Annotated in this window: 48 protein-coding genes and 1 pseudogene (2 of these 49 running past the window's edge); 33 read left to right on the top strand and 16 right to left on the bottom strand. The window is 72.9% G+C overall.

Features of this window, described 5'->3' with window-relative positions; all coding sequences use genetic code 11:
• Together AC067U_RS03425 and AC067U_RS03430 are read left to right on the top strand one after the other, a co-directional pair.
• Positions 1-561 carry the final stretch of a PucR family transcriptional regulator gene (locus tag AC067U_RS03425; RefSeq protein ID WP_478827899.1) on the top strand. It extends 1,125 nt beyond the left edge of the window, so only the last 561 of its 1,686 coding nucleotides appear in the window; the start codon falls outside the window, past its left edge; its stop codon occupies positions 559-561.
• 194 nt (positions 562-755) lie between these two features.
• On the top strand, positions 756-1,520 hold the full coding sequence (locus AC067U_RS03430) for a hypothetical protein (protein ID WP_478827900.1): 765 nt from the start codon (positions 756-758) through the stop codon (positions 1,518-1,520).
• A 235-nt stretch (positions 1,521-1,755) separates the two neighbouring features.
• Here the strand turns inward: AC067U_RS03430 and AC067U_RS03435 are convergent, their stop codons facing one another.
• On the bottom strand, positions 1,756-2,424 hold the full coding sequence (locus AC067U_RS03435) for a GntR family transcriptional regulator (RefSeq protein ID WP_478827901.1): 669 nt from the start codon (positions 2,422-2,424) through the stop codon (positions 1,756-1,758).
• 445 nt (positions 2,425-2,869) lie between these two features.
• Between AC067U_RS03435 and AC067U_RS03440 the strand changes: the two genes are divergently transcribed.
• Positions 2,870-3,922 (top strand): DUF2637 domain-containing protein, encoded by a 1,053-nt coding sequence (locus AC067U_RS03440; protein WP_478827902.1) that lies wholly within the window; start codon positions 2,870-2,872, stop codon positions 3,920-3,922.
• A 9-nt stretch (positions 3,923-3,931) separates the two neighbouring features.
• Here the strand turns inward: AC067U_RS03440 and AC067U_RS03445 are convergent, their stop codons facing one another.
• Both AC067U_RS03445 and AC067U_RS03450 read right to left on the bottom strand, forming a co-directional pair.
• Positions 3,932-4,369 (bottom strand): ATP-binding protein, encoded by a 438-nt coding sequence (locus AC067U_RS03445; RefSeq protein ID WP_478827903.1) that lies wholly within the window; start codon positions 4,367-4,369, stop codon positions 3,932-3,934.
• A 683-nt stretch (positions 4,370-5,052) separates the two neighbouring features.
• Positions 5,053-6,717: a protein phosphatase 2C domain-containing protein gene (locus AC067U_RS03450; RefSeq protein WP_478827904.1), complete on the bottom strand. Its 1,665-nt coding sequence runs from the start codon at positions 6,715-6,717 to the stop codon at positions 5,053-5,055.
• Between the two features lie 452 nt (positions 6,718-7,169).
• Between AC067U_RS03450 and AC067U_RS03455 the strand changes: the two genes are divergently transcribed.
• The 3 genes from AC067U_RS03455 to AC067U_RS03465 all read left to right on the top strand — a co-directional run bounded on the left by AC067U_RS03455 (position 7,170) and on the right by AC067U_RS03465 (position 10,261).
• Positions 7,170-8,159, top strand: a complete 990-nt coding sequence (locus AC067U_RS03455; protein ID WP_478827905.1) for a helix-turn-helix domain-containing protein — start codon at positions 7,170-7,172, stop codon at positions 8,157-8,159.
• A gap of 141 nt (positions 8,160-8,300) precedes the next feature.
• On the top strand, positions 8,301-8,693 hold the full coding sequence (locus AC067U_RS03460; RefSeq protein WP_478827906.1) for a PPOX class F420-dependent oxidoreductase: 393 nt from the start codon (positions 8,301-8,303) through the stop codon (positions 8,691-8,693).
• A gap of 161 nt (positions 8,694-8,854) precedes the next feature.
• A complete protein-coding gene (locus tag AC067U_RS03465; RefSeq protein WP_478828277.1) occupies positions 8,855-10,261 on the top strand; it encodes a DUF2252 domain-containing protein in 1,407 nt (468 codons plus the stop codon).
• 46 nt (positions 10,262-10,307) lie between these two features.
• On the opposite strand, the gene rsgA is transcribed toward AC067U_RS03465, so the two are convergent.
• Positions 10,308-11,459 carry a ribosome small subunit-dependent GTPase A gene (gene rsgA / locus AC067U_RS03470; protein WP_478827907.1) on the bottom strand — a complete coding sequence of 384 codons (1,152 nt, stop codon included), beginning with the start codon at positions 11,457-11,459 and terminating at the stop codon, positions 10,308-10,310.
• 344 nt (positions 11,460-11,803) lie between these two features.
• Between rsgA and AC067U_RS03475 the strand changes: the two genes are divergently transcribed.
• Positions 11,804-12,241 (top strand): VOC family protein, encoded by a 438-nt coding sequence (locus AC067U_RS03475; protein WP_478827908.1) that lies wholly within the window; start codon positions 11,804-11,806, stop codon positions 12,239-12,241.
• Here AC067U_RS03475 and AC067U_RS03480 read toward each other — a convergent pair.
• Entirely contained in the window at positions 12,136-12,900 is a 765-nt protein-coding gene (locus AC067U_RS03480) for a helix-turn-helix transcriptional regulator (protein ID WP_478827909.1), read from the bottom strand. The two genes, AC067U_RS03475 and AC067U_RS03480, sit on opposite strands and share 106 nt — an antisense overlap.
• A gap of 87 nt (positions 12,901-12,987) precedes the next feature.
• Positions 12,988-14,163: a YihY/virulence factor BrkB family protein gene (locus AC067U_RS03485; RefSeq protein WP_478827910.1), complete on the bottom strand. Its 1,176-nt coding sequence runs from the start codon at positions 14,161-14,163 to the stop codon at positions 12,988-12,990.
• A gap of 17 nt (positions 14,164-14,180) precedes the next feature.
• Between AC067U_RS03485 and AC067U_RS03490 the strand changes: the two genes are divergently transcribed.
• The 14 genes from AC067U_RS03490 (at position 14,181) to AC067U_RS03555 (ending at position 28,097) form a co-directional block, all read left to right on the top strand.
• Positions 14,181-15,827 (top strand): acyl-CoA dehydrogenase family protein, encoded by a 1,647-nt coding sequence (locus tag AC067U_RS03490; protein ID WP_478827911.1) that lies wholly within the window; start codon positions 14,181-14,183, stop codon positions 15,825-15,827.
• A 396-nt stretch (positions 15,828-16,223) separates the two neighbouring features.
• Positions 16,224-17,492 carry a helix-turn-helix domain-containing protein gene (locus AC067U_RS03495; RefSeq protein ID WP_478827912.1) on the top strand — a complete coding sequence of 423 codons (1,269 nt, stop codon included), beginning with the start codon at positions 16,224-16,226 and terminating at the stop codon, positions 17,490-17,492.
• Positions 17,493-17,496: 4 nt separating this feature from the next.
• Positions 17,497-18,084: a GNAT family N-acetyltransferase gene (locus AC067U_RS03500; RefSeq protein WP_478827913.1), complete on the top strand. Its 588-nt coding sequence runs from the start codon at positions 17,497-17,499 to the stop codon at positions 18,082-18,084.
• Between the two features lie 392 nt (positions 18,085-18,476).
• Positions 18,477-18,560 (top strand): putative leader peptide, encoded by an 84-nt coding sequence (locus AC067U_RS03505; protein ID WP_312847410.1) that lies wholly within the window; start codon positions 18,477-18,479, stop codon positions 18,558-18,560.
• A gap of 182 nt (positions 18,561-18,742) precedes the next feature.
• Positions 18,743-20,446 carry a nitrite/sulfite reductase gene (locus AC067U_RS03510; protein WP_478827914.1) on the top strand — a complete coding sequence of 568 codons (1,704 nt, stop codon included), beginning with the start codon at positions 18,743-18,745 and terminating at the stop codon, positions 20,444-20,446.
• Positions 20,443-20,622, top strand: a complete 180-nt coding sequence (locus AC067U_RS03515) for a hypothetical protein (RefSeq protein ID WP_478827915.1) — start codon at positions 20,443-20,445, stop codon at positions 20,620-20,622. The genes AC067U_RS03510 and AC067U_RS03515 overlap by 4 nt, the downstream gene beginning before the upstream one ends.
• A complete protein-coding gene (locus AC067U_RS03520; RefSeq protein ID WP_478827916.1) occupies positions 20,619-21,332 on the top strand; it encodes a phosphoadenylyl-sulfate reductase in 714 nt (237 codons plus the stop codon). Before AC067U_RS03515 ends, AC067U_RS03520 begins: the two co-directional genes overlap by 4 nt.
• Before the next feature lie 47 nt (positions 21,333-21,379).
• A complete protein-coding gene (gene cysC, locus AC067U_RS03525; protein WP_478828278.1) occupies positions 21,380-21,925 on the top strand; it encodes an adenylyl-sulfate kinase in 546 nt (181 codons plus the stop codon).
• The gene (cysD, locus tag AC067U_RS03530; RefSeq protein ID WP_478827917.1) at positions 21,922-22,875 is read left to right on the top strand and encodes a sulfate adenylyltransferase subunit CysD; all 954 of its coding nucleotides are present in this window, start codon (positions 21,922-21,924) and stop codon (positions 22,873-22,875) included. Before cysC ends, cysD begins: the two co-directional genes overlap by 4 nt.
• Before the next feature lie 2 nt (positions 22,876-22,877).
• Complete coding sequence (locus AC067U_RS03535) at positions 22,878-24,209, top strand: sulfate adenylyltransferase subunit 1 (protein WP_478827918.1); 1,332 nt, start codon at positions 22,878-22,880, stop codon at positions 24,207-24,209.
• A 216-nt stretch (positions 24,210-24,425) separates the two neighbouring features.
• Positions 24,426-25,556, top strand: a complete 1,131-nt coding sequence (locus AC067U_RS03540; protein WP_478827919.1) for an aliphatic sulfonate ABC transporter substrate-binding protein — start codon at positions 24,426-24,428, stop codon at positions 25,554-25,556.
• Between the two features lie 33 nt (positions 25,557-25,589).
• Positions 25,590-26,381, top strand: a complete 792-nt coding sequence (locus AC067U_RS03545; RefSeq protein ID WP_478827920.1) for an ABC transporter ATP-binding protein — start codon at positions 25,590-25,592, stop codon at positions 26,379-26,381.
• Positions 26,368-27,252, top strand: coding sequence for an ABC transporter permease (locus AC067U_RS03550; protein ID WP_478827921.1), 885 nt, complete (start codon positions 26,368-26,370; stop codon positions 27,250-27,252). The genes AC067U_RS03545 and AC067U_RS03550 overlap by 14 nt, the downstream gene beginning before the upstream one ends.
• A 2-nt stretch (positions 27,253-27,254) precedes the next feature.
• Positions 27,255-28,097, top strand: a complete 843-nt coding sequence (locus AC067U_RS03555; RefSeq protein ID WP_478827922.1) for a sirohydrochlorin chelatase — start codon at positions 27,255-27,257, stop codon at positions 28,095-28,097.
• 583 nt (positions 28,098-28,680) lie between these two features.
• Here AC067U_RS03555 and AC067U_RS03560 read toward each other — a convergent pair.
• The gene (locus tag AC067U_RS03560) at positions 28,681-29,682 is read right to left on the bottom strand and encodes a ketopantoate reductase family protein (RefSeq protein WP_478827923.1); all 1,002 of its coding nucleotides are present in this window, start codon (positions 29,680-29,682) and stop codon (positions 28,681-28,683) included.
• A gap of 44 nt (positions 29,683-29,726) precedes the next feature.
• Here AC067U_RS03560 and AC067U_RS03565 point away from each other — a divergent pair, with 44 nt between their 5' ends.
• Positions 29,727-30,572 (top strand): aldo/keto reductase, encoded by an 846-nt coding sequence (locus AC067U_RS03565; RefSeq protein WP_478827924.1) that lies wholly within the window; start codon positions 29,727-29,729, stop codon positions 30,570-30,572.
• Between the two features lie 460 nt (positions 30,573-31,032).
• Here AC067U_RS03565 and AC067U_RS03570 read toward each other — a convergent pair whose 3' ends face one another.
• From AC067U_RS03570 to mgt, 3 genes are read right to left on the bottom strand one after another with little or no spacing between them, the layout of a single operon-like run.
• Entirely contained in the window at positions 31,033-31,767 is a 735-nt protein-coding gene (locus AC067U_RS03570; protein WP_478827925.1) for a DUF7873 family protein, read from the bottom strand.
• 41 nt (positions 31,768-31,808) lie between these two features.
• Positions 31,809-32,366 (bottom strand): DUF1697 domain-containing protein, encoded by a 558-nt coding sequence (locus AC067U_RS03575; RefSeq protein WP_478827926.1) that lies wholly within the window; start codon positions 32,364-32,366, stop codon positions 31,809-31,811.
• A complete protein-coding gene (mgt, locus tag AC067U_RS03580) occupies positions 32,363-33,586 on the bottom strand; it encodes a macrolide-inactivating glycosyltransferase (RefSeq protein ID WP_478827927.1) in 1,224 nt (407 codons plus the stop codon). The genes AC067U_RS03575 and mgt overlap by 4 nt, the downstream gene beginning before the upstream one ends.
• 120 nt (positions 33,587-33,706) lie before the next feature.
• Between mgt and AC067U_RS03585 the strand changes: the two genes are divergently transcribed.
• The gene (locus tag AC067U_RS03585; protein WP_478827928.1) at positions 33,707-34,732 is read left to right on the top strand and encodes a hypothetical protein; all 1,026 of its coding nucleotides are present in this window, start codon (positions 33,707-33,709) and stop codon (positions 34,730-34,732) included.
• A gap of 30 nt (positions 34,733-34,762) precedes the next feature.
• On the opposite strand, the gene AC067U_RS03590 is transcribed toward AC067U_RS03585, so the two are convergent.
• Positions 34,763-35,452 (bottom strand): MBL fold metallo-hydrolase, encoded by a 690-nt coding sequence (locus AC067U_RS03590; protein WP_478827929.1) that lies wholly within the window; start codon positions 35,450-35,452, stop codon positions 34,763-34,765.
• A 66-nt stretch (positions 35,453-35,518) separates the two neighbouring features.
• On the opposite strand from AC067U_RS03590, the pseudogene AC067U_RS03595 reads away from it, so the two are divergent.
• The 4 genes and pseudogenes from AC067U_RS03595 to AC067U_RS03610 form a co-directional block, all read left to right on the top strand.
• A pseudogene (locus tag AC067U_RS03595) lies at positions 35,519-35,785 on the top strand (MarR family winged helix-turn-helix transcriptional regulator); the annotation flags it as partial.
• Positions 35,786-35,897: 112 nt separating this feature from the next.
• Positions 35,898-36,428, top strand: a complete 531-nt coding sequence (locus tag AC067U_RS03600; RefSeq protein WP_478827930.1) for a pyridoxamine 5'-phosphate oxidase family protein — start codon at positions 35,898-35,900, stop codon at positions 36,426-36,428.
• 78 nt (positions 36,429-36,506) lie between these two features.
• Positions 36,507-37,388 (top strand): phosphotransferase enzyme family protein, encoded by an 882-nt coding sequence (locus AC067U_RS03605; RefSeq protein WP_478827931.1) that lies wholly within the window; start codon positions 36,507-36,509, stop codon positions 37,386-37,388.
• Positions 37,389-37,715: 327 nt separating this feature from the next.
• Positions 37,716-37,952: a hypothetical protein gene (locus tag AC067U_RS03610; protein ID WP_478827932.1), complete on the top strand. Its 237-nt coding sequence runs from the start codon at positions 37,716-37,718 to the stop codon at positions 37,950-37,952.
• A gap of 139 nt (positions 37,953-38,091) precedes the next feature.
• On the opposite strand, the gene AC067U_RS03615 is transcribed toward AC067U_RS03610, so the two are convergent.
• Positions 38,092-38,646 carry an RICIN domain-containing protein gene (locus AC067U_RS03615; RefSeq protein WP_478827933.1) on the bottom strand — a complete coding sequence of 185 codons (555 nt, stop codon included), beginning with the start codon at positions 38,644-38,646 and terminating at the stop codon, positions 38,092-38,094.
• Positions 38,647-38,899: 253 nt separating this feature from the next.
• Between AC067U_RS03615 and AC067U_RS03620 the strand changes: the two genes are divergently transcribed.
• A complete protein-coding gene (locus AC067U_RS03620) occupies positions 38,900-39,298 on the top strand; it encodes an effector-associated constant component EACC1 (RefSeq protein WP_478827934.1) in 399 nt (132 codons plus the stop codon).
• Position 39,299: 1 nt separating this feature from the next.
• Positions 39,300-43,691, top strand: coding sequence for a caspase, EACC1-associated type (locus tag AC067U_RS03625; protein ID WP_478827935.1), 4,392 nt, complete (start codon positions 39,300-39,302; stop codon positions 43,689-43,691).
• Positions 43,692-43,700: 9 nt separating this feature from the next.
• Here the strand turns inward: AC067U_RS03625 and AC067U_RS03630 are convergent, their stop codons facing one another.
• A complete protein-coding gene (locus AC067U_RS03630) occupies positions 43,701-44,438 on the bottom strand; it encodes an exonuclease domain-containing protein (RefSeq protein ID WP_478827936.1) in 738 nt (245 codons plus the stop codon).
• Positions 44,439-44,582: 144 nt separating this feature from the next.
• Positions 44,583-45,824: an SAV2148 family HEPN domain-containing protein gene (locus AC067U_RS03635; RefSeq protein WP_478827937.1), complete on the bottom strand. Its 1,242-nt coding sequence runs from the start codon at positions 45,822-45,824 to the stop codon at positions 44,583-44,585.
• Positions 45,825-46,084: 260 nt separating this feature from the next.
• Between AC067U_RS03635 and glgX the strand changes: the two genes are divergently transcribed.
• Positions 46,085-48,199, top strand: a complete 2,115-nt coding sequence (gene glgX / locus AC067U_RS03640) for a glycogen debranching protein GlgX (protein ID WP_478827938.1) — start codon at positions 46,085-46,087, stop codon at positions 48,197-48,199.
• Here glgX and AC067U_RS03645 read toward each other — a convergent pair.
• The gene (locus tag AC067U_RS03645) at positions 48,184-49,524 is read right to left on the bottom strand and encodes an MFS transporter (RefSeq protein ID WP_478827939.1); all 1,341 of its coding nucleotides are present in this window, start codon (positions 49,522-49,524) and stop codon (positions 48,184-48,186) included. The genes glgX and AC067U_RS03645 overlap by 16 nt on opposite strands.
• A gap of 82 nt (positions 49,525-49,606) precedes the next feature.
• Between AC067U_RS03645 and AC067U_RS03650 the strand changes: the two genes are divergently transcribed.
• Positions 49,607-52,102, top strand: a complete 2,496-nt coding sequence (locus tag AC067U_RS03650) for an alpha-amylase family glycosyl hydrolase (RefSeq protein WP_478827940.1) — start codon at positions 49,607-49,609, stop codon at positions 52,100-52,102.
• Between the two features lie 1,719 nt (positions 52,103-53,821).
• On the top strand, positions 53,822-55,105 hold the full coding sequence (locus AC067U_RS03655) for a M14 family zinc carboxypeptidase (protein ID WP_478828279.1): 1,284 nt from the start codon (positions 53,822-53,824) through the stop codon (positions 55,103-55,105).
• Between the two features lie 230 nt (positions 55,106-55,335).
• On the opposite strand, the gene AC067U_RS03660 is transcribed toward AC067U_RS03655, so the two are convergent.
• Complete coding sequence (locus AC067U_RS03660; protein ID WP_478827941.1) at positions 55,336-55,812, bottom strand: N-acetyltransferase family protein; 477 nt, start codon at positions 55,810-55,812, stop codon at positions 55,336-55,338.
• A gap of 183 nt (positions 55,813-55,995) precedes the next feature.
• On the opposite strand from AC067U_RS03660, the gene AC067U_RS03665 reads away from it, so the two are divergent.
• On the top strand, positions 55,996-57,099 hold the 5' portion of the coding sequence (locus AC067U_RS03665) for a M48 family metallopeptidase (protein ID WP_478827942.1). 72 nt of this gene lie beyond the right edge of the window; 1,104 of the gene's 1,176 nt are visible here — the first part of the coding sequence; the start codon lies at positions 55,996-55,998; its stop codon lies off the right edge, out of view.

Raw genomic sequence — 57,099 nt, forward strand, 5'->3', positions numbered from 1 at the left:
CTGGTCCCGCTGCCCGCCCCGCCCGCCGACGCCGCCGCCGCCGGAGAGGAGCGCGGCCCGGACACCGCCCTGCACGCCGACGCGCTGCTGGCGGCCGTACGGGAGCCCCTCGCCGCCGGCCTGGCCGACGACGGGCGGCTCACGGTCGGCGTCAGCGCCGCCGTGCACTCCGCCGAAGGCCTGCGCGGAGCTCTGGAGGAGGCCCGGCACGCCCGCCGGGTCGCCGCGGCCCGCCCCGGGCGGGTCTGCGCCGCCGGGCACCACGAGCTCGCCTCGCACGTCCTGCTGCTCCCGTTCGTGCCGGACGACGTACGGCGCGCCTTCACGGCCCGGCTGCTGGACCCGCTGCGCGACTACGACCGGCGCCACCGGGCGGAGCTCATCCCGACGCTGGAGGCGTTCCTGGACTGCGACGGGTCCTGGACCCGCTGCGCGACCCGGCTCCACCTGCACGTCAACACGCTGCGTTACCGGGTCGGACGAATCGAGCAGTTGACGGCCCGCGATCTTTCCCGGCTGGAGGACAAGCTGGACTTCTTCCTGGCACTGCGGATGAGCTGAGGCGATGCCTCCGGGCCCCGCCCGCCGCCCGCGGGGCCCCGCCTGATGAGGTGTCCGAACTTTGTGAAAGAGTTCACCCGACCCCTTGGCCGATCACGCAGATTCGTGCTGTCATTTCGCCCCAGGGCTCAATGACGACGTGATGACGACATGCTGCTCGGTTGCTTGGGGAGGGCAATGTGGCGGATACCGCCATGTCGGGTGCAGGGTCCACCGGGGGCGACGACCCCCTCCAGCGGGCGATATGGCGGTTGCGGTCGCGCGGCTGCTGGACCGACGCGGCGGCTCTGCTGACCGCACGCACGGACGATGCCGGGGCCGCGGTGCAGCGCACCGCGCTGCTGGTGGAACGCTGTCTGTTCACCGGTGTGGGCTGGGCCGAAGCGGAAGACGCACTGCGGACGGCGGAGGCCGTGGCCGCGGACGACGACCAGCGCGGCGCCGCCGCCTGCGAACGCGGGCACCTGGCGTACGCGGCGACGGTGCTGGGGGTCCGGGACCGGTCGGACGAGGCCCGCTCAGCGCTGGGCAGGGCGGCGGCGCTGTTGTCCCCCTCGTCCCGCACCCGGCCGCTGCTGGACTTCCGCCGCGGCCTGGTGGCGGAGCACCTGGCGGACTCGCCGCAGGCTGCCCGGCCGGCGTACCGGAGGGCACACGCGGCCGCCGCGGCGGGCGGCGACACGCTGCTGCTGTCGTTCACCTGGCGGCAGCTGGCGGGGCTGGCACTGCGCGACGGGGAGCTGGCCGAGGCCAGGCACGGGTTCGCCGAGTCGCTCCGCATCCGGGAGGAACTGGGCTTCCTGGTGGGCACGGCCCCGGCCCTGGCGGCCCTGGCCGAAGCGGAACCGGAACCGGAGGCGACCCGCCTCCGCGCCGAGGCCCGCCGCCTGTTCCACCTCCTGGGCGGCATCCCCACCTGGCTGGCCGACCACCTCCACCCGACCCCGGCCGCGAACTGAACCACCCCCGGCACGGGCGGGCGTCCCACGCCGGTGTGGGCACGCGTCCGCGCCGCTGTGGGCAGGCGTTCCGCAGGCCGTGCCCTCCCGCACCTCCACCGAAGGTGTGGGCAGACGTTGCGCAGGGGGGACCCCCATCGCCCTGCGGCACGCCCGCCCACACGGCCGGGCGGGCGCCGACCGCGGAGCACTCCGCGGCAGGTACGGCTCCGGAGGGCCGGGGGCGCAGCCCCGCTCAGGCCCGCGCGAAGTGTTCGCGGACCAACGCTTCGACCGTGGCGACCTCACCCGCCACGAGCGCCTCCAGCAACGCCGAATGCTCAGCCGCGTCCGCCACGAGATCCGCCCGCCGCAGCCTCGGCACCCCCGCCGCCGGCCACTGCGCCCGCCGGTGCAGATCGTCGGCGACCTCGACCAGCTGCCCGTTGCCCGACAGCGACAGCACCGCCCGGTGGAACGCCCGGTCCGCCTCCGCGTATCCCGCGATGTCTCCGGAGGCCGCCGCCTCCCCCGTCGCGGCCGCGGCCGGCCGCAGCGCCTCCCACGCCTCCGGCGGCACCGTACGGGCCAGCCGGAGCATGACCGGAACCTCCAGCAGGGCCCGTACCTCGGCCATCTCCGCCAGCTCCCGCAGGGTCCGTACGACCACCCGGAAGCCACGGTTCGGCAGGCACTCCACCGCCCCCTCCAGCGCCAGCTGCTGCATCGCCTCGCGGACCGGCGTCGCCGAGACGCCGAACCGCTCCCCCAGCGCCGGCCCGGAGTAGATCTCCCCCGGCACCAGCTCGCCCTCCAGCAGTGCGGCGCGCAGCGCTTCGAGGACCTGTTCCCGGACGAACTGGCGCGCCACCTTGCGGCCGGGCTGCCGGGGCCGGGGCAGCCGCGCCTGAGCCGCGTCGTGCATCCGGTCCTCCTGGCTGGTCTGGGGTCCGTCAGAGGATAGGCGGCGGAGACATGACGGAAAAGGGCAGGCCAGAGGGTACGCGGCCGCCAGGGCAGGTAAGGCGAGGCTTACTTCTTCGCGGTGATCGAGTCCGGATCGGACCGAACCGGCCCCTCGCGGTGTGGGGCGGATCGGCGCACGGGTGCTCGCGGTGCGCGCTCTCTCCCCCCGGCCACGGGTCGTGCCGGTCGGGGCGGCTCATCCAGCCAATCCGCCCGTTCGAGTGCCTTCGATTCGAACTCCTTTTCCGGTCTCCGGATATGAGTTCGACTCACAACACCCTATCCGGAGGGCGCCAGGCCTCATCAGTGTCCTCTTGCCCCGAAACCCGCGTGCGCCCCGTCCCGCTTCCGCCACTATGACGCGCGGAAAGCCGATGGGCGCGACGCGACTGTAGGGACACCGGATGAGACTGACCGACATATCGCTGGACTGGCTGCTGCCCGGCAGCCTGCTGATCCTGGGCGTGCTTGCGGCAGTGGCGGTGGTGGCCCGGGGCAAGCGCGAGGGCGACAAGGCGGCGGACGACAGCTGGGAGCGGAGCGAGGAGCGCAGGCGCCGCAAGGAGGCCATCTACGGCACCGCCTCGTACGTTCTGCTGTTCTGCTGTGCGGCCGTGGCCGCCGCGCTCTCCTTCCACGGACTGGTCGGCTTCGGCCGGCAGAACCTGAACCTGTCCGGGGGCTGGGAGTACCTGGTGCCCTTCGGGCTCGACGGTGCCGCCATGTTCTGCTCGGTGCTCGCCGTCCGGGAGGCCAGCCACGGCGACGCCGCCCTCGGCTCCCGGCTGCTGGTCTGGATGTTCGCGAGCGCGGCGGCCTGGTTCAACTGGGTGCACGCACCGCGCGGCCTCGGCCACGACGGAGCACCGCAGTTCTTCGCGGGCATGTCGCTCTCGGCGGCCGTCCTGTTCGACCGCGCGCTCAAGCAGACCCGCCGGGCCGCCCTCCGCGAGCAGGGCCTGGTGCCCCGCCCGCTGCCGCAGATCCGGATCGTCCGCTGGCTGCGTGCTCCCCGGGAGACCTTCGGCGCCTGGTCGCTGATGCTCCTGGAGGGCGTGCGCACGTTGGACGAGGCGGTGGACGAGGTACGCGAGGACAAGCGGGAGAAGGAGCAGGAGCGGCTGCGCAGGCGCGAGCAACAGCGCCGCGAGCGCGCCCACATAAGGGCGCTGGGCCGTCAGAACCGGGCCTTCGGCCTGCCGCGGGCACGCGGCAGGCAGGTGGAGGTACCGGGTCTCACCTCGGGGTCTGGCTCCGCGCCGGTCGGCGCGGAGCCCGCCATAGCGGAAGCGGAGCAGCTGCCCGTTCTCCGCAGGCCCTCCCTGCAGGCCGTGCACGGCCCCGAGGCGGGTGAGGCCCGGACCGTGGACCTCACCGCCGAGGACGACACCCAGACGATCCCCCGGCTCGACTCCCTGGAGCGGAAACTGAAGGACCTGGAGCAGCAGTTCGGCTGAGGCCCGGGGTCAGTCGGGCACCTGCCCGGAGTCGCCCGGGTCCAGTTCGAACCAGACCACCTTGCCGCCGTGCACCGGGTCGACGCCCCACGCGTCGGCCAGTGCCTGCACCAGCATCAGCCCCCGGCCGTGCGTACCGTCGTCGGCGATCGGTACGTACGGCCGGGGTTTGCGTGCGGTACCGTCCCGCACCTCCACCCGTAACCGGCTGCCGGCGAACCGGACGCTGACCTCTGCCCCGTGATCCGTGTGGACCAGCGCATTGGTCACCAACTCCGTCGCCAACAGCTCCGCCACGTCCGCGGTGTCCGCCCGGCAGCGGTACCGCAGCACCTCCCGAAGGTCCCTGCGGACCTCACCCACCGCCCTCAGATCCGCCCGGCGCACCGTCCGAGTGATCTCGGTCCTCGCCCCCGCCCGCACGGCGATGTACCTCCCGTGTCGCATCGCACCCGTATCGCTTCGAACTGGTCTACGGGATGCATGCCCGCCGGGCGAAAACGGCACTCCTCCGGGCCTGTAACAGAGTTACGGAAGCGGGATCCCGTGCCGGTCGGATCGAGCCAAGGGGACCCTCCGGTCCGCCCTCCCGGGGACACGGTCTCGCCGGCGCAATGCGCGGAACCGGCCACCCTTCCGCCCCCGTTCTTCAGTGGAACGAACAGTGGACCGGGGCCGGCGGCCACCTCCGCCCGGCCTGCCGGGGCTGCCGCCACACACCCTCACGACCCCTCTGAACTGCTCGGGCTCGGCCGACCGAACCCCGAAGTCGTCGCCCGCGGGACCGGTCCCGGCGAATTCCGGTCGGCGATTTGTGGTTCCGCACAAAGGGGGGCCGGAAACCGGCATTCCCAACTCCGGGAAATTCGGCGGAGAGTTGATGAAGAGCACCGATTGGACGGGCCTGCCGTACTGCACCAGGGTGAGGAAATCTCCCACCGGCACCACGGAATTGCCGTCACCGGCCACCAACACCCTTGACGACGGCGTGCCGCACGGTCGTCGGGCATGTCCCTGCGCGGAAGCGGAAGCGGACACCACCACCGGATGCCGTGGTCCGTGGTGCCGGTGCCGTGGTCCGTGGTCCGTGGTGCCCGCCTCCCTGCGCGCATGGTCTGCCGGCGTGGGGACTACGCCTCCCAGAGCGCGGCGGCCGTCCGGTCGTCGGCGTAGCCCTTGAGCCGGAGCTGGGTGTCGGCGAGGAACTCGGCCAGGCCGGGGGGCTCGGTGCCGGTCCAGCGGACGGCGAGCTCGGCGGGGAGCAGCGGTTCCTCGCGCATCGGCGCGGCCAGGCCGCCCGAGCAGAGCAGGAGGGCGTCGCCCGGCCGGGCCACACTCGCCCGGAACCGGAACCCGCCTTCCGCGGGCACCCCGGCCGGCTCCAGGTCCTCCCACTCCCCCGCCCGGAGCCGGAACAGCCCGCCCGGACCGTTGCCGAAGCTGATCCTGGTGCGGCACTCGGGGTCGATCGGCAGCAGCAGACAGCGCAGCCCGGACGTGTACGCGGCCTCGTCGAGCCCGAGCTCGGCGGCGCGGGCGCGCAGCCGGCCGTAGCCGCGGTCGGTGAGCCGCTGGAGACCGGACCGCAGGGCGTCACGGCGGCCGGAACGGATGTCCTCGCCGAGCCGGCCCTGACTGCGGCCGATGGCGCCGGCGACCCACCGGCACAGTTCGGCGGCGGCCTCCCGGGCTCCCTCGGCGGCCCGGTCGCCACCCGCGAGGGCCACCAGCACCAGGGAGTCGTCACCGGTCCCGAAGCGCGCGGTGAGCAGGGAGTCCCGACGCGCCTCGCCCCGGTATCGGGCTGAGTCACCGCGCACCGAACCGGCCCGCAGGGTACTCCCGCCGTACCGCGCTCCCTCCAGCACGGTGTCCGGCACCAAGGCGTCCAGCGCGGCGGGGTCGGCGACGGGCAGGGGCCCCGGCTCGGCGGCGTAGGTGGGCGCCCGGTCCCCGAGGTGCCGCACCGCCGGCCGAACGGTCCCGGCGGCCCCGAACGAGTCCTGAACGGGCGGTACGGTCAGCGCCCCGAGCACGAACCCGGTGGCCCCGGGCTCACCCAGGGGAACGGCCCCGCCCCTCCGCCCGCTCGTCGTCCCCCCGTTGTCGGCTTCCGCAGCCACCGACCGGGGGTCGGCAGGACGGGTCCCCGGCTCGGGCACGACCGCCTCCCTCCGGGGCGCGGGAGCGGTCTCGGGCGCGGGTGCGGGGGCTTCGGGCGCGGGCGTAGGCGCGGGCGCACGCGCAGGGGCGTATCCCGACCCGGCCGTTTCGGCCCCGGCAACGGCCGGGCCCGGCTCGGAGCGGTCCGGGCCGGCGGCCGGTGGGGCTGCCCCCGGGGCCGGGGCGGCAGGCGGGGGCTCCGGCGCCTCGGCACCGTAGAGCATCGTCCAGGCCGAGCCGAAGCGGGTCTCCAGGGTGTCCGCCGGATCGTCATCGGCGGCGGGCCTGGGGCTCGGGAGCAGGGGGGAGCCCGGTGGGGCCGCCCATCCCGGTGCCGCGCGCGGGTCAGCCGGGCCCGGCACGCCGGGCCCCGACGGCGGGTCCTCGCCCGGCCCTTGCCACCGGCCCGCACCGAGGCCTTCCCGCCCACCCGCGCCGGGGCCTTCCGGCCCGCCCGGACCGAGCCCTTCGGGCCCGCCCGCGCCAAGCCCCTCCGGCCCGCCCGCGCCCTGGCCCTCCCGCCCGCCCGCGGCAGGGCCGCTCTCCGGCCGGTCCGGGCCGGGGTCCTCCGGCGGGTTCTCGTAGAGCTTGTGCCACCAGTCCTGCGGGTCCGCGTCCCCCTGCTGACTCATGTCCCTCAGTTTCGGCCGTACGGGGCGTCCGGCACACCGGAACGGCGGAAAGGAGTCCCGATGGGCGAACGTCCGTCGGGACTCCTCCCCTCCTCCCACCGAACGGATCAGCGGACTTCGTATGTCCATACGCCCGGCCGCGTCACGGACCCCCGCCGACGGCGGTCGGTTCCGGGATCTGCGCCGCGTGGGCGTCGTCGCGGCCCTGCCACACCGGCGCCGTGACACCGAACGGTTCAGAACCGGACGCATCGTCCTCTCCGGATCGAATCCGGCCAACTGCTGCATTGAATGCCAAAGTTGCCGTACGAACGACGTGCGGCCTGCGGATTGATGGTGCTGCGGTGGCGTGACCATGGCAGAGGGACGCGGCGTGCGGTGATGATGGCGGCGGCGGGTTTGCGCCGTGACCGCTTCCCGCCATCAGGCGGGCCGGACGTGGGGGGACGGGTTTGCTGGGTGCGATAGGTCTGGACGAGGGCCAGGAGTCGGCTTACCGGGCGCTGGTGGCGCTGGGCGCGGCGGAGGTGCCGGACCTGGCACACCGGCTGACGTTGCCGGTACCGCAGACCGAGGGGGTGTTGCGACACCTGGAGCGGCACGGACTGGCCGCGCGGTCCCCGGCCCGGCCCGGCCGATGGGTGGCGGCACCGCCGGAAGTGGCCCTGCGGGCGCTCCTCACCCGGCAGCGGCACGAGCTGGAACAGGCGGAGCTGGCGGCCGCGAGGCTGGCGGAGGACTACCGGGTGGAGGCGACGGAACCGGCCGTGCACGACCTGGTGGAGGTGGTGACGGGCGTGAGCGCGGTCGCCCACCGCTTCGGACAGCTCCGGCTGGGCGCGGAGAAGGAAGTGTGCGCACTGGTGACCGGCCGCCCTCAGCTGGTGTCCCGCCGGGACGACGGCGCGGAGGACCGGGCGGCGGGCCGCGGGATCGGCCACCGGGTGGTGATCGAACGGGACGTCCTGAGCGACCCGGACGGCCTGCTGGAGGTGCAGGCGGCACTGGCCCGCGGTGAACACCTCCGGGTGGTCCCGCAGGTCCCCACGAGACTGGTGATCGCCGACCGCGCACTGGCGATGGTGCCGTTGACCACCCGCACCGGCCACGACACCGAACCGGCGGCCCTGGTCGTCCACGCATCGGGCCTGCTGGAGTCCCTGCTCGGGTTGTTCGAGGCGGTGTGGCGCGACGCGCTGCCGCTCCGGCTGGGCGGGGACGGCACGGTGACGGAGGCCCCGTCCGGCCCCGACGGCACCGACCTGGAGATCCTCTCCCTCCTTCTGGCGGGCATGACCGACGCCAGCGTGGCCAAACACCTGGAACTCGGCCTGCGCACGGTGCAGCGCCGCGTGAAGGGGTTGATGGAACTGGCGGGCGTCACCACGCGACTCCAGCTGGGGTGGCACGCGTACGAGCGGGGCTGGGTCTGGCGGGATTGAGCGGGTGGCGTGGGGGTGAGGACCGGGGGCTGACCGTACGGGGAGGTCGGCCACCCGCCCGCCCCTCCGCCCTGCGGCGTAGGTCTCGTTCCCGCCCCCGGACCGATGTGCGGACGACGGCGGGACGGTCACGCTGTCCTCATGAGGGATTTCGACGGTTTCAGCACGGACGAGCTCGCCTACCTGCGGTCCCAGCACCTGGGGAGGCTGGCCACCGTGGACGCCTCGGGGCAGCCGCAGGTGAATCCGGTGGGCTTCTTTCCGCAGGAGGACGGCACGGTCCTGGTCGGCGGGATGGCGATGGGCTCGACCAAGAAGTGGCGCAACCTGCAGGGCAACCCACGGCTGGCGCTCGTCGTGGACGACCTGGTCAGCACCCGCCCGTGGCGGGTCCGGGGCATCGAGATCCGTGGCACGGCCACGCTGGAGACCGGCCCGCACGGCCTCGGTCCGCACTTCAGCCCCGAGGTGATCAGGATCCACCCGGACCGCGTCCACGCCTGGGGCCTGGAGGCCGGACAGCAGCAAGGGTGACCCATCGCCGGCACCACCTGGGCGGCCCGGCAGCCACCCCGGCAGCCACCCGGGCCGCCGCCGGCCTTCGCCGCGCCCTCGCCGCCCAGCGGCCGAGGTGCGCGGCGTCCGCCCTCCGCCCACGCTGGGAACAGGGCACGGCGGGAGGAGACGGTATGGCCATGGCCAGTCCGGACGAGCGGGCGCGGACGGGACGGGCGGCCCGCAAGCGGGTCAGCCGACGCGCGCACGCGGGATGGTCCGAGGCGGCGGACCGGCCCGATCCCATCGGCGTGCTGGTGCAGCAGGGCGCCGACCGGCTGCCGAACCTGCTGCCCATCCGGTACGGCCGGATGTCGGCCTCGCCGTTCGCCTTCCTGCGCGGTTCGGCCGCGGTGATGACCGCGGACCTGGCCGCCGACCCGCACACCGGACTGATCGTCCAGTTGTGCGGCGACGCCCACCTGCTGAACTTCGGCGTGTTCGCCTCACCCGAGCGGACCATGCTCTTCGACCTCAACGACTTCGACGAAACGCTGCCCGGGCCGTTCGAGTGGGACGTGAAGCGGCTCGCCGCCAGCGTCGCGGTGGCCGCCCGGGAGAACGGGCACGGCGACGGGGCCGCCCGGCTCGCCGCCCTCGAAGCCGCCCAGGCCTACCGCGTTTCCATGCGGCGACTCGCCGGCCAGGGCGAGCTCGCCGTCTGGTACGAGCGCATCAGCACGGACGAGGTGTTGGCACTGGCCGCGGGAGCCGTGCAGCGCGAGCGGGTCGCGGAGAACATCAGGCGCGCCCGGCGGCGCACCAACCTGCAGGCCTTCGCCAAGCTGACCGAGGTGCGGGGCGGCCGGCTCCGCATCATCGACGACCCGCCGCTGCTGCGACCGGTGACCGAGGCCGAGGAAAGTACCGTGGACACGACCTTCCGTGAGTACCGCGGCACTCTTCCCGAGGAGCGCCGGATGCTGCTGGACCGCTACCGCTACGTCGACGCGGCGCGGAAGGTCGTCGGGGTGGGGAGTGTCGGCACTCGCTGCTTCATCGTGCTGCTGACCGGCCGGGACGAAAGCGATCCGCTCTTCCTCCAGATCAAGGAGGCCGTCCCCTCGGTGCTGGAGGCGTACGTGCCCGCCGACGCCACGGAAGCCACGGAAGCCGCGGCAGCCGCGGAACCCACAGGTCGGGAGACCGTCGTCCACACCCGCCACGAGCACCACGGCCACCGGGTGGTGGCCGGGCAGCGTCTGATGCAGGCCGCGGGCGACATCTTCCTCGGCTGGATGACCGGGCCCGCGGGCAGGCACTTCTACACCCGGCAGTTGCGTGACATGAAGGGATCGGCCGTCGTGGAGGCCCTGGCCCCGACGGGGCTGCGCCGGTACGCGGCCCTGTGCGGTACGGCGCTGGCCCGGGCGCACGCCCGCTCCGGCGACCGGATCGCCATCGCGGGCTACCTCGGCGCCTCCGACCTCTTCGACCGTGCCATCGCCGACTTCGCCCTGGCGTACGCCGACCGGACACGGACGGACCACGCCCTGCTGACGAAGGCGATCGCCGAGGGCAGGGTCCCGGCCACCCCGGGCGTTTGACCGGGGTGGCCGGGAGGGCCGTCAGCCCCGCCCGCAGGCCCGGCCGTCAGCCCCGCCCGCCTCGCTTCGCGTCGTGGTTGGCGCGGCCCTCGGCGCCCTTGAGGCGCCACTCGCGGCGGATCTCCGCCCGCAGGCGCGCGTCCGTCTTCGCCACGATCCACTGGTTCTCGCGCTGCAACTTGCGGTAGCTGTCCAGGCGCCGCTGCGCCAGCTCGCCGCGGTCCACCGCGTCGCGCACCGCGCAGCCCGGCTCCGCCTCGTGGGCGCAGTCGTGGAAGCGGCACCGTGCGGCGTAGTCCTCGATCTCCGAGAACACCTGGCCGACACCGGTCTCGGCGTCGTACAGGCCGACGCCCCGCAGCCCGGGGGTGTCGATGAGCACGCCGCCTCCCGGCAGGAGCAGCAGGTTGCGCGTGGTCGTGGTGTGGCGGCCCTTGCCGTCCATGTCCCGCGTGGCCTGTACCTCCATGACGTCCTCGCCGAGCATGGCGTTCGCCAGCGTGGACTTGCCCGCGCCCGAGATGCCGAGCAGCACGCTGGTGCCGCCGGCCAGCACCGCGCCGAGCACGTCCATGCCCTCGCCCGTCATCGAGGACACCGTCAGCACCGGCACTCCGGGGGCCGTGGCCTCCACGTCCTGGACGAGGTGCGCCAGCGTGACCGGGTCCGGTACCAGGTCCGCCTTGGTGAGCACGACCAGCGGCTGCGCGCCCGATTCCCAGGCCAGCGCGAGGAAGCGCTCGATCCGGCCGAGGTCCAGTTCGACCGCGAGGGAGACCGCGACGAGCGCGTGGTCGACGTTGGCCGCGAGGATCTGCCCGTCGGACCGCTTCGACGAGGTCGAGCGGACGAACGAGGTCCGGCGCGGCAGGTAGGTGCGTACGTACCGGGGGTCGCCGGAACCGTCGGGGTCGACGGCGGCCCAGTCTCCGGTGCAGATGACCCGCAGCGGGTCGTGCGGGGTGACGAACGCCGTGTCGGCGCGGACGGTCCCGTCCGCCGTCATGACGTCGCACTGCCCGCGGTCGACCCGTACCACCCGGCCGGGCAGCAGGCCCTGCGCGGCGTACGGGGCGAACTCCTCGGCCCACGCGTCGTCCCAGCCGAGGGACAGCAGCGCGGAGGCGGAAGCCGATGCCGGAGCAGAAGCCTCTGCCGAAGCGGAGGAGGTGGAAGAAGAAGCAGAAGAGAGAGTCAAGGGGAGCCCTTCACAGGGTGGTCCCGGCGCTCGGAGGTGGGGCGTACGCACCTCATGCGTACGCGAGATGACGAGCAGTCAGCCGGTGACCACGGGGGTGATGTCGATGGTCTTCTGAATGCGGGCAGCGCCCAGCGCGACGGCAGTCATCGAGGCTCACCTCCGGGCTCGAAAGCGTGGGTCGGCCGTACGGGCACCCGTACGGCGTGGCGGTCGGCTTCACCGTAACCCGGGCCTCTCGGGGCGTGCCAACTCTTTTTCCGCCCACCCGTCATACCCCCGCGCCCCCTCCCGCGTCCGATTCCTTCAAGACCGGACCGGCCCGGCCGGCCCAGCATGCTGCCATGACTCCTCGACTCGACATGATCGGCCTGGTCACCGGTGACATGGCCGCCTCGCTCGCCTTCTACCGCCGTCTCGGCCTGGACGTCCCGGCCGGGTCGGAGGAACAGCCCCATGTGGAGGCCGCGCTTCCCGGCGGGCTGCGGATCGCCTGGGACACCGAGGAAGTGGTCCGCTCCCTCGATCCGGAGTGGACCCGCCCGGCCGGGGGCCAGCGCCGGGAACTGGCGTTCCTGTGCGACTCCCCCGCCGAGGTCGACGGCCTGTACGAAGAGCTCACCGCGGCCGGGAACACCGGGCACCTCAAGCCCTGGGACGCGTTCTGGGGTCAGCGTTACGCCGTCGTCCTCGACCCCGACGGCTGCGGGGTGTCGCTGTTCGCCCCGTCCGAAGCCGCCCCCTCCGGGCCGGGCGCCCGACCGATCGCCCCGGACGCGTAACCGGTCAGGGTGGTGCCCGCCAGGGCGCGGACCTCGCGGGCCAGGTGGGCCTGGTCGGCGTAGCCGGTGTCGTACGCCACCTCCGCGTACGGGACGCCCGCGCGGACCCGGGCGAGGGCGTGTTGCATGCGCAGCACCCGGCCCAGGGTCTTCGGCCCGTAGCCGAACGCGGCGAGCGAGCGGCGGTGCAGCTGCCGGGGGCCCAGGCCCAGCATGTCCGCGATGCGGGCGACCGTCTCACCGGCGCGCAGGCGGGCCACCACCTCGGCGATCAGCGGGTCGGGGGCCGCGGCCCGGCTCCGGGCCAGCGCGTCGAGGCCGGCGAGCGGGTCGGCGTGGGAGGCGACCTGGCCGGCCAGGTTGCGGACCTCGCGCGCGGGCCACAGCTCGGCCAGCTCGACGCGGCGGTCGCGCAGCTCGTGCGCCGGTACGCCGAGCAGCGTGGGCGCGGTCCCGGGCGCGAAGCGGATCCCGGCGAAGCCGGAACCGGGCACCTCCCGCGCCGGGTGCGCCCGGGTGTCGGGCCCGGCGACCAGCAGCCGCCCGTCCACCCACAGGAGATCCATGCACCCGTCGGGCAGCACCGGTCCGGCGGGCCCGTCGGCCTGCCACAGCACGGCGCCGGGGACGAGCCCGGAGGGCCGTTCGGTGTACGCCACCCTCCCAGCGTAGGCGGCTGCCGGGACGGGAACCGGGGCAGCCGCGAGGGAAGCCTCCCCGACGGCGGGCGCGCACGGGCCGGCCCGTCAGGGATGCGGGTGCCGCTCCCGGTGGAGCCGTGACCGGTAGTCGTCGGGCGGCAGGAAGTTGGACCAGCGCTCCGGGAACTCGGAGGGCATGCCGGAGTCCTCGTCGTCCTCCGACTCCCCTTCGGCCAGGGCCCGCCAGGCCGCCGCGCGGGCGATCAGCTGGGCGGCCTCGGCCTCCCGGGCCCGCTCGTTGGCCTCGCGGGCCGCGGCGGTGGCCACGGACGGCCAGACCCGGTCGATGGCCGCGTTCACGGCGGCTCCGACCAGCACGGCGAAGGCGGAGATGCCGATCCACAGCAGCACCGCGACGGGCGCGGCGAGGGAGCCGTAGATGGTGGGGCCCTCGACGGTGCTGGTGAGGTAGATGCGGAGCAGGAACGATCCGAGCACCCACATGGCGAGGGCGATCAGCGCGCCCGGCACGTCCTCGATCCACGGCGACCGCACCGGTACGGACACGTGGTAGAGGGTGGTCAGGAAGGCGATCGAGAGCAGGGTGACGGTGGGCCAGTAGAGCACCGCGATCACGCTGGTGCCCCAGGGCACCAGGCGGACCACGGCGTCGGGGCCGACCACCATCAGCGGCAGCACGATCGCGCCGATCAGCAGGGCGATCACGTACAGCAGGAAGGCGAGCAGCCGGGTCTTGACGATGCCGCGCCGCCCGTCGAGCCCGTACATCACCGTGATGGTGTCGATGAAGACGTTGACCGCCCGGGAGCCGGACCACAGGGCGAAGGCGAAGCCCAGGGAGATGATGTCGGGCCGGCCGCGGCTGGTGACGTCGTCGAGCAGGGGTCGGGCGATCTCGTTGACGCCCCGGTCGGAGAGCACGGTGCCGACCGCCGTGAGGATGTTGTCCTTGATGCTGGCGACGGTGGTGGTGTCGGTCCAGTCGTCCACGTAGCCGAGGAGGCCGAGCAGGCCGAGGAAGAGCGGCGGCATGGACAGCAGGGTGAAGAAGGCCGCCTCGGCCGCAAGACCCAGGATCCGGTACTCGATGCAGGAATTGACGGTGTCCTTGAGCAGCAGCCACGCCATCTTGCTCTTGGAGACGTTGCGGTAGAGGGCACGCGCCCGGTGGAGCCGCCCACGGGGGTGTCCGGGAAGTCCGGTAGGCCCGGGAGGCTGCCCGGAGGGCTGCCCGGGGGGTGTTTCTTTTGCTGGCTGCACGTCTTTACGGTATCCGCATGGCAGCCACCACCCACACAGTGAGCAACCAGGCCCCACCCCTTGTGGGGTACGACGTCTACGGCGGTGACCGCGCCCTGACCGAGGGCGTGGAGCGGCACCTCGCTCCCGAACTCCTGGAGCAGGCACGGCAGGAGCTCGGTGAACTCGGGCGCGCCGCGGGTTCGGCACAGGCCCTGGAATGGGGCGCGCAGGCCAACGAGAACCCGCCGAAACTGCGGACGCACGACCGATACGGACACAGGATCGACGAGGTGGAATTCCACCCGGCGTACCACCGGGTGCTCGGCAAGGCGGTGACGGCGGGACTGACGGACGCCTGGGGGCGGCCGGGCGGGCACGTGCGGCGCGCGGCCGGGTTCTTCGTCTGGTCGCAGGCGGAGGCGGGGCACGGGTGCCCGGTGTCGATGACGCACGCGGCGGTGCCGGCGCTGCGCGTGGATCCGGTACTCGCCGCCGAGTGGGAGCCCCGGCTCACCTCGCACGTGTACGAGACGGGGCTCCGGCCGGCCGCCGAGAAGGCCGGCGTGCTGTTCGGCATGGGGATGACGGAGAAGCAGGGCGGCAGCGACGTACGGGCGAACACGACGGCGGCGAAGCCGCTGGACGCGGCCGGAGAGTACCTGCTGACCGGGCACAAGTGGTTCTGTTCGGCGCCGATGTCGGACGGTTTCCTGGTGCTGGGGCAGGCTCCGGGGGGTCTGAGCTGTTTCCTGGTGCCCCGGGTGCTGGCGGACGGCACGCGGAACGCGTTCGCGATCCAGCGGCTCAAGGACAAGCTGGGGAACAAGTCGAACGCCTCGGCGGAGGTCGAGTTCGACGGGACGTGGGCGCGGCTGGTCGGCGAGGAGGGGCGGGGGGTGCGGACCATCATCGAGATGGTCGCGGCCACCCGGCTGGACTGTGTGATCGGGTCGGCGGCGCTGGTCCGGCAGGCGCTGACGCAGGCCGTGCACCACGCGGAGCACCGCTCCGCTTTCGGGGCGAAGCTCATCGACCAGCCGCTGATGCGGAACGTGCTCGCCGATCTGGCGCTGGAGTCGGAGGCGGCGACCGTGCTGATGCTCCGGCTGGCGTCCGCGTACGACGCCGTGCAGGACTCCGGTGACGAGCGGGAACGGGCCTTCCTGCGGCTGGCCGTTCCGGCGGCGAAGTACTGGGTGACGAAGCGGTGCACGCCGGCCGTCGTGGAGGCGCTGGAGTGCCTGGGCGGCAACGGCTACGTGGAGGAGTCGGGGCTGCCCCGGCTGCTGCGCGAGTCCCCGCTGAACTCGATCTGGGAGGGCTCGGGCAACGTACAGGCGCTGGACGTGCTGCGGGCACTGCAGCGCGAACCGCAGGCGCTGGACGCGTTCCTGCGGGAGATCGGACAGGCCCGCGGGGCGGACCACCGACTGGACGCGGCCGTCAAGGACCTGCTGACCGAACTCGCGGACCTGACGGGCCTGGAGGCCCGCGCCCGCCGTGTGGTGGAGCGCATGGCCCTGGTGCTGCAGGGGTCGCTGCTGGTCCGGTGGGCTCCGCCGGAGGTGGCGGACGCGTTCTGCGCGTCACGGCTGGGCGGGGACTGGGGGGCGGCCTTCGGGACGCTGCCGCACACCCTGGACCTGGGTTCGGTGGTGGAACGGGCGCGCGTCTCTCGCTGACGGGCGCGCAGGTGCACTGAAGAGGCGCGGGCCGATCGGGCGCGGATCGCGGGCCGGGGGAAGTCCCCAAACCGCACCCGGTCCGGATCCGGCCCGTCGGAGGATGGGGGTGGCGCCGCGCCGACTCGGCGCCACCCCTGTTTCCCGAAAAAGCCCCGAGGAGGAGCTGAACACCGCCACGCGGGCGGCGTTGTGCACAGTTTCGGTCGCACGGACGGGACTTGGCGAGAGTTGCATACCGTTGCACCCTGTAGGTCCTGGATCGGGCCGCGCACGCGTGAGTGCCGGGGTGAGCCGTAGGGGAAACGGCGGGCCGGACGGGTCCGGGGGTACGTCCTGTTCTACGGGGAGGCTCCGGTGTTCCACACCGCAGTTGATTTGGCCCGGCTTTCGGCCATGGACGCGCGCGAGGCCACGCGCCTGCTGAAGGGGGTACGGGCGGCCACGCTCGCCGGGGACCGGCCACCGGCCGCGCCGCGGCCGGAGATCGCCGAGTCCTGGCGGCGCATGCTGGCCGGCGGGGTGCACCCGGACCGGGACACGCGGTCGCGGATGCTGACCCTGGCGGAGACCGAGGAACGGCGCCACGTCTCGCCCCTGCGGCAGATCCTGCCGGTCCTCCGCGAGGGCCTGCTGCCGGCCCTGGACGGCGCCCTGCACATCATGGTGGTCGCGGACGCGGACGGGCGCCTGCTGTGGCGGGAGGGAGCCTCCTCGATCCTGCGGAAGGCGGACCGGCTGGGCTTCGGGGTGGGCGCCGACTGGGACGAATCGGTCGTGGGCACCAACGGGGTGGGCACGGCCCTGGTGACCGGCCGGCCGGTGCAGGTGTTCTCGGCGGAGCACTTCGTCTCCTCGCACCACGACTGGACCTGCGCGGGCGCACCGGTGCACGACCCGCGCGACGGGCGGCTGCTCGGTGTGGTCGACGTCAGCGGACCGCTGGCCACCATGCACCCGGCGACCCTGGCCTGGGTGAGCTCGGTGGCGAGACTGGCGGAACGGGAACTGCGGATCCGGCACCTGGAGTCGCTGGAGCGGCTGCGGGCGGTGTCGGCACCGCTGCTGGCGCGGCTGCCGGCCGGCGAGCGGGCCCTGACCGTGGACCCGCACGGCTGGACGGCCGCCGTGACGGGCCTGGCGCCGGGCGACCGGATCCCGCTGCCGAAGTCCTTCGGCCCGGGCCGGCTGTGGCTGCCGCAGCTGGGCGACTGCGTGGCGGAGCCGCTGCCCGGTGGCTGGCTGCTGCGGGTCGACGGGGCGCGTACGGGCGCCGCGGTGAGCCGGGTCGTCCTGGACCTCAGCAGACCGCGCTCCTGGTCGGCGACGGTGTACGGGGCGGCCGGCAGCTGGTCGCAGGAGCTGAGCCCGCGCCACGCGGAGCTGCTGTTCCTGCTGGCGGAGCGCCCCCGTGGCTGGTCGGCGGCGGAGCTCGCCGCGGAGGTCTTCGGGGACGCCACCCGCACGGTCACGGTCCGGGCGGAGATGTCCCGGGTCCGGCGGAACCTGGCGGGCGTGCTCGCCCACCGCCCGTACCGCTTCGGGGACGACGTGGAGATCGAACTGATCCGCCCCGCGAACGGGGTGGACCTGTTGCCCCATTCCACGGCCCCCGCGGTGATCAGGGCCCGGCTGGGCCGTCCGGGTGCGGGCGTGATTCCCTGAACGCATGAGCGACCCCACCACCATCACTCTCACGACCTGGTCCCTGGAGATGACCTCTCCGGAGGACCTGGTCCCGGCCGCGGCCCCGCCGGGCGACGAGGTCACGATCATGCGGGCGGAAGTCCCGTCGCCGGAGTTCAACCGCTTCCTGTACGCCTCGGTGGGCGGGGACATCCACTGGACGGACCGGCTGTCGCTGACGCGTGCGGAGTGGGTCGCCCAGCTGAACCGTCCCGGGGTGGAGACGTGGGTCGCGTACGACCGCGGCACTCCGGCGGGATACGTGGAATTCGACCCCCAGCCGGACGGCGTGGTGGAGATCATCTACTTCGGCCTGCTGCCGGACTTCCGCGGGCGGCGGATCGGCGGCCGGCTGCTGACGGAGGGCATCCGCCGGGCCTGGGACCTGGCCGACCGCTGGCCGGACCGCGAACCGACGCGCCGCGTCTGGCTCCACACGTGCAGCCAGGACGGCCCCACCGCCATGGACAACTACCTCCGCCGCGGCTTCAAGGTCTTCCACACCGAAACGGAAGAAAAGCCGCTGACCCCGACGCCGGGTCCCTGGCCGGGGGCGAATGCGGAGGCTTAGGGAACGGCTGCCGGGGGACCGAACCGCGCAGGGATCGTCAACGGCCTGCGCCCGGCCCCCGGCGGCGCGCGTCCGCCGGGAAGGAGAGGCGCGTGGCGATCCGATGCGCCCGGACCGGCCCGGATCACGCGGATCTGCGCATCTCCCGCCATCGGCTCCCGCGGACCATCGCGCACCGCGTGTGTAGCGGGCCGGTGACGCACGGCGTTCGCGCGCACGCGACCATTGGTCGGAACATAGGATTCCGCCAGGCCTGACCAGGGTTCGGCCGTCGCCCGCTGCACCCGCGATCAACGTGAGCCGGGCCACAGCGTCCCATAATTCGGGACGGATCTGTCCGAATTATGGACAGTAGTGGACTCCTCCAAGACACGCATGCCACGCTTCCCCCCATGAATGGAGCTGGAATTGCCTTGGTGAGTCGGCGGCACGTCGACCTCGGCCGCATGTCCAGCGCCATTTGTCCGGCGCGCTGACGGAACCAGCACCGCCGCACACACCTCGCTCGCCCTGCCGCAGCGCCGCGGCGGACCGAGTCGAACCCCTGATGGCCGAACCGGTCCGCCCCCACCGTACGGCGGGCCCCTCAGCCACACCTGCCCCTGATTGCGCAGGTCACCTGCCCATGCCCTGAGCCGCCGAAGAAGGACGTACCGCCATGGCCGCCACCCCCGAAAAGCCCGCAGCCGCTCCCGCTGCCGCGCGCCGCAAGAGCGGCCGTCACCGCGGTGAAGGCCAGTGGGCCGTCGGCCACCACACGCCCCTCAACGGCAACGAGCAGTTCAAGAAGGACGACGACGGTCTCAACGTGCGGACGCGCATTGAGACGATCTACTCCAAGTCCGGGTTCGACTCGATCGACCCCAACGACCTGCGCGGCCGCATGCGCTGGTGGGGCCTCTACACCCAGCGCAAGCCCGGGATCGACGGCGGCAAGACCGCGATCCTGGAGCCGGAGGAGCTGGACGACAAGTACTTCATGCTGCGCGTCCGCATCGACGGCGGCCGGCTGACCACCGAGCAGCTCCGCGTGATCGGCGAGATCTCCCAGGAGTTCGCCCGCGGTACCGCCGACGTCACCGACCGGCAGAACGTGCAGTACCACTGGATCCGCATCGAGGACGTCCCGGAGATCTGGCGCCGGCTGGAGGCCGTCGGCCTGTCCACCACCGAGGCCTGCGGTGACACCCCGCGCGTCATCCTCGGCTCCCCCGTCGCCGGCATCGCCGAGGACGAGATCATCGACGGCACCCCCGCCATCGACGAGATCTACCGCCGCATCGTCGGCAACAAGGACTTCTCGAACCTGCCCCGCAAGTTCAAGTCCGCGGTCTCCGGCTCGCCGCAGCTCGACGTGGCCCACGAGATCAACGACATCGCGTTCGTGGGCGTCGACCACCCCGAGCACGGTCCCGGCTTCGACGTGTGGGTCGGCGGCGGCCTGTCCACCAACCCCAAGCTGGGCGTGCGCCTGGGCACCTGGGTCTCGCTCGACGAGGTCCCCGACGTCTACGAGGGCGTCATCTCGATCTTCCGTGACTACGGCTACCGCCGCCTGCGCACTCGCGCCCGCCTGAAGTTCCTCGTCGCCGACTGGGGCGCGGAGAAGTTCCGCCAGGTCCTGGAGGACGAGTACCTGAAGCGGAAGCTCACCGACGGCCCCGCCCCGCAGGAGCCCACCGGCCAGTGGCGCGACCACATGGGCGTGCACCGGCAGCGGGACGGCCGCTTCTACATCGGCTTCGCCCCGCGCGTGGGCCGGGTCGACGGCGCCACGCTCACCAAGATCGCCGACGTGGCCGAGCAGCACGGCTCCGGCCGGCTGCGCACCACCGCCGACCAGAAGATGATCCTGCTGGACGTCGAGGAGACGCAGGTCGACTCCGCGGTCGCCGCCCTGGAGGCGCTCGACCTGCGGGTCAACCCGTCCCCGTTCCGGCGCGGCACGATGGCCTGCACCGGCATCGAGTTCTGCAAGCTGGCCATCGTCGAGACCAAGGCGCGCGGCGCCTCGCTGATCGACGAGCTGGAGCGCCGCCTGCCGGACTTCGACCAGCCGCTCACCATCAACATCAACGGCTGCCCGAACGCGTGCGCCCGTATCCAGGTGGCGGACATCGGTCTCAAGGGCCAGCTGGTCCTGGACGAGGACGGCAACCAGGTGGAGGGCTACCAGGTCCACCTGGGCGGCGCCCTCGGCCTGGAGGCCGGCTTCGGCCGCAAGGTCCGCGGCCTGAAGGTCACCAAGGACGGGCTGCCCGACTACGTGGAGCGGGTCGTCAAGCGCTTCGAGGAGGAGCGCGAGGACGGCGAGCGCTTCGCCGCCTGGGTCGGCCGCGCCAGCGACGCGAGCCTCTCATGAGCGAGCGAGCTGCACCGTTCTACTGCCCGTACTGCGGCGACGAGGACCTGTTCCCGAACGAGCAGGGCCACGGCGCCTGGGAATGCAGGGCGTGCAACCGAGCCTTCCAGCTGAAGTACCTCGGGCTGCTGTCCCGCGGACTTCAGTCCAACACCGTTGGAGGGGAAGACATATGACCACCACTCAGAACGCTACGGGCGACGCCGTCGCGCTGAGGGCGCTCGCCGAGCAGGCCGGCCGTGACCTGGAGGACGCCTCCCCGCTGGAGATCCTCACCTGGGCGGCCGAGACCTTCGGCAAGAAGTTCTGCGTGACCTCCTCCATGGAGGACGCGGTCGTCGCGCACCTCGCGTCCCGCGTCTTCCCCGGTGTGGACGTGGTCTTCCTGGACACGGGCTACCACTTCGAGGAGACGATCGGCACCCGCGACGCGGTCGAGGCCGTGATGGACGTCAACGTCATCACCCTCACCCCGCGCCAGACGGTGGCCGAGCAGGACGCCCAGTACGGTCCGAAGCTGCACGACCGGGACCCCGACCTGTGCTGCTCGCTGCGCAAGGTCAAGCCGCTGGAGGAGGGCCTGACCGCGTACCAGGCGTGGGCCACCGGCCTGCGCCGCGACGAGTCCCCGACCCGGGCGAACACCCCGGTGGTCGGCTGGGACGAGAAGCGGCAGAAGGTGAAGGTCTCCCCGATCGCCCGCTGGACCCAGGACGACGTGGACGCGTACGTCGCCGAGCACGGCGTGCTCACCAACCCGCTGCTGATGGACGGCTACGCCTCCGTCGGCTGCGCCCCCTGCACCCGCCGCGTGGCGGAGGGCGAGGACGCGCGGGCCGGCCGCTGGGCCGGCCGGGCCAAGACCGAGTGCGGACTGCACGGCTGATGACCACCACAACACCCACGAACGACACGGAACCCACGGAGAAGCGGATGAGCGTGACCGGCCAGGGAGCCACGGTGTGGCTGACCGGTCTGCCCAGCGCGGGCAAGACCACCATCGCCTACGCGCTCGCCGAGCGGCTGCGCGGCGAGGGCCACCGGGTGGAGGTCCTCGACGGCGACGAGATCCGCGAGTTCCTCTCCGCCGGCCTCGGCTTCAGCCGTGAGGACCGGCACACCAACGTGCAGCGGATCGGCTTCGTCGCCGAGCTGCTCGCCAGCAACGGCGTCAAGGCCCTCGTCCCGGTGATCGCCCCGTTCGCCGACAGCCGCGAGGCCGTCCGCAAGCGGCACGCCGCCGCGGCGACGGACTACCTGGAGGTGCACGTGGCCACCCCGGTCGACGTGTGCTCCGAGCGGGACGTGAAGGGCCTGTACGCCAAGCAGGCCGCGGGCGAGATCTCCGGGCTGACCGGGGTCGACGACCCGTACGAGGCGCCGGAGTCCCCGGACCTCCGTATCGAGTCGCACACCCAGTCCGTGCAGGAGTCGGCCGACTCCCTGTACGCGCTGCTCACCGAGAGGGGTCTGGCATGACCACCGCCGCCACGCACCTGCACAACGCCTCCGGCGAATCGGACGCCGACGCGCCGTACGCACTGTCGCACCTGGACTCCCTGGAGTCCGAGGCCGTGCACATCTTCCGCGAGGTGGCGGGCGAGTTCGAGAAGCCGGTGATCCTGTTCTCCGGCGGCAAGGACTCGATCGTCATGCTGCACCTGGCGCTGAAGGCCTTCGCCCCGGCGCCGGTCCCGTTCACGCTGCTGCACGTCGACACCGGGCACAACTTCCCCGAGGTCATCGACTACCGGGACCGCACGGTCGCCGAGCACAACCTGCGCCTGCACGTGGCCTCCGTCCAGGAGTACATCGACGCCGGCAAGCTGCGCGAGCGCCCGGACGGCACCCGCAACCCGCTGCAGACCGTTCCGCTGACCGAGGCGATCCAGCAGCACAGGTTCGACGCCGTGTTCGGCGGCGGCCGCCGCGACGAGGAGAAGGCCCGCGCCAAGGAGCGCGTGTTCTCCCTGCGCGACGAGTTCTCCCAGTGGGACCCGCGCCGTCAGCGCCCCGAGCTGTGGCAGCTCTACAACGGCCGCCACGCGGCCGGCGAGCACGTCCGCGTGTTCCCGCTGTCGAACTGGACCGAGCTGGACGTGTGGCAGTACATCGCCCGCGAGAACATCGAGCTCCCCGAGATCTACTTCGCGCACGAGCGGGACGTCTTCCTGCGCAGTGGCATGTGGCTGACCGCCGGCGAGTGGGGCGGTCCGAAGGACACCGAGACGGTGGAGAAGCGGCTGATCCGCTACCGCACCGTCGGTGACATGTCCTGCACCGGTGCCGTCGACTCCGACGCCACCACGCTCGACGCGGTGATCGCCGAGATCGCCGTCTCCCGCCTCACCGAGCGGGGCGCCACCCGCGCCGACGACAAGCTGTCCGAGGCCGCGATGGAAGACCGCAAGCGCGAAGGGTACTTCTAGAGATGACCAGCACGACCGAGCAGCTGAGCGCCACCACGCTGCTGCGCTTCGCGACCGCCGGCTCCGTCGACGACGGCAAGTCCACCCTGGTCGGCCGCCTGCTGCACGACTCCAAGTCGGTCCTGGAGGACCAGCTGGAGGCCGTGGAGCGGGTGTCCGCCGACCGCGGTCAGGACGCCCCCGACCTGGCGCTGCTGACCGACGGCCTGCGGGCCGAGCGGGAGCAGGGCATCACCATCGACGTGGCCTACCGCTACTTCGCGACCGCCCGCCGCCGGTTCATCCTGGCCGACACCCCCGGGCACGTGCAGTACACCCGGAACATGGTCACCGGCGCCTCCACCGCCGAGCTGGCCGTGGTCCTGGTCGACGCCCGCAACGGCGTCGTCGAGCAGACCCGCCGCCACGCGGCCGTCGCCGCCCTGCTGCGCGTCCCGCACGTGGTCCTCGCGGTCAACAAGATGGACCTCGTGGGCTACGAGGAGGCGGTCTTCGCGAAGATCGCCGAGGAGTTCACCACGTACGCCTCCGAGCTGGGCGTCCCGGAGATCACCGCGATCCCGATCTCGGCGCTGGCCGGCGACAACGTGGTGGAGCCCTCCGCCAACATGGACTGGTACGGCGGCCCGACGGTGCTGGAGCACCTGGAGACCGTCCCGGTCAGCCACGACCTGACGGCCTGCCCGGCGCGTTTCCCGGTGCAGTACGTGATCCGTCCGCAGACCGCCGAGCACCCGGACTACCGCGGCTACGCGGGCCAGATCGCCTCCGGCGTCCTGCGTGTCGGCGAGGCCGTGACCGTCCTGCCGTCGGGGAAGTCCTCGGTGATCGAGGGAATCGACGCCCTGGGCGAGTCCGTGGACATCGCGTGGGCCCCGCAGTCGGTGACGCTCCGCCTGGCGGACGACATCGACATCTCCCGCGGCGACCTGATCGCCCCGGCCGGCAGCGCGCCGGCCACCACGCAGGACGTCGAGGCGACGGTCTGCCACGTGGCCGACCAGCCGCTGACGGTGGGCGCCCGGGTGCTGCTCAAGCACACCACCCGCACGGTCAAGGCGATCGTCAAGGACATCCCGTCCAAGCTGACGCTCGACGACCTCTCCCAGCACCCGAACCCGGGTCAGCTGGTGGCCAACGACATCGGCCGCGTCGTCGTCCGTACCGCCGAGCCCCTCGCGCTCGACGCGTACGCCGACTCGCGCCGCACCGGTTCCTTCCTGCTGATCGATCCGGCGGACGGGACCACCCTGGCGGCCGGCATGGCGGGCGAGTCCTTCGCCTCCAAGGCCGAGACCGCCGCCGTAGCGGACGAGGAAGGCTGGGACTTCTGACGATGTCCGTGGACATCTTCTCCACCTTCGCCAAGGAGGGCGGCCGTGTCGGCAGCGGCGCCCTCGGCAGCGGCCAGGGAGGAGTGGCGCGATGTGTGCGATGACGTACGCGCACTGCCTGCGCGCCCTCACCCCCCACGAGCCGTATCTGCCCTTGCTCCACCGACGAAGACGCGCCGCATGAACTGACGGCGCGTCACGAGAGGAAGCTCTCCCGTGCCTGCCACCGGTACCACCCGCACGACCACCCTGCGCCGCGGCATCGCCGCTGCCGCCGCCCTGCCGCTGCTGATCGGCGTCCTCGCCTCCTGCGGCTACGGCTCCGAGGCCAAGAAGGAAGAGTCCTCGGGCAAGTCCAACGTGGCGGCCGACGGCAAGAAGCTGTCCGCCTCCGAGGTCCGGCTCGGCTACTTCCCCAACCTGACGCACGCCACCGCCCTGGTCGGCCTCCAGGAGGGCCTGATCGCCAAGGAGCTGGGCGGCACCAAGATCAAGCCGCAGGCGTTCAACGCCGGCCCGTCCGAGATCGAGGCGCTCAACGGCGGCTCTCTGGACATCGGCTTCATCGGCCCCTCGCCGTCGATCAACGCCTACGTGAAGTCCAAGGGCTCGAACCTGCGGATCATCTCCGGCTCCGCCTCCGGCGGCGTGAAGCTGGTCGTGAACCCGGACAAGATCAAGACCCTGGACGACCTCAAGGGCAAGAAGATCGCCACGCCGCAGAAGGGCAACACGCAGGACGTGGCCTTCCTGAACTGGATCGGGACCAAGGGGTGGTCCGTCGACCCCGAGTCCGGCAAGGGTGACGTCTCCGTCGTCCGCACGGACAACAAGGTGGCCCCGGACGCCTTCAAGCAGGGCTCCATCGACGGCGCCTGGGTGCCCGAGCCGACCGCCTCCAAGCTGGTGTCCGAGGGCGCGAAGGTCCTCCTCGACGAGACCGAGCTGTGGCCCGACAAGAAGTTCGTGATCACGAACATCATCGTGTCGCAGAAGTTCCTCAAGGCTCACCCGGACGTCGTCGAGGCCGTGCTCAAGGGCACGGTGAAGACCAACGAGTGGATCAACGCCAACCCGGACAAGGCGAAGGCGTCCGCGAACGCGGCGCTGAAGGCGGAGACCGGCAAGGAGCTGGCCCCGGCGGTCATCGACCCGGCGTGGCCGAGCATCGCGATCACCGACGACCCGCTGGCCGCCACCCTGAAGACCCAGGCCGACTACGCGGTCAAGGCCAAGCTCATCGAGCAGCCCGACCTGGCCGGCATCTACGACCTGACGCTCCTGAACAAGGTGCTGAAGGCCGCCGGCAAGCCCGAGGTCTCCGACGCCGGCCTCGGCACCAAGTAAGTCCCCGTAACGAACCCCCAGGAGGTGACGACCATGGCCACCACGCTTGCCAAGGCTGCCGAAGGCACCGTAGCGGCGGAGACGCACGCCGCCCGGATCGAGCACGTCTCCAAGTCCTTCTCCGGCCCGGCCGGTGCGCAGCTCGTCCTGGACGACATCAGCCTCGATGTCGCGCCCGGAGAGTTCGTCACCATCCTGGGGGCCTCGGGGTGTGGCAAGTCCACGCTCCTCAACCTGGTCGCGGGACTGGACAGGCCGACCCAGGGCTCCATCGAGACCTCGGGCCGTCCGGCCCTGATGTTCCAGGAACACGCCCTGTTCCCGTGGCTGACCGCGGGCAAGAACATCGAACTCGCCCTGCGGCTGCGCGGGGTGGCCAAGTCCGAGCGCAGGCAGGAGTCGGAGCGGCTGCTGGAGCTGGTCCGGCTCGGCGGCGCGTACGGCAAGCGGGTCCACGAGCTGTCCGGCGGCATGCGGCAGCGCGTGGCGCTGGCCCGGGCGCTGGCCCAGGACAGCCGGCTGCTGCTGATGGACGAGCCGTTCGCCGCGCTCGACGCGATCACGCGGGACGTGCTGCACGGCGAGCTCACCCGTATCTGGGCGGAGACCGGCGTGTCGGTCCTGTTCGTCACCCACAACGTGCGGGAGGCCGTGCGCCTGGCCCAGCGCGTGGTCCTGCTCTCGTCCCGGCCCGGCCGGGTGGCGAAGGAATGGACCGTGGACATCCCGCAGCCGCGCCGCATCGAGGACGCGGACGTCGCGGAGCTGTCCGTCGAGATCACTGAACACCTGCGTGGGGAGATCCGCCGCCATGGCCAGCACTGACACGAAGGCGAAGACGGACGACCTCGCGGGTCTGGAAGCCGGTCTCGACGCGCTCGACGCCGTCGAGATCCGCCGGACGCCGGTCCGGGAAGTCCTCGTCAAGAAGGTGTTCCCACCGCTCCTGGCGGTCACCCTGGTCCTGGTGGTCTGGCAGGTCCTGGTCTCCGCGAAGATCACCGAGGAGACCAAGCTGCCGCCGCTGTCCGCGGTCTGGGACAGCCTTTCCGCCATGTGGCTGCAGGGGACCCTGCTGGAGGTCATCTGGACCTCCGTCTCCCGCGGTCTGCTCGGCTTCGCGCTTGCCCTGGCGATCGGTACCCCGCTGGGCCTGCTGGTCGCACGGGTCAAGTTCGTCCGGGCCGCGATCGGCCCGATCCTCCAGGGCCTGCAGTCGCTGCCCTCGGTGGCCTGGGTGCCGCCGGCCGTGCTCTGGTTCGGCCTGAACGACGCGATGATGTTCACGGTGATCCTGCTGGGCGCCGTCCCGTCGATCGCCAACGGTCTCGTCTCCGGCGTGGACCAGGTGCCGCCGCTGTTCCTGCGGGCCGGGCGCACGCTGGGCGCCACCGGTGTCAAGGGCGTCTGGCACGTGGTCATGCCGGCCGCGCTGCCCGGCTACGTGGCCGGTCTGAAGCAGGGCTGGGCGTTCTCGTGGCGTTCGCTGATGGCCGCCGAGATCATCGCCTCCTCGCCCGACCTGGGTCTGGGACTGGGCCAGCTGCTGGAGAACGGCCGCAACAACATCGACCTGCCGGGCGTGTTCCTCGCGATCATCCTGATCCTGATCGTCGGCATCGCGATCGACCTGCTGATCTTCAGCCCGCTGGAGCGGTGGGTGCTGCGCAGCCGCGGCCTGCTGGTCAAGAGCTGATCATGGGTCCCGCACGACTCGCGCATCCCGGTGGCCTGCCCGGCCTGCCCGGTCCGGCCTCCCCCCGGGGGGTCCGGACCGGCGGGCCGGACCGGCGGCCCGTCCTGCTGGTCATCGCCCACGGCAGCCGCGACCCGCGGCACGCCGCGACCGTGCACGCCCTGACCCGTCGGGCAGGGGCGCTGCGGCCGGGACTGCGGGTGGAGACGGCGTACCTGGATTTCAACGCACCGTCGGTGCCCCAGGTCCTGTCCTCCCTCCACGCCGACGGGGTCCGGGAGGTCGTGGCGCTGCCGCTCCTCCTCACCCGGGCGTTCCACGCGAAGGCCGACATTCCCGCGGTGCTGGCCGAGGCCGGCACCCGGCTGCCCGGCCTCTCGGTCCGCGTGACGGAGGTCCTCGGGCCCTCGGCGCTGCTGGTCTCCGCGCTGGAGCGCCGACTGGCGGAGGCGGGTATCTCGCCCGCCGACCGCTCCGCGACCGGTGTCGTGCTCGCGTCCGCCGGTTCCACCGACCCGGAGGCGATCGCAGTGATCGCTGAAATCGCGCGGGAGTGGCGGCTCACCGGTTGGTGTGCCGTGCGGCCTGCGTTCGCCTCCGCCGCACTGCCGGACGTGGCGACGGCGGTCCGGGAGCTACGTGCCGAGGGCGTGCGGCGCATCGCGGTCGCCCCGTACGTCATCGCTCCCGGCCGGCTGCCGGACCGTATCGCGGCCGGCGCGGCCGAGGCCGGCGCGGACGTCCTGGCCGATGTCCTGGGCGCCGCCCCGGAACTGGCCCGCCTGCTCGTGGCCCGCTACGACGAGGCCCTGGCGGTCGAGGCGGCCCCCGCCCTGACGGCGTAGCCGCTGCGCGGATTTCGGCTCCCCACCCTCCCCCGGACTCCGTCCGGGGGGACTCCCATCCCGAAACCGGGGCTGCGCCCCGGACCCGGTGGCAGGGCTGTGCGCCCGGCCCCTGCGACAGCGCCCCGCTTTCCGGGCCGCGCCTCGGACACCCCGCCCGCCGTACGGGCTCCAGTCGGCGCCCTTCCCGGCACCCCCGCCCTGCCGGGCCGCGGGAAAACCGGATGCCGCATGCGGGCGGCCACTCGTAGGGTCCTGTGCAGCGGGTCCGCGCGCGGGCCCGCAGGGTGCGGGGCCGTGGCAGAGCGGCCGATTGCAGTCCGCGAATCCCGGAGGTCCCCGGGAGGCGCGGGTCTCAGTGGCAGGTGGCCGGACCTGGCCCCGAGCCCCGCGGGTTCAAATCCCGTCGGCCCCGCACCCGTCCCGTACCTGGTCCCCGGGTACGGGCTCAGCCCCGCAACCAGCTCCCGGGACCCCGCCGTGGGGGTCCGGGGCGCAGCCCCGAAGAGGTCCGGGGCGCGAGCCCCGGTTCCGGGAATGGGGCGGGGAGGGGAATCCGCGCAGCGGGTACGCGCGGGCGTGGCTACGCCCGCGCGGTCGCCTCGTCGGCCAGGGCCGTGAGGTCCTCGATCGACATGGAGCCCGGCGGCAGCCCTTCGCGGGCGAAGATGTTCGCCGCGTGCCGGAGCACGTCGTTCACCGGGGTCGGAACCCCGTGCAGCCGCCCCAGCAGGCAGATCTCCCCGTTCAGGTAGTCCGCTTCGATGGAGCCCGTGCCCCTCGCCAGGCTCTGCCAGGACGAGCCGCCCCGCAGCACCGCGGGCTGGTTGACCTTGCCGTCGCGGGCCGCGGACTGTTCCTCCTCCGGGGTGTACGCGATGCCGGCCGCCGCGAAGGCCGCCTTCGCCTCGCGGATCGCCCGGAGCAGCAGGGCCGCCTTCGCCGGTTCGGGCGCCGGGCCCGTGGTCGCCTGGATGGCGTTGCCCAGGTTGCCGAGCAGTTTCGCGTGCTTCCACCGCATCACGTCCGCCACCACCGGGGCCTCGAACCCGGACTTCGCCAGGTCGGCGGCGACCCGCTCGGCCCGCGCGTCCGTACCGCCGGCCGCCAGGCCGATGTGCAGGATGCCGGTCAGCGGCTCGCACAGCGCCGAGACCGCGCCCGGCTCCAGGAAGGTCGACGGCAGCCACACGCACACCCCGTAGACCGTGCCGAACCGGCGCAGCGCCAGCCGCTCGCCCTCCACCCCGTTCTGCAGGCAGAACACCGGGAGCCGCTGCGCGGCCGTGCCGCCGCCGGCGACCTCCGCGTCGCCCCAGGTGTCGAGCGCGGCGATGGCGTCCTGCGTCTTGACCGTGAGCAGCAGGATGTCGTCCGGCCGCAGTTCGCCCAGTTCATCAGGGCCGGTGACGACCGGCGGGCGGTGCGTCCGGGTGCCGTCCGCGGTGGTGAGCCTGAGCCCGTCCGCCCGGAGGGCTGCCGCGTGTGCGCCCCGCGCGACCAGGACGACGTCATGGCCGGACTCCACGAGCCGGCCGCCGATGGTGGCGCCGACCGCGCCCGCGCCGATGATGATGTACCGCATGGATTGAGCCTGGCACATGGCGGGGCCTGCGTTACGGTCGGGGCATGGATACTTCCACGTTCCATCTGGGTGGCGATCTGCCGGTACGGCGGCTCGGGTTCGGTACGGGGGGTCTGGTCGGCCCCGGCTACTGGGGGCCGCGCGGCGAGGCCGCGGACGCGCGGGCGCTGCTGCACGCGGCGGTCGAGCGCGGGGTCACGCTCGTCGACACCGCCGACAACTACGGGCCGGAGCTGGCGGAGGAACTGATCGCGGAGACCCTCCACCCGTACCGGGAGGACCTGGTCATCGCGACGAAGGGCGGGGTGGTGCGGACCGGTCCGGACCGGTGGCACGTCGCGGGCCGTCCGGAGGACCTGCGGGCGATGTGCGAGGCGAGCCTGCGCCGGCTGCGGCTGGACACCATCGACCTGTACCAGCTGCACCGGCTGGACCCGGCGGTGCCGATGGCGGAACAGCTGGGGGCGCTGGACGAGTTGCGCCGAGAGGGCAAGATCCGCCACATCGGGCTGGACACGGTGACGCGTGAGCAGCTGGAGGAGGCGCTGGCGCTCACCCCGATCGCGGCCGTGCAGAATCCTTACAACCTGCTGGACCGGTCCTCGTGGCCGGTGCTGGAGCTGTGCGAGTCGGCGGGGATCGCGTTCCTGCCGTACTACCCGCTGGGCAGCGGCGGCCTGACCCGTACGCCGTCGGCGGCGCTGGCCACGGTGTCCGCGGAGCACGGGGCGGGGCCGGGCCAGATCGCGTTGGCGTGGCTGCTGCACCACTCGCCGGTGCTGTGCCCCACCCCCGGTACGGGTTCGCTCGACCACCTGGACGAGAACCTGGACGCGGCGACGATCCGGCTGTCCCCGCGCGAGCTGGAACTGCTGGACGTCCTGGTATGAGCGTCGTGACGTGTGGTGTCGTGACGTGTGGTGTCGTGACCTGATGTGGGCGTGACGGAGCCCGGGAGCTACCGCGCTCCCGGGCTCCTGTGTGCCACCCAATTGCACACGCCGGCGGCTTTTAAGAGTCGCTGATCATTCTGAGATCGACGTGTTCTACCGTTGAACTACCGCGCCATGAAGAGAGGCGCAGAGGGGAGTTGAACCCCCATCCGTCGATGGTCGTCCGCGCTCGGTCGATCCGGCGTTCGGCGGCGAATGCTGAGACTGGAGCGAGAATCTGAGATTGACGAGGCCGCCTCTTCCGATTTGGGCCACCCCGGCCTGTTCGTGCCGGGGGGAGGGATTCGAACCCCCAACTGCGCCTCTCCGTCAGCTTCAACAGTCAGTTTCAGCTTTCCTTTTTGCGCTCATCGCGCACCCTCCGCTCCAGGAGGGGGTTCTCGGGGCTCCTCGTTCCTTACGGGCGGAACAGGTAGCCGAATACCGCGTCTCCGACGCGCTCGTCGGTGACCTCGGTGGCGTTGGCCTCCTCGCGGGCGAACTTGACCGCCTGCTGGAGCCGTTCGACCCGGTCGGCCAGCTCGTTGACCCGCCGGGCCGGCAGCGCGCCGGAGAACTTCACCGTGGTCCAGTACCCCACCGGCACGTCCTCGTAGTACACCTCGACCTGGGCCGGGTGCTTCTCCGTGGCCTCCGCCTTCACGTGGTTGCGCGGCACCTTCTTGGTGCGGATGGTGCGCACCGGATCGGTCTTCCAGCAGTCCGTGGAGGGGTCGGGGCTCCAGGACTCGGCCGCGTCCAGCACCGGCAGCTTCCGTACGAAGGTGTGCAGGTCGGTGAGCTGCTTCTCGAGGAAGAGCAGGTAGGGGACGGGTACCTGGGCGAGCAGTACGGTGCCCTCGACCACGACGTCGGCGGCGGCGGTGCGGTTGGCCCAGTCCTTGGTGGCCGTCACGTCGAACAGCCGCGTGAGGGTCCCGGCCATGTCGCGGAGCACGTCCTCGGCCTTGACCTGCACCCGGGTGGACTCGGGCGGCAGCTGCTCGCCCTCCTCGTCCTTGGGCTGGTACGTCCGGGAGATGCCGGCGAGCAGCGCGGGCTTCTGGACGTCGTGGTGGGCCTGGGAAAGCTCCTGGAGGGATTTGGACTTGACGCCCTTCTCCACTGCGATGATCTGATTCAACTTCGGCACGGGAAGAAGCTAACAACCCGTCCGCCGCTCGCACACCCGATTTAATTCCCGGTGAGTTCCACGAGTTTGGCGACGGTGTTCCAGTTCCGGGTGGTCGTGTCGATTCCCTTGGTGACCGCCGGGCGGGCGAGGGCCTCGGCCAGCTTGGAGCGGCCGAGGCCCTCGGGGGCGTAGAGGTAGAGGACCCGGTCGCCGAGGCGGAATTCCTCGGGGAGGAACGCCTCCCGGTCGATGTGGGCGAACCGCTCCTCGGTCGGCTGTTCGGACAGGAAGGTGGCGTGGAGCTGCTTGCCCTCCAGTTCGGCGGCGGGGAAGGGGCAGGCCTCGGCGACCGCGCGCAGGTACGCGCCGTCGACGACCAGGCAGGCGACCCGGAAGCCGAAGCGGGCCTCGATCGCGGCCTCCAGGGCCCGGGCCAGGACCTCCGGGGCCTGCTCCGGGGCCTCGAACACGGCGTTGCCGCTCTGCAGGTAGGTCTGGACCCCGGTGTGGCCGAGCTCCTGGAGTACGGTCCGCAGGTCGGCCATCGGCACCTTCTTGGCGCCGCCGACGTTGATCCCGCGCAACAGCGCGGCGTACTTCTTCACTTCGGTGGTCATCCCCGAACCATAGGGCGGGGGTACGACAGTTCGGCCTCGATGAGATCGGCGGCCCGCCGCGTGCCGCCTTCGGCGGCCGTCCGGGCGCGGAGCTCCGCGGACCGGGCGGCGACCTGCGGGTCGGAGACCAGGCCGAGCACGGCCTCCCGGAGCGCCTCGGCGGTGGCCTCCGCCATCGGGAGGTGCCTGGCCACGCCGAGCGAGGCGAGCATGTCGGCGTTGCCGAACTGGTCGACGGCCTGGGGTACGGCGACCATGGGCGTGCCGGTGGCGAGGCCCTCCTGGCTGCCGCCGGCACCCGCGTGGGTGATGAAGGCGTCGGCCTGGCGGAGGATGTCGAGCTGCGGCACCCAGCGGTGGACCTCCGCGTTGGCGGGGATGCCGCCGAGCTCGGCCTCGTCGGTGAACCGGCCGATCTGCAGGACGGCGTACCAGTCGGGGAGGTCGCGGAAGGCGTCCAGACAGGCCCGGTAGAAGGCGGGCTGCTTGGTGAAGCTGGAGCCGAGGGAGACCAGGAGCACCTTCTTGCCCTCGGCCGCGGGCGGCCGCTGCCAGCTGCCCTGCTCCTTGCGTTCGCCCTGGCAGGCGCCGACGAAGGTGTGGACGGACGCGTCGACCCGGTCGGCGTGGGGCTGGAGCGCCTCGGGGATCAGCACGATGCTGCGGCGCGGCCGGCCGATGAGCCGGTCGGAGTCGTCGGGGATGCCGTTCTCGTCGAGCCATGACCGGAAGCGGGCGTAGTACGCCCGTCCGCGCTCGGTGGCCTTCAGCGGGGCGGTCATCGGCTCGGCGACCTCCTCCTCGTACCCCTCCCAGGCGACCAGGTTCGGGGAGAGCGAGACGGCGGGGACTCCCCAGCGGCGGGCGAGGACGATCGCCGGGTAGGAGGTGATGTCGTGGATGACGAGGTCGGGCTCGTCGCCCTCGAAGGCGGCGGCGAGCTGGGGGAGGGCCTGGATCGCGTCGTCGAGGAAGGGCTCGATGTTGTCGATGAGTTCGGTGCCCCAGGCTTCGGGGTCGTCGTCCGTGGGGAGGGTGGACGTGTAGATCACGGGTGTGGCGCCGGTCTCCGCCACCTTTTCGGCGAAGGAGGCGGGGATGGCGTAGCTGACCCGGTGGCCGCGGGCCACGAGCTCTCGGATCACCTCGATGCTCGGGTTCACGTGGCCGTGCGCGGCAATGGAGAACATGGCGATGTGGGCGGGCCCGGTTGTGGTCATGTCCGACACGCTAAGCGAGACGAAACGTATCGTGCAACATGATTGCGCTGTTGCGGACGGCGCCTTCGCACTTGACCGGCTCCCCTTCGGAAGCGCCCTCCGCTCCGCAAAGATGTGCCCATGTCACCTACGGACTTAGCGGGTGCCGCCGTCGCCGCCCTCGCCTCGGGCGCGGCGTCCGGCGCCGGAACCGCCGCCTTCACACGCCTCTCGGAGCTCGTGCGCAGCCGCCTCGGCCACTCGGACGAAGGACGCGGGGCGCTGGAGCTCTGGGACGCGGACCCCGGATCGCAGCAGGCGACGGAGGCGGTGCGGGCCCGCCTGACCGTGGAGCTGGAGGGGGACCCCGGGCTCGCCGAGCTGCTGCGGGTCGCGCTCCGGCCCGCGGTTCCGCCGGTCCCGACGCACCCGCCGACCGTCACCCAGCACGTCCACATCGGCGGCAACGCCAACCACGCCGCCATCAACGTCGGCCCGCTGCACCTGAAGAAGACCACGGGGACCGTGGTCACTCTGGCGGCCATCGGTGTGGTCCTGGCCCTGCTGGTGGCACTGGGCTTCCGCAGCGTGGTGCAGATGCTGGGCAACGACGGTGACAGCCGCAAGGTGGCTCCCCTCACCGAGATGGCCACCGTCAAGAGCGTCCTTCCCGAGAGGGACAGCCTGCCGGCCGAGTTCAAGAGCACCGGCGATCCGGCGGTGACCACGGGTGAACGAAGCTGCGAAACCGAATGCGAAGGGCAGCTGTTCACCGCGCTGGCGACCATGGGGCGCGAGGGACCGGAGAAGACGGCCGTCCTCTACGTCGCGGCCTTCGACAGCGCCCCGCACGCCGCCCAGGTGTTCGACCGGATGCGCAGGAAGCTGACGACCTCCTCGGAGAAGACCCTCATGTCGTTCCCGTCCATGGGCGACACCAGTACGGCCTTCCGGTTCACCCCAGGCAAGAACACCTTCAACGAGGACGACGAATCCATCGAGGAGGCCGAAGCGGGGGTCCTCGTCGGGACGGTCACCGTCTGGGTCCGCTACACGACGGCCGCCGGCGACCTGGAGCCCGCCCTCACCGCACTCGGACGGATGATGGCCGACCGGGCACAGCAGGCGCAGAACGGGAGCACCCCCTCCGCCACCGCGTCCTTCTGAACCCGGCGACGATCCAGGCGCTCCACCGGGTCAGTCGTCCAGGGGCCGCCAGGCCGGGCCGTCCCCGTCCTGCCGGACGTGCCCGAAGACCACGTCGGCGAAGTGCACGCCGAAGCCGATCGTGCCGGGCTCCGCCAGTTCGGCGAGGAGGCGCCGGCGGTGCACGGCGGTCTCGGCAAGGTCGTGGTCGAAGCCCGAGGACCAGTCGGGGTGGTCGACCTGGATCGGCGAGTGCATGGCGTCACCGAAGGCGATCAGGCGCCGGCCGCCCCCGGTGATGACGTACTCGGCGTGCCCGACGGTGTGCCCGGGGGTGATCCGCACCCGCACTCCGGGGAAGACCTCCTGCCCGTCGGTGACCGTACGCACGCGCGGCGCGAAGGCGGCGACCTGTTCGGCCACGCCCTGGGCTTCCGGGAGGTCACGGCCGGCCCACTCCTGTTCGGAGACCAGGTGGTCGGCGTGGGCGAACGCGAGCCGGTCACCGCCGGGGGCGGGGTGGCAGGCCCAGCCGAGGTGGTCGGCGTGGAGGTGGGTGAAGGCCACCGCTTCGATGTCCTGGGGGGTGCGGCCGAGTTCGGCCAGGCCGCGCAGGAGCGCCCCACCCCGGATCACGTCGAGCGGGCCGTCCGGCGCCCGGTACGTCTGCGGGCCGAAGCCCGTGTCGATCAGCAGCGCGCGGTCGCCGTGCTCCACGAGCAGGCTGCCGACGCTCCCCACCAGGCGGCCTCCCGCGTCCAGGTACTCCTGGTGCCCGGCCCACACCTCGTCGGAGCTGTCCGGCAGACCATGCGGGAGCTCGCCGAACGCATGAGTTGCGAGCCCTCCAACACCACCTTCGTCATCGACAAGCTGGAGAAGCAGCACCTGGTCGAGCGGCACCCGCACCCCACCGACCGCCGCGCCAAGCACCTCGTCCTGACACCCGAGGGCAGCGCACTGCGCGAGCGCCTCCTCGATCTCCTGCACGCCGACTCACCCCTGTCCGGCCTGAGCCAGGAGGAACAGCGCGTCCTCCACGGCCTGCTGGAGCGGGCCGTCGTCCGCCCGTGACCGCGGGCCCTGGTTCAGAACCCGCACCACGGCAGTGGCCTGCTCGCGGCCACCGGCCCATCGCCGCGGAAATCCCGACCGGAGGGCGTGCGGCCGTGGATACGGTGGCCCAATGCGCGAAACGGCAGAAGACCTCGCAGAGCTCCAGGCCCTCCTCAACGCTTCACTCTCCCGCTCCACCTCGCACCTCCGCTCGATCATCAACACCGAACGCACCCTGACCGCGGAGCAGCTCACCCGGGTGCTCACCGGCATGTGCACCCTCGCCCTGTCCACGGTGACGGCGAAGGGCGAGCCGCGGATCAGCGCGGTGGACGGTCACTTCCTGCGCGGAAAATGGCACTTCGGCACGGCGCGCACCGCGGCCAAGGCCCGTCACCTCGCCGTACGTCCCGCCGTCAGCGCGGCGCACCTGCGCGGTGAGGACCTGGGCGTGTTCACCCACGGAACGGTGGAGGTCCTCAACCCCCCGGACGGCGAGCCGGCCGCGGACTGGCCCGAGCTGCTCTCGCACTTCAAGGACTTCTACGGCGAGGACGTCTTCGACTGGGAGAACGAGGTGGTCTACTACCGGCTGCATCCGCACTGGATGACCGTCTACGCCCCCGACCTCGCCAAGCTCATCGCGCCGCCCCCGGCCTGACCGGCCCGGCCGCACGTTCCGGCCGGTGCGAGACTGGGCGCCGGCGGAACGGGCACGGCGGAACAGGACAGCACGGACATGAACGAGGCGCGGGCCAGGGAACTGCTGGAGTCGGCGGGGCTGACCGGAAGCGCCGGACGGACCGGGCCGGCCGAACGGGCGGAGCTGCTGGCGCTCGGTGAGAACGCGGTGTTCGCCCTCGGCGACGAGCTGGTGGTGAAGGTCGGCCGGTCGGCGGAGCTGCTGCCGCGCGCCGAGCGCGAGCTGGGGATCGCCGGATGGCTCGCGGAGGCCGGTGTTCCGGCGGTGCGCGCGGCGGAGCCGGAGCCGCGGGTGGTCGAAGGGCACCCGGTCACCGTGTGGCACCGCCTGCCCGCCGCGGTCCGGCCGGCCGCCGCCGCCGACCTGGCGGAGCTGCTCCGGGTGGTGCACGCCCTGCCGGCGCCGCCGTTCGGGCTGCCTGGTCGGGACCTGCTGGGCGGGGTGGAGCGCTGGCTGCGGCTCGCCGGGGACGCGATCGACCCGGCCGACGCGGGGTACCTGCGGGCCCGCCGCGATTCCTTCGCCGCCGAGGCAGCCGCCCTCGTACCGCACCTGCCGCCGGGGCCGATCCACGGCGACGCGCTGCCGCGCAACGTGCACGTGGGCCCGGAGGGGCCGGTCCTGGTGGACCTGGAGACCTTCTCGGCGGACTTCCGCGAACACGACCTGGTGGTCATGGCCCTCTCCCGCGACCGGTACGGGCTCCCGCAGGCCGAGTACGACGCCTTCGTCACGGGCTACGGCTGGGACGTCCGCGACTGGCCGGGCTGCGCCGTCCTGCGCGGGGCCCGGGAGACCGCCAGCTGCGCCTGGGTCGCCCAGCACGCCCCCGCCAACCCCGCGGCCCTGGCGGAGTTCCGCCGCCGGGTGGCTTCCCTCCGCGAAGGCGCGGCCGAGGTCCGCTGGCACGCCTTCTGACCCGGACCGGCACGCACATCCATCCGCACATGCAATGCCATCGACAGAATCACCCATGCATTTGCGATCGGATCAGCCCACTCAAGCAGTAGATGCGATCGCGAGCGACTGATAAGGTCCGCATGCGCAATCCGCCGAGCGGGTCGCGGGCCACTCCTCCGCCCCTGGTCCGCGCCGCTCGGTGGTGGATCCGACATTCCCTCAGGACTCCACCCCCGGCACCGCTCTGCCGTGGGCCTCTCATCACCTCTTCCACCTTCGTCCGCCACCACCGGCGGGCGTGCTCCGGCGCGCCCGCCGTCCGGGGACACAGAGAGCGAGAACCCCATGAAGAAGAGCTCCCAGCGGCGCTTCGCCACCGGGAAGGCGCTGACGAACTTCACCGGCCCCGGCTCGGTCGGCGACCACCTCAACGGCAGCTACCCGAGCAACTCCGGCGGCACCCCGGTCTCCGACGGCACCACCACCGCGGCGTACTGGACGGCCTACACCCACACCGGCGGCGGCAGCTCCCCGAACACCTACGCCGACGCCTGGGCCCTCTGCGCCGACGACGGCGTCTGAGCCGCACGCGCCGCGGCTCCGGCCGGCCCCGCACCCGCCGGGCCGGCCCGGAGCCGGACGGCCCGGCAGGTGCCTCACGCCTCCGGCGGCTCACACCTCAGGCGCCTCACACCTCGGGCTGCCTCACACCTCAGCTGACTCACCCGCCGATCCACCACTGCTGTTCCCCGCCGCCGTGACACCCCCACTGGAAGACGTCCGTCCACTCCTCGACGAACCGGGCGTCGAGGCATTTGCCCGACGCCAGGTTCCGGAACTCGTAGTACCCGTTGCTCCAAGGAGTGAGCTTCCAGATCTGGTTCGTCCCCTTGTGGCAGCCGAAGGTCATGCCGGTGGCACCGTTGGCCGTCGACCAGCCGCCGACCTCGAGACACGCCTTCGTGGCGGTGTTCACGATGAAGTACTGGCGCGGCACCTCGTTGCCGAAGGCGTCCTTGACCTTGACCAGGTCCCAACGGTCGTGCCCCCAGCCGGAATTGCACTTCAGAATCAGCAGGTTTCCACCGTCGCCCCCCGGGCCGTTGACGCAGCGACCGCTGCGGATGTTGGACAGGGTGATGCTGCGCCGCTCGCCCGGGGCTTCGGCGGCGCTGGCGGGGGACGTGTCGGAGACCACCGTCGTGGACGCCGCGGCGGTGAGGGTCAGGGCCAGTGCTGCCAGCCGGGCCATGATGCGACGGCGAGTTTCGCTCATCTCTGCTCCCCTTGAGTGATGATCCGATCAACGACGCGATGCGGGCCACAGCATGGCAGCGGCTCGACCTCCCCGGACATCAGCGTGGAGGTGCACTGCGCAGGCGCGGGCGCGTACACCCGGCGCATTCCGGTTCCTGCACGCCGCGCGTTCACCACCCGCCTCGCGAAATCGGATTCCCCGTGCGAACTCCCGCTTCCCAGGGAAGACTTGGACCCAGTCGCCACGGGGAGGGGCACACATGGTGGTGAGCGTGACCGCACTCGACGGGGATTCCGGAGCAGCCGGAACACAGCTCCGGTCGTTGCGCGAATGGCTGCTGGCCGAGGAAGAACTCCGCGGCCGGGTCGGTCTGGAGCCGGCGCCGGCCGAACCCGGCAAGCTGGGGGCGGTGACCGACGTATTGATGGTGGCGCTGGAGCCCGGCGGACCGGCCACGCTGGTCGCCGGCATCCTGATCGCCTACATCCGCCGCGGCGGCCGGGCCGGCTTCAAAGTGACCCGTTCCGACGGGACGACGATGGAGTTGTCGGCGGAACGGGTGCACGATCTGGACGCCGCCGGCCTGAAGGAACTGACCGCCGAACTCGCCGGCACACTGCGGGAAGCCGAGATGCCGCCGGAGGACGGCGAGCGGCCACAGCTGGGCTGACATGTCGGAGACCAGGCACCTGGAGGGGGCGTACGCCCTCCTGATGGGCTGCAGCGATCACGAGCACGGCGACGGGTTGCCCGCGGTGCCGGCGGTGGGGCGCACCCTCGGCGATCTGGCGCACGCCCTGGTCGAACGCTGCGGCATGGCACCGGAGGCCGTGCGCCTCCTCGCGGAGCCCGAGACACCGGCGGTGATGGGCGAGGCCCTGGAGACCGCGGCCCGGCGGGCATCCGACACGCTGATCGTGTACTACGTGGGGCACGGGCTGCTCAACGAGCGCGGGGAGCTCTTCCTGACCGCCCGCACCACCAACCCGAGCGCCATGGGCCTGCTGTACTCCGGCCTCCCCTACGACACGCTCAGGCGGGTGGTGCGCGAGAGCAGGGCGCGCACCCTCGTCGTCGTGCTCGACTGCTGCTACTCCGGGCGTGCCGTGGGCGTGCTGGGCGGGGAGGCCGGCGCCGAGGACATCGCGAACCTCACCGAGGTCCCGCCGAGGGCGCCACGGACCGGCTCCGCGGCCGAGGGCTCGTTCGTGCTCACCTCCGCCGGCTGGGACGAACTGGCACTGGCCCCGGAGGGCGCCCGCCACACCACGTTCAGCGGAGCGTTCCTGCGGGTGCTCGCCAGTGGGATTCCCGGCGGCGCCGAGAACCTGACGCTGGGCGGGGTCTTCGAGTACCTGCGGTACGAGCTGCCCAACCGTCACGGCGCGCCAAAGCCCCGCTGCCGCTCCACCGGGCGGGCCGGCGGCCTCGTCCTGGCCGCGAATCCGGCCTTCCGCCCGGCGGGGGAACCGGAGCCGGAGACATCGGCGCCCGGCCGACCGGACACCGGACTGCCCTGCCCGTACAAAGGGCTCGCGCCGTTCACGGAAGCGGACGAGGCGTGGTTCTTCGGCCGTGGGCGGTTGACCGAGGCTCTGGTGGAGCGACTCGCCCACTGCCACGAGGAGGCCTCGCCCGCCGTCGTCATCGGTGCGTCCGGCGCCGGCAAGTCCTCCCTGCTGCGGGCCGGACTCCTTCCGGCGCTGGCTCGCGGGATGTTTCCCGTCCCGGGGTCCTCGACCTGGCCGCGGCTCGTGCTCACGCCGACCGGTCACCCGCTGGATGCCCTCGCGCGCAAGGTGGCGGAGCTGGTTCCGGGCACCGACCGGGCCTCGCTGGCGGCTCGCCTGCGGACGCATCCCGCCGCCCTGACCGAGATGCTGCGCGAGGTGCCCGCCGACCGGGCCGACGGCGACGGCGACGGCAACGGCAACGGCAACGGCAACGGCAGCAGGACAGCCGCCCGGCGGATCGTCATCGTCGTCGACCAGTTCGAGGAGGTCTTCGGGGAGGGGGTGGACACCGATGTGCGGCGCGCGTTCATCCAGGCTCTGTGCGCCGCGGCCGCCGCGCCGGTGGCGCTCGTCGTACTGGGCATCCGCGCCGACTTCTTCGGACGGTGCGCCGCCTTCCCCGACCTGCTGCCCACCTTGCAGCGCGGCCAGCTGGTCGTCGGGCCCATGCAGGCCGCCGAGCTGCGAGAAGCCATCGAGCAGCCGGCGATGGCCGCCGGAATGGTCTTCGATCCCGGGCTGACCCAACTGCTGCTGCGCGACCTCGGCGCCCGGGACGACGCCGGGAACGACCACGCCTACGAGCCGGGGCGGTTGCCGCTGCTCTCCCATGCCCTGCTCGCCACCTGGCAGCGAAGGTTCGGCAACGTGCTGACCGTGGCCGGGTACGAGGCCACGGGCGGCATTCACCGTGCGGTCGCCGAGACCGCCGACAGCGCGTTCGCCCGCCTGGAGCCGGCGGGGCAGCGGGCCGCGCGCTGGCTGCTGCTCCGCCTGGTGCAGCTCGGCGACGGAACCGGCGACACCCGGCGCACGCTGCCGCTCGACCGGCTCGTCGCCGAGTCCCCCGATCCGGTGCTCGGCGCTCGGGTGATCGAGCTGTTCGCGGCCGAGGAGGCCCGGCTCCTGACCGTCGACGACGACGGAGTCCGGATCACCCACGAGGCGCTGCTGACCGCCTGGCCGATGCTGAGCGGGTGGATCGCCGCCGACCGGCCGGGGCTCCTGATCGCACAGCAACTGGCGGAGGCCGCGAAGGCGTGGGAGCTCCGGCAGGACAGCGCCGACCTGTACCGGGGGACACGCCTGGCACTCGCCGTGGACTGGGCGTCCCGGCACCCGGACTCGGTGAGCGCGACCGCCCGCGTGTTCCTCGACGCGAGCGCGGCGTACGCACGCGAGCAGCAGGAGGCCGCGCGCCGTCGCCGCGCCGTCGCCCTGTCGGAGCGGGTCGCGGCCGAGAGCATCGCCCTGCGGGCCACGAACCCGGCGCTGGCCGCTCACCTGGGGCTGGCGGCCTACCGTCTCGCGCCGACGCCGGCCGCCCTGGGCGGCCTGCTCAGCACATCGGCCACGCCGCACGCCGTCCGTGTGACCGCGCACGGCGGAGACGTCCACGCGGTGCTGTTCCCGCCGGGCGGGGACGAACTGGTGACGACCGACACCGAGGGCACCGTCATCTCCTGGGACGTGGCCGTCCCGCACCGGCCCACCGTGGCCCGCACGTTCGCCACGGGGGTCGAAATCGCGACCGCCGCCCTGAGTCCCGACGGCCGGGCCCTGGTGACCGGGGGCGCCGAATCCGTGGCCCGGATCTGGACCCTCGCGCCAGACGCGGACGACCGGCTGGTGGCGACCCTCCCGGGCCACGACACGGGCCTCCGTTCCGTCGCATGGAGCTCCGACGGACGGCTGGTCGTCACCGCCGGCTACGACTGCACGGCCCGGCTCTGGGATGTCACCGACCCCCACCGCCCACGGTTCCTGGCGGCTCTGACGGGCCATACGGAAGGCCTGGTCGCCGCCTTCCACCCACGGCTGCCCGTGCTGATGACGGCCTCCGGCGACCGGACCGTCAGGGTGTGGGACATCACCACCCCGCACCGCCCCTCCCTGCTGACGACCTGCACCGGGCACGAGGGACCCATCCTGTCGTCGGCGTTCAGCCCGGACGGGCGGATCTTCGCCACCGGCAGCTTCGTGGACAACGCGGCGCTCCTGTGGGACACCACCGATCCGCGGCGGCCCGAGCTCGTGGGGCGCCTCAGCGGGCACACCAACGGTGTCGCGTCCATCGCGTTCGCGGACGACGGACGTACGGTGGCGACCGGCGGATACGACGAGACGGTACGGCTGTGGGACGTCGAAGACCCCCGCGCGCCCAGCAGCCCGACCACTCTGACCGGCCACAGCGCGACCGTGTACGCCGTGGCCTTCGGTCCTCGCGGCCGGACACTCGTCTCGGGCGGCCGGGACACCACCGTACGGCTGTGGGACATGGACAGGCCGATCCTGACCGGCCACCGGGGGTGGGTGAGCGCCATCGCCCTCGACCCGCGCGGCCGTGTCCTCGCCACGACGAGCCACCAGATGGTCCGGCTCTGGGACGTCTCCGCCCCCGGTCGGCCCGTCCCCCTGTCGACGCTGCCCGATCACACCAACGGCGTGGGCTCCGCGGCATTCGGCCCCGAAGGCCGTGTTCTCGCCACGGTTTGCCTGGACCGGATGCTCCGGCTGTGGGACCTCACCGACGCCCGGCACCCCGTCGCCCTGGCCGTCGTGGAGGGCGACCCGGACAACCTGTTCGCCGTCGCCTTCGCACCGGACGGCGCGACGGTCGCGACGGGCGGTGCCGACCGCAGGGTGCGCCTGTGGGACGTACGGAACCCCCGGCAGCCACGGGAGCTCGCCGTACTGCCCCAGCACCCCGACCGGATCCTCGCCCTGGCCTTCCATCCCGGCAGCCGGGTGCTGGCGACGGGGGGTGGCCGGGACGTGCGCCTGTGGGACCTCGGGGACCTCCGCCACCCCACGGCACAGGCCACCCTGGCAGGGCATACCAACAGTGTCACGGGCCTGGCGTTCAGCGCCGACGGGCGACTCCTGGCCAGTTGCAGCGCCGACCAGACGACCCGCCTGTGGGGCCTCGCGGACCCGCCCCGGGGCCGACCCCGGCCGCACGCCACGCTCACCGGACACAGCGCCGCGTTGCAGGCCGTCGCCTTCAGTGCCGACAGCGGCAAGCTGGCCACCGCGAGCTACGACAACACGGTCACGCTCTGGGACCTGGCCACGCCGGCCGCACCGCAGCCCGTCCGGCTGACCGGCCACACCGACCGGGTGACCTCCGTGGTCTTCGGCCCGAACGGGTCGGTCCTGATCTCCGGCAGCGCCGACGGCACCGCGCGGATGTGGCGACTGGACGCGGAGGAGGTGGCCACGGACGTCGACGACACCGCGTATCCGCCGCTGACCGACGAGGAACGGCGGCAGTACCTCTCGGACGACCTTTCCGACGGCCTCCCGGACGACGTCACCGGAACCGGATGAGCGGTCCGGTCAGGCCCCGGCGCCCGCCGGGGCCGGCGTGAAGGCGCGCAGCGGCCAGGCCGTGTCGATCAGGGCGTCCGGGGTGCCCTGGCGGCGGAGGTAGGCCTGGAAGTCGGTGGCCCAGCGGGCGTGCCAGCGGGTCTGCTCGGCGTGCAGGGCCGTCGGGGTGAGCTCCGCCACGCCGGGGTGGCGGTCGGCTATCGCACGGGCCACCTGCACCGCCGCGAGGGCGTCGGCGCCGGCCTCGTGGGCCGCCTCCAGGGTGACCCCGTAGACCCGGCAGACGGCCTCCAGGGTGCGCTTGCCACGCCGGTACCGGTCGACCGCGCGGTCGATGGTCAGCGGGTCCACCACCGGGCCGGTCTCTGCGCCGCCGAGCCGGTCGGCCAGTGAGGGCAGCCCGTACCGGGCGAGTTCCGCGCTGAGCAGCGTGAGGTCGAATGCCGCGTTGTACGCGACCACCACCGCGCCCGCCCGCCAGTGGGCGACGAGCTCCGCCGCGACCTCGTCGGCGACCTCGGGGGCCGGTCGGCCCTGCGCGGCCGCGCGCTCCGTGGTGATCCCGTGGATCGCCGCCGCCTCTTCCGGGATGGCCGTGCCCGGATCGGCCAGCCAGCCCCGGCGGGAGCGGATCTCACCGCTCGCCACCTCGATCAGCGCGGCCGTGACGATCCGCGACTCGGCCGGCTCCGTACCGGTGGTCTCCAGGTCGAAACCGACCAGTGTGCCCCCGTGCCACTCCCCCATGGCGCCCCTCCCCCGTATGGCGATTCGAACGGCTTTCAGCCTGCCACGGGCCACTGACAGCGCTCACACCGGGGAGGGGAAGTGCCAGGTCATCCCGGCTTTCGGGCTGCCGACGGAGGGTTGTGGGAGCCGTCCGCGGCGCCTTCAGGACACCGGGCGGGAGTCCTCCCACACGGATTCGAACTCCTCCCGGTAGGTCGTGAACAGGCCGTGGTCCGCGTCCCGCGGCACCCCGCGTCCGCCGCCCCGCAGGACCAGCACCGGTGCCTCCATGCCCCGGGCGCGCCGCAGGTAGGACTGGACCACCGCGATCCCGGACCCCGAGGGCCCGCCCTCCACCAGGTACGCGGTGAACCGCGGGGTCTCGTCGAACACGTGGATCTGGAAGCCCGAGGGGTCGCTCAGGCCCGCCCGGACCCGCCGCACGTGCAGGATGTTCATCTCCACCGAGCGGCTCAGCTCGCCCTTGCGCAGCCCGAGCTCCCGCTCGCGCCGCTTGACGGCGCTGCTCGCCGGGTTCAGGAACAGCAGCCGCACCCGGCAGCCGGCCTCCATCAGCCGGACGAGTCTTCGGCCGGAGTAGTTCTGGACGAGCAGGTTCAGCCCTATGCCGATGGCGTCGAGCCGGCGGGCGCCCCCGAAGAGGTCCTCGGCCGGCAGCTGCCGCTGGAGCCGCACCCGGTCGGGGTGCACCGAGACCACGTCCGCGTACCGGTCCCCCACCAGGTCCTCGACGGCGTCGATGGGCAGCCGGTCCGCGGAGGGGCCGCCCGCGCCGCCGCCCAGCACCTCCAGCAGCCGCGCCGAGGCCCGTTCCGCCTGCCCCAACACGGCCTGGGAGAGGGCCCGGTTGCGGGAGACCACGTTGCGGGTGACCTCCAGCTCGTCGAGGGCGAGCTCGATCTCCCGCCGGTCGTCGAAGTACGGCTCGAAGCAGGGCCAGTGCTGGACCATCAGCTCGCGCAGTTGCGGCAGGGTCAGGAAGGACAGCACGTTGTCGTCGGCCGGGTCGAGCAGGTAGCCCTTGCGGCGGCTGACCTCACGGACCGCGACGGCCCGCTGCACCCACTCCTGCCCGGCCGGGCCGGCGGCCGCGACCACCCAGTCGTCCTCGCCGTGCACGGGCTCGTAGACCGGCCGCAGCACCGCGCCGACCACGGCCCGCAGCCGCTGCTCGATCAGGTTCAGCCAGATGTACGCGCGGCCGGCCCGCTGGGCCCGGGTGCGCACCTCGGTCCAGGCCTCCGCGCCCCAGTCCAGCTCGGCCCCGGCGCGCACGGCACCGCCGGGAACCTCCGGTCCCGCCAGCGACACCGCCCCGGCCTCCGCGGCGCCGCCCTCGTGACCGCCGTCACCAGGGGGCAGCTCCAGACCTCCCGAGCTCACCCGTGCACCGCCTTCCGCCACCCCTCCAGTGATCAAGGAAGGGTACTCCGCGCACACGGCCCGCTGCAGCCGGATGGACCGTACTGCGCACGCCTGTTGACTCATCATCGGATTCCACGACAGTCCGCTGACCCGCATATCAGCTCTGAGGGGGTCACCCGGTAGGACCCCTGCAAGTCCCCGCTTGGCGCCCCCCTTTCGGGGAAGATCTGGGACGGAAACCAACCGATGCCGGATCAGGAGTGGAAGAGTCGTTATCTATGCAGGTCTGGCCCGGACAGGCGTATCCCCTCGGCGCGACGTACGACGGCGCCGGCACCAACTTCGCGGTCTACTCCGAGGCCGCCCGACGGATCGAGCTGTGCCTGCTGCACGACGACGGCTCGGAGACGGCGGTCGAACTGCGCGAGACGGACGCGTTCGTCCGGCACGCCTACCTGCCCGGCGTCATGCCGGGCCAGCGGTACGGGTTCCGCGTGCACGGCCCGTACGAGCCCGAGCGCGGGCGGCGCTGCAACCCGGCGAAGCTGCTCCTGGACCCGTACGCACGGGCCATCAGCGGCTCCGTGGACTGGGGTGAGGAGGTCTACGGCTACCACTTCGGACGCCCGGACAGCCGCAACGACCTGGACTCCGCCCCGCACACCATGAGTTCGGTCGTGGTGAACCCGTACTTCGACTGGGCCAATGACCGGCCGCCGCGCACCGAGTACCACCACACCGTGCTCTACGAGGCCCATGTCAAGGGCCTCACGATGCGGCACCCGGAGCTGCCTGAGGAGCTGCGCGGCACCTACGCGGCACTGGCGCACCCGGCGGTGATCGAGCACCTGACCAAGCTCGGGGTGACCGCGCTGGAGCTGATGCCGGTGCACCAGTTCGTCAACGACCACCGGCTGGTCGACGACGGGCTGAGCAACTACTGGGGCTACAACACCATCGGCTTCTTCGCCCCGCACAACCGGTACGCCTCGGGTGACCGCGGCCAGCAGGTGCTGGAGTTCAAGTCGGCGGTCCGGGCCCTGCACAAGGCGGGCATCGAGGTGATCCTCGACGTGGTCTACAACCACACCGCGGAGGGCAACCACCTGGGCCCGACCCTGTCCTTCCGCGGCCTGGACAACGCCTCGTACTACCGGCTGGCGGAGGACCCGCGCTACTACACGGACACCACCGGCACCGGGAACTCGCTGCTGATGCGGTCCCCGCACGTGCTTCAGCTGATCATGGACTCGCTGCGCTACTGGGTCACCGAGATGCACGTGGACGGCTTCCGCTTCGACCTGGCCGCCACCCTGGCCCGCCAGTTCCACGAGGTGGACCGGCTGTCCTCGTTCTTCGACCTGGTCCAGCAGGACCCGGTGGTCAGCCAGGTCAAGCTGATCGCGGAACCCTGGGACCTGGGCGAGGGCGGCTACCAGGTGGGGAACTTCCCGCCGCTGTGGACCGAGTGGAACGGCAAGTACCGGGACACCGTACGGGACCTGTGGCGCGGGCAGCCGCGCACGCTGGCCGAGTTCGCGGGCCGGCTCACCGGCTCCTCCGACCTGTACCAGGACGACGGCCGGCGGCCGCTCGCCTCGATCAACTTCGCCACCTGCCACGACGGTTTCACCCTGCACGACCTGGTCTCGTACAACGAGAAGCACAACGAGGCGAACCGGGAGGGCAACCGGGACGGCGAGAGCCACAACCGGTCGTGGAACTGCGGGGTCGAGGGCCCCACCGAGGATCCGGCGGTGCTGGAGCTGCGGGTCCGGCAGATGCGGAACTTCATCGCCACGCTGATGCTGTCGCAGGGCGTGCCGATGCTCAGCCACGGCGACGAGTTCGCCCGTACCCAGGGCGGCAACAACAACGCGTACTGCCAGGACAACGAACTGTCCTGGGTGGACTGGCCGGTGCCGGGCAAACCGGCGCCCGCGCTGCTGGAGTTCACCCGGCAGATGGTGTGGCTGCGGCGCGACCACCCGGTGTTCCGGCGGCGCCGGTTCTTCCACGGGCGGCCGGTGGAGGGTACGCCCGACGAGCTGTCGGACATCGCCTGGTTCACCGCGCACGGCGAGGTGATGCGGGCCCGCGACTGGCAGGCGCAGAGCACCCGGGCCCTGACCGTGTTCCTCAACGGGGAGGCGATCTCCGAGCCGGGTACGCGCGGCGAGCGGATCACCGACGACTCGTTCCTGCTGATGTTCAACTGCGGTGCCGACGGCCAGGAGTTCACCCTGCCCGCCGGACACGGCGACCAGTGGCGGCTGGTGGTGGACACCGCCCGGGAGCAGGTGCTGCCACCCGGCACCGGGCCGCAGTACGCGGCCGGGGACCGGGTGACGCTGACCGGTCGGAGTCTGGTGGTGCTTCAGCGGCCGGCGTAGCCGCCGGAGGGCGGGGTGACGGTGGTCGGAGTGACGGCGCCGGGCGTGTCGGCGCCCGGCGCGTCGCGGGGCTCGGGCGATCCGGTCCGCCGGTCGGGGACGGAGGCCGCCACGGTCTGGGTGCGGCCGGCCGGGACCCGGGTGACCAGGGCCAGCACGAAGCTGAGCGCGGCCGCGCCCACGGCCACCGCGAAGGCGCCGGAAGGCCCGTGCCCTTCGGCCATCCGGCCCGACAAGGCCAGGGCGGACGCCTGCCCGGCGACCAGCGAACTGGCCGCGAAGGCCATCGACTCGGCGAGCCGGGCCGGCTCCACGTGCCGCTCGGTGAGCGCGAACGCGGTGATCAGGTGGGGTGCGACGGCCGCACCGAGGAGGGTCACGATGACGTACAGCCCCCACAGGCTGCCGGTGAACAGCAGCGGCACGGAGAGCAACAGCGCGGCGGCCGTGGCCGCGCGCCAGCGCAGCCGGAGCCCGAAGCGGGCGGGCAGCGCGCCCAGGGCGAGGCCCACCGCGGCACTGACCACGCCGTTGGAGGCGTACACGATGCCGGCCTGACCGGGCACGCCCAACTGCCCGGTGAGCGAAGCGATCCCGGCCTGGAGACCGCCGAACATGGCGCCCTGCAGGAAGAGCGTGCCGCGAACGGAATACACCACCCCGGCGGGCCGGGAACGGCGCACCCCCTTCGGCCGTTCGGGCAAGGCTCCCCCGGCCGTGACGTCCGCGGTCGGGTGCAGCGCGAAGGCGGTACCGAACACGGCGACCAGGGCGGCGGCGGCCCCGAGGGCGACCGCGGGGTGGGCGGCGAGGGCGGCCGCCCCGACGAGGGCGGGGCCGATGACGAACGAGACCTCGTCCATGGTCCCTTCGAGGGAATGGACGGCGCCGATGACGTCCTCGCCCGCCTCGGCACGGTGCGCGAGGGCGACGGAACGGGTCCGGGCGAGCGGCCCGATCAGCGGTACGGACGCGCCCGTGACGGCGCCGATGGCGGCGAGCGGCACGGTGCCCAGCCCGCCGAGGGCCCCGGCGACCAGGGCGCCCGTGGCGACGGCGTTGACCACGGCCGCGCCGAGCACGACGGGCCGCTGCCCGTGCCGGTCGGCGAGCCGGCCCAGCAGGGGGCCGCAGAGCACCTGTCCGGCGGACAGGATGCCGCCCACGATGCCCGCGGTTGCCAGCGAACCGCTGGTCTCGGCGACCAGCAGCACGCTCCCGAACTGGGACATGGCGACGGGGAGCCGGGCGAAGAAGGAGAAGACCGGAAGCAGGGGCCCGGTCAGGGCGATGACTTTTCGATAGGTGTTGACGGTTCCAACCACTGACAACACGCTAACCGCTCGCAGTCACCCGGATGCAGTGGGCAATGGCACGGAATCCCCGTCACTGGGTACGTACGTTCTCATGACGCGGCAGCACTTGAGTGACGACCCGAACGACCGCCGGAACACCGTGCCGGTCTCGACGTACCGGCTGCAGCTGGGCCCGGACTTCCCGTTCGCATCGGCGCGGGCGGCGGTCCCGTACCTGGCCGCGCTCGGCGTGTCGCATCTGCACCTGTCCCCCGTACTGGAGGCGGTGCCGGGCTCGGCGCACGGGTACGACGTGGTCGACCACACCCGGGTGCGGGCGGAGCTCGGCGGGGAGCCCGGCCTGCGCGGGCTCGCCGCGACGGCGCGGGACCACGGGCTCGGGCTGGTGCTGGACATCGTCCCCAACCACATGGCGGTGCCCTTCCCGCTGCGTCTCAACCGGCCCCTGTGGGAGGTCCTGCGGGACGGCCCCGGATCGCCGTACGCGCGGTGGTTCGACATCGACTGGGAGGCGGGCGGGGGCCGGGTGCTGCTGCCGCTGCTGGCGGACCCGGAGGACGGGACACCGGTGGTGGACGCGGCGGGCGGGGTGCTGCGGTACGGCCCGCACGAGTTTCCGCTGCGTCCGGGCACGGAGGAGCTGCCGTCGGCGGACCTGATCGCCGCGCAGTGGTACCGGCCGGTGAGCTGGCGGGCGGCCCGGACCTCCCTCAACTACCGCCGCTTCTTCACCATCTCGGAACTGATCGGGGTCCGGGTGGAGGACCCGGAGGTGTTCGCCGCCACCCACGCCAAGGTGCTGGAGCTGGTGCGTGACGGGCTGGTGGCGGGGCTGCGCATCGACCATGTGGACGGCCTGGCCGACCCGGCCGGCTACCTCGTACGGCTACGGGAGGCGGTCGGCGAAGGCTGCTGGGTGGTGGTGGAGAAGATCCTCGCGCGGACGGAGCGGCTGCCGTCCGGCTGGCCGGTGGCGGGCACCACCGGCTACGACGCCCTGCACCGCCTGGACGGCGTCTTCACCGACCCGGCGGGCACGACGGAGCTCGCCGCCCGGTACCGGGCGACCACCGGGTCCCCCGCGTGGGCGGCGGTCACCGCCGACTGCGCGGAATCCGTACTGGAGGTGGACCTTGCGGCGGAGCGGGAGGCGCTGCGCCGACTGGGGACGATCGCAGCCGCGGGTGGGGACGGGCCTGGGGGCGCGGACGGGAACGGGGGCGGTGGCGGGGCCGGGGACGCGGGTGGGCCGGCCGACGGGTCCCCGTCCGCGTCCCCGTCCGCGTCTCCGTGGACCGGGCAGTTGGAGGCCGCGCTGCGGGCATTACTGGTCGCGTACCCGGTCTACCGGCCGTACCCGGGCGAGGACGGGCTCGCCACGCAGGCGGTGGCCCGGGCCCGTGAGGTGGCGGGCCCGGCGGCCGTCGACCGCATGATCGCCCTGCTCGGTGCGTCGCCCGCGTTCGCGGCGCGGTTCGCGCAGACCTCGGCGGCGTTGCGCGCCAAGTCCCTGGAGGACCGGGCGTTCTACCGCTACGCCCCCTTGCTTTCGGCCTGCGAGGTCGGCGGGGAACCGGGCGATCCGGCCGTGTCCGCCGATGAGTTCCACGCGTACTGCGCACGGCTGGAACGGGACTGGCCGGCCTCTGGCACGGTCCTGTCCACCCACGACACCAAGCGCAGCGCGGACGTCCGGGCCCGGATCGCGGTGCTGTCGGAGCGGCCGGACGCCTTCCGGATGCCGGAGGGCGGAGCAGCGGGCGCGGGCGCGGGGGCGGGGGCGGAGGCGGGCGCGGACACGGGGGCGGATGAGGCGCACAGGGTGGACCGGGCAAACGGGCTGGACGGATCAGGCAGTCCGGATCCTCAGCTGGCCTGGGTGGCAGAACAGACCTCGCTGGGCCTCGGGGACGCCCCCGACCGCCGCGAACGCCTGGAGGCTGCCCTGCTGAAGGGGGTACGGGAGGCGGCCCTGCACACCAGCTGGACCGATCCGGACCCGGCCTACGAGGCCGCGGTCCCGGCTCACCTCCCCGCTCTGGCCGACGTACCAGAAGCCTTCGGGTCCGCGATCCGGGCCAACACGCTCGGCATGACCGCCCTGCACCTGGCCATGCCCGGCGTACCGGAGATCTACCAGGGGTGCGAGACCGAGTGCCGCACCCTGGTGGACCCCGACAACCGGCGCCCGGTCGCGTACCCCGCGGACCTCCTGGCCCGGCTCGACGCCGGGGCCGTGCCCGACGGCCTCGCCGAGGAGAAGCTCGCCCTGACCGCGGCGCTGCTGCGGCTCCGCCGGGACCACCCGGAACTGTTCCGCGGCTACACCCCCCTCGCCGCGCGCGGCCCGGCGGACGGCCACTGCCTGGCCTTCACCCGGGGTCCGGACGCCCTCCTGGTGGCCGCAACCCGGCTCTCCCTCCGCCTCGCCGACGCGGGCGGCTGGCGCGACACCGTACTGCCCCTGCCCCCGGGCAGCTGGGTCTCCGCGCTGTCCCCCGACGGCCCGGCCCTGGAAGGCGACATCCCACTGAAGGCCCTCCTCGGCGCGCGCCCGGTCGCGGTGCTCCTCCGCATCACCCGCTGAAAGCCGTCGGTGGACCACAACGGAGCCGGGCGACCCTGAACGGCCGCCGCCCGGACCCGATCCGTGCGATGGCCGTCGGTGCGGTGCGTGCCGCGGCTGAGGCGGATCCGGAGGAGGCCGGGGCGGGGCTGGGGCTCGGCTGGGGCTGGGGCCGCAGCCCAGAATCAGGGCGCGGGAGCGGTCTGTGGGACGGGGCCGGGGCGGGGGTGTGCCGGTGCTCCGCCCGGACGGCGTCTGGGAGGTGCCCGGGGGCTGCCCGTCAGTCCCAGTGTCATTACGTGCCGCCCGCCGGCGTCAAGGGCGCTCCCTCCGGTCGCGTCGCCAAGCCGATGGCCCTTCGGGCCACCCTTGACACCGACGACCGTCACGCAACGACAAGGACTGTCGGGCCGCCCCCGGGGGATGGCATGGAGGGAGCCTTCGGATCCTTGCGCTCTGGCGTTGCCGGGCAGGGGCAGCGGCTCCGCTCGGCCAGCCGCCCTCCGGGCGGACGCGGAAGCGAAGTCGATCAGATCTACGTAATCCAGGCCGGTCCAGGCGCCCCAAATCGCTACGCGCTCCTGCTGATTGGCGGATGCGGGCCGCCGGTGGCCGGACATATACCGCCACCGATCGCTACGCGCTCCGGACGGACGGCGGATGCGGGCCGCCGGTGGCCGGACATATACCGCCACCGATCGCTACGCGCTCCGGACGGACGGCGGATGCGGGTCTCCGGTGGCTGGGTGAAGCGCCTGCGATCGCTACGTGCTCCCGCCGGGACGGCGGCCGACGCGTCGTTCGGACCGATGTGCCGACATCAAGCACGATCACGACATCGCCGATGCCGCCACCCATCTGCCCCTACCAACCCCACCGGCCGGCCTCTCGGCCAACAAGACGGCAGCAGCATGCAGCAATCGCCGACGCCTTCCCCCCTTCGATCGTCTCTGCCACGGACGGCCTGTCGGCCGCCATGCCAGCAAGAGGATGCGGAGATCGTGGGCGGCCTATGTTCAACCCCAGGCGGCCCGGATCCGCCGACAGACCGGAGCGCGTAGCGATCGCTGGCGGCCTATGACCGGCCACCGGCGGCCCGAATCCGCTGGTCAACAGGAGCGCGTAGCGATTTGGGGCGCCCGGACCGCCCTGGATTACGTAGAACTGATCCACTTCACCGCCGCGCCCGCCCGGAGGGCGGCTGGCCGAGCGCGAGCCACCGCTCGTGCCCGCCAACGCCAGACCACCAGGATCCGAAGGCTCCTCCCATGCCATCCCCCGGGGGCCGCCCGACAGTCCTTGTCGTTGCGTGACGGCCGTCGGCGTCAAGGGTGGCCCAAAGGGCCATCGGCTTGCCGACGCGACCGGAGGGAGCGCCCTTGACGCCGGCGGGCGGCACGTAATGACACTGGGACTGACGGGCAGCCCCCGGGCACCTCCCAGACGCCGCCCAGGCGGAGCCTCGGCACACCCCCGACCCCGCCCCACCGTCAAATCTCCACCGGTTGGAACACGGTCCCCTCACCCCGCCCCCCGACCGACCCCGCTCAGGTTGAGCTCCGTCAGCCCCCGGCCCCGGCCCCGGCCCCCGACCCCCGTCCCCGGTCCCGCTCCCCGGTCCCCGACCCCCTGCCCCCTGCCCGCTCGTGCGGCGTGGCGTGGCGGAATTGCAGCGCGTCCGTGGCGGAACCGCAGCAGTTCGTGGCGGTACAGGGTCCGTACGGCGGGCAGATCACCACGATGACCCACATCCGTGACCTGTGCTACCCCACACCCCGCGAACTGGCGCTGGCCGGCCGTGCTCTGGCGGACGAGCATCCCGGGCTGGTCCGGCTTCGCCGGGTCGGGACCTCCCGGGGCGGGCGGCCGCTGTGGTTGCTCTCCGTCGGCAGCGGCGCGTACGAGGGCCGGGACGGCGGCGTCCTCGTCGTGGCCGGGGCACACGCCAACGAACCGGTCGGCGGGCCGACCGCCCTCGAGCTGGCCCGCCGCCTCATCCGCGATCCGGATTGCCGATCCGGGCGTGGCGGCTGGCATTTCCTGCTGTGCGCGGACCCGGACGGGGCTGCCCTGCACCGTACGCCGCGCCCGTACTCACTGCTGGAGTACCACCGGAACTTCTTCCGGCCGCCGGGGCCGGAACAGCCCGAGTGGGCGCCGTCCTTACTGCCCGCGGACCGGCTGCCGCCGGAGACCCGGGTGCTGATCGGGCTGATCGACGAGCTGCGGCCGGTACTGCAGGTGTCGTTGCACGCCACCGATCTGGGCGGCAGCTGGGTGCAGTTGACCCGGGACATCCCCGGGCTGGCCGAGCCCTTCGGGAGGTCGGCGGCCGAGCTGCGGATCCCGGTGGAGACCGGTGCCTCCGACGCCGCAGGCTGGCCCTCGGCCGGGCCGGGGATCTTCGTGATGCCGCAGGCGGGGGTCGGGGCGGAAGGGGCGTTCCATCCCGAGGACACCCGGCTGAGCACCTGGTACCACGCACACCGGTACGCGGGGACCACCGCAATCGTCGAGGTCCCGATGTGGGCGAGCGACACGGTCGACGACCCGGCGCCGCACCCCGATCCCCGGCGGGCGCTGCGGCGGCTCGCGGGCCGGCTGGAACGGGACGCCGAGTGGGTGGCGGGGGTGCTGGCCGCGAGCCGGGGCGGCCTCCCGGGGGACGACCCGTCGCTGGCGCCCCTGGCAGCTCCGCTGCTGCGGTCGGTGGACTGGACGCTGGGGCTGATCCCTCGGATCACGGCCGAGTGGACGGGGCCGGGGGCCCCGGCGGAGGCGACCACCGCGTACATCGGCAGTCTCGACGCGTTCGGACGGCGGCTGGCGTTGCGGGCCGCGGCGATGCTGCTGCGGGTGCTGCGCGCGGCCGGGCATCCGGCCGCGCCGGGGCTGGACCGGCTGGTGGCGGAGCGGTGTGACGCGTTCGCCTTGCGGTTCGGGGCGCGGTGGGTGCCGGTGGAAGCGCAGGTGGAGCATCAGTGTCGGACGGTGCTGTGTGCTGCGCGGCTGGTGGGAGTCTGAGCCGGCCTGGCTGAGGTCGCCGCGCCTTGGCCGGGCAGCGGGGCCGACTGGGCAGACTGCCGGGGGCGGGGCGGGGGGCTTCGGTGCCGTGTGCCCACCCTCCCCCGAGCTCTCGGCTTCGCTCGAGCAGGGGGTACCCCCATCGCCCTGCGGCACGACTGCCCACACGGCGAGGGATCGGCCGCTCGCGCACGGCGGGCGGGTGAGCGTACGGCCGGACCGTCAGGGGGCTACGGCCGCCAGGTGTAGCGGCGCTTCGGGAGGGCTTGGGCGCCCAGGCGGTCGTAGAAGCGGATCGCGTCCTCGTTCCAGTCCGGCGTCTGCCACTGCACCTGCTCCAGGCCCAGCTCCCCCGCCAGCTCCGCCACCGCCGCCATCATCGCCGCGCCGAGGCCGTTGCCCCGCGCGGCCTCCGCGAGGTAGAGGCAGTCCATGTGCAGGTATTCGCGGGCGTCCCAGAAGGCGAACTCGGCGGAGCAGGCCGCGTATCCGGTCACCTTGCCGTCCGGGGTCCCGCCGACGAGCACCCACAGCCGGGCGTCCTCGGCGAACAGGCGCGGGCCGAGCCGGTCGGCCAGGTCGGCGGGGCGTGGCGCGGACTTCTCGTAGGCGACGTGCTCGTGGATGAGCTCGACGATCCGGGGCAGGTCTGCGGGGCGGGCGAGGCGCACGGTGTGCGCGGGCTGCCCGGAGGTGTACGTGGTCATGCGTGCCATCGTGCGCGATGCGGGTGGAGCGGCGGCCCCCGGGGCACCGGAACCCCGACGCCCCCCGGGTCAAGGCTCAGATGTTGCTCAAGTCTGCGGTGGGGTGCTCGGTGTCCTGGTCGTATCGGCGCTATCGGAGGTATCGGGGGACGGGCTACGGGCCATGGGGTGGAGGAGGAGGCTGTGCGGGAAGAACGGCACGCCGGACAGGAGGGCACCGCGCGCATCAGGGTGGCGACGGCAGCCGCGTACGTCGTCGCGGGCGCGTTCCATCTGCTGACGGCGGGACTGCTGGTCAGCGGAGTGCTGTTGATCACGCTCGGGTTCGCGACCATCGTCCAGCCCTTGCTGGGGCTGGTGCTGGTCGTCGTGGCCCTGGTGCTGCGCCCGCGCCCGGGGCGGCTTGATCCCGACCTGCCGACGCTGCTGCGAGCCGATGCGCCGGCCCTGTTCGAGCTGTTGGACCGCATCGCGGAGGCGGTCGGGGTGCGGCGCCTCGACGTGGTCCAGCTCACTGCGGAGTTCACGGCGGCCGTCTTCCCCTATGGGTTCCTCCGCAAGCGTCGTCTCGTGCTCGGGGTTCCGCTCTGGGCCGCATACTCCCCACAGCAACGCGTCGCCGTCCTGGCCCGCGCCATGGCCGACCTCGGCCCCGGCCACGTCCGGCACGGCGTCTTCGTCGGCGTGGCACTTCGGTCGCTGACCGCCGGGGCGAACCTGATGCGCCCGGCCGACACCGCCGTCACCCCCGGGGTCGGGACGACCGACGCCCGGCACACGGCCGATGTGTGGGAGGGAATCGGCCGCTTCAACGCCCGCACCCGCAGCAGCGAATGGGCACTGGCGCTCCCGAGGGCGGCCGCCGCCTCGACGGCCCGCCTGCTGCTGCGGCTCACCCGGCCGGCCTCCCGGCACGCGCAGGTCGGGGCGGACGACGCCGCGGCCCGCACGGCCTCCGCGGAAGCCCTCGTCTCGGCACTGCGCGACCGCGGCCTCGCCCGGGCCGTCATGGTCGAAATACACCGCCTGGCCGTGGAGGCGAGAACCGTCGTCCGGCAGCACTCAGCCGCGGCCCCGCCGAAGGAGGACCTCTGGGACCTGGTCGCCCTTCACGTGGCAGGTCTGCGCGAACAGCGGGGAGGTGACCCGCTCGGTGCACCCGGTATGCCCGTGTCCTCCTTCGACGCTGCCGGGCTGCCGTCGGACGCACTGCGCATCCGGCGCCTGGCCGACCTTCCGCACCGCCGTGCGGCGATCACGGTCGATGAGCCCGGGCTGACCCGTATC

The organism is Streptomyces sp. NPDC043853 (assembly GCF_056436025.1).

What these genes read in the sequence shown, in the direction of transcription:
- AC067U_RS03430 (WP_478827900.1), top strand. Translation starts at nt 756, where the DNA reads ATGTCGGGTGCAGGGTCCACCGGGGGCGACGACCCCCTCCAGCGGGCG.
- AC067U_RS03435 (WP_478827901.1), bottom strand. Translation starts at nt 2,424, where the DNA reads ATGCACGACGCGGCTCAGGCGCGGCTGCCCCGGCCCCGGCAGCCCGGC.
- AC067U_RS03440 (WP_478827902.1), top strand. Translation starts at nt 2,870, where the DNA reads ATGAGACTGACCGACATATCGCTGGACTGGCTGCTGCCCGGCAGCCTG.
- AC067U_RS03445 (WP_478827903.1), bottom strand. Translation starts at nt 4,369, where the DNA reads ATGCGACACGGGAGGTACATCGCCGTGCGGGCGGGGGCGAGGACCGAG.
- AC067U_RS03450 (WP_478827904.1), bottom strand. Translation starts at nt 6,717, where the DNA reads ATGAGTCAGCAGGGGGACGCGGACCCGCAGGACTGGTGGCACAAGCTC.
- AC067U_RS03460 (WP_478827906.1), top strand. Translation starts at nt 8,301, where the DNA reads ATGAGGGATTTCGACGGTTTCAGCACGGACGAGCTCGCCTACCTGCGG.
- AC067U_RS03465 (WP_478828277.1), top strand. Translation starts at nt 8,855, where the DNA reads ATGGCCAGTCCGGACGAGCGGGCGCGGACGGGACGGGCGGCCCGCAAG.
- AC067U_RS03475 (WP_478827908.1), top strand. Translation starts at nt 11,804, where the DNA reads ATGACTCCTCGACTCGACATGATCGGCCTGGTCACCGGTGACATGGCC.
- AC067U_RS03490 (WP_478827911.1), top strand. Translation starts at nt 14,181, where the DNA reads ATGGCAGCCACCACCCACACAGTGAGCAACCAGGCCCCACCCCTTGTG.
- AC067U_RS03495 (WP_478827912.1), top strand. Translation starts at nt 16,224, where the DNA reads ATGGACGCGCGCGAGGCCACGCGCCTGCTGAAGGGGGTACGGGCGGCC.
- AC067U_RS03500 (WP_478827913.1), top strand. Translation starts at nt 17,497, where the DNA reads ATGAGCGACCCCACCACCATCACTCTCACGACCTGGTCCCTGGAGATG.
- AC067U_RS03505 (WP_312847410.1), top strand. Translation starts at nt 18,477, where the DNA reads ATGAATGGAGCTGGAATTGCCTTGGTGAGTCGGCGGCACGTCGACCTC.
- AC067U_RS03510 (WP_478827914.1), top strand. Translation starts at nt 18,743, where the DNA reads ATGGCCGCCACCCCCGAAAAGCCCGCAGCCGCTCCCGCTGCCGCGCGC.
- AC067U_RS03515 (WP_478827915.1), top strand. Translation starts at nt 20,443, where the DNA reads ATGAGCGAGCGAGCTGCACCGTTCTACTGCCCGTACTGCGGCGACGAG.
- AC067U_RS03520 (WP_478827916.1), top strand. Translation starts at nt 20,619, where the DNA reads ATGACCACCACTCAGAACGCTACGGGCGACGCCGTCGCGCTGAGGGCG.
- cysC (WP_478828278.1), top strand. Translation starts at nt 21,380, where the DNA reads ATGAGCGTGACCGGCCAGGGAGCCACGGTGTGGCTGACCGGTCTGCCC.
- cysD (WP_478827917.1), top strand. Translation starts at nt 21,922, where the DNA reads ATGACCACCGCCGCCACGCACCTGCACAACGCCTCCGGCGAATCGGAC.
- AC067U_RS03535 (WP_478827918.1), top strand. Translation starts at nt 22,878, where the DNA reads ATGACCAGCACGACCGAGCAGCTGAGCGCCACCACGCTGCTGCGCTTC.
- AC067U_RS03545 (WP_478827920.1), top strand. Translation starts at nt 25,590, where the DNA reads ATGGCCACCACGCTTGCCAAGGCTGCCGAAGGCACCGTAGCGGCGGAG.
- AC067U_RS03550 (WP_478827921.1), top strand. Translation starts at nt 26,368, where the DNA reads ATGGCCAGCACTGACACGAAGGCGAAGACGGACGACCTCGCGGGTCTG.
- AC067U_RS03555 (WP_478827922.1), top strand. Translation starts at nt 27,255, where the DNA reads ATGGGTCCCGCACGACTCGCGCATCCCGGTGGCCTGCCCGGCCTGCCC.
- AC067U_RS03560 (WP_478827923.1), bottom strand. Translation starts at nt 29,682, where the DNA reads ATGCGGTACATCATCATCGGCGCGGGCGCGGTCGGCGCCACCATCGGC.
- AC067U_RS03565 (WP_478827924.1), top strand. Translation starts at nt 29,727, where the DNA reads ATGGATACTTCCACGTTCCATCTGGGTGGCGATCTGCCGGTACGGCGG.
- AC067U_RS03575 (WP_478827926.1), bottom strand. Translation starts at nt 32,366, where the DNA reads ATGACCACCGAAGTGAAGAAGTACGCCGCGCTGTTGCGCGGGATCAAC.
- mgt (WP_478827927.1), bottom strand. Translation starts at nt 33,586, where the DNA reads ATGACCACAACCGGGCCCGCCCACATCGCCATGTTCTCCATTGCCGCG.
- AC067U_RS03585 (WP_478827928.1), top strand. Translation starts at nt 33,707, where the DNA reads ATGTCACCTACGGACTTAGCGGGTGCCGCCGTCGCCGCCCTCGCCTCG.
- AC067U_RS03600 (WP_478827930.1), top strand. Translation starts at nt 35,898, where the DNA reads ATGCGCGAAACGGCAGAAGACCTCGCAGAGCTCCAGGCCCTCCTCAAC.
- AC067U_RS03605 (WP_478827931.1), top strand. Translation starts at nt 36,507, where the DNA reads ATGAACGAGGCGCGGGCCAGGGAACTGCTGGAGTCGGCGGGGCTGACC.
- AC067U_RS03610 (WP_478827932.1), top strand. Translation starts at nt 37,716, where the DNA reads ATGAAGAAGAGCTCCCAGCGGCGCTTCGCCACCGGGAAGGCGCTGACG.
- AC067U_RS03615 (WP_478827933.1), bottom strand. Translation starts at nt 38,646, where the DNA reads ATGAGCGAAACTCGCCGTCGCATCATGGCCCGGCTGGCAGCACTGGCC.
- AC067U_RS03625 (WP_478827935.1), top strand. Translation starts at nt 39,300, where the DNA reads ATGTCGGAGACCAGGCACCTGGAGGGGGCGTACGCCCTCCTGATGGGC.
- AC067U_RS03630 (WP_478827936.1), bottom strand. Translation starts at nt 44,438, where the DNA reads ATGGGGGAGTGGCACGGGGGCACACTGGTCGGTTTCGACCTGGAGACC.
- glgX (WP_478827938.1), top strand. Translation starts at nt 46,085, where the DNA reads ATGCAGGTCTGGCCCGGACAGGCGTATCCCCTCGGCGCGACGTACGAC.
- AC067U_RS03650 (WP_478827940.1), top strand. Translation starts at nt 49,607, where the DNA reads ATGACGCGGCAGCACTTGAGTGACGACCCGAACGACCGCCGGAACACC.
- AC067U_RS03655 (WP_478828279.1), top strand. Translation starts at nt 53,822, where the DNA reads ATGACCCACATCCGTGACCTGTGCTACCCCACACCCCGCGAACTGGCG.
- AC067U_RS03660 (WP_478827941.1), bottom strand. Translation starts at nt 55,812, where the DNA reads ATGACCACGTACACCTCCGGGCAGCCCGCGCACACCGTGCGCCTCGCC.